Here is a 56,619-nt window from a genome sequence, read left to right as displayed (position 1 = left end):
TGCACGAAGAGGCTGCCCACGAGCCGCGGGAGGTGCTCCTCGTCCACGACACCGTTGACCGAGGTCATGAAGTGACTTCACCATCGGCAGGGGGAATGCCACTTTCCCACCTCGCGGACGGCGGAGGGCGCAGATGAGCGACCGAACGATCCTCGGCTCGGCCGACGTGCCGGACCAGCAGCTCCTGGCGTATGCGGCCGCGGCCCTCTCGCTCGACGAGGCCGACTGTCGTCTCGCCGGGTCCCGGGCGGAGGTCGTCGACTACGACCTCGACGCCATCACCACGGGCGGCCGATGGTGGGTGACGGCCGACCTGGAGACCCCCGACGGACCGGCGTCCGTGAGGTTCTTCGTCAAGCTCGTGCAGTCGTGGAGCAGGTCGCCGTACTTCGCGTTCGTGCCGCCCGAGATGCGTGAGCTGGCCGAGCGTGGCGTGCCCTGGCGCACCGAGCCGCTCGTCTACGCCTCCGACCTCGGCGAGCGCCTTCCCGACGGTCTGACGATGGCCGGCGCCGTCGACGTGCGCCCGGTCGACGAGCTGTCGACGGTCATCTGGCTGCGCGAGGTCGACGTGGTCGAGTCCGACTGGCCGGTCGAGCAGCTCGCCCGTGCCGCGCGCCTGCTCGGCCGGCTGGCGGCGAGCCCCGACGTGCGTCCGCTCTCCTCCCTCGGCGAGGCCGACGGTCGGCGCGGCGTCCGTTCGTACGCCGAGGGCCGGCTCGCCGGCCAGGTCGTGCCACTGCTGCGCGCCGACGAGCTGTGGCAGCACCCCGTCCTCGCCGCCACCTTCGACGCCCCCCTGCGTGGTCGCCTGCTTGCCCACCTCGACCGGGTCGGCGAGCACGTCGAATGGCTCGAGACCGTGCCCGACGGCACCGCGCACGGTGACGCGTGCACCAACAACCTGCTCGTGCAGGCGAGCAGCGACGACCTCGTCCTCATCGACTTCGGCTTCTGGAGCACCCAGCCGATCGGCTTCGACCTGGGCCAGCTGCTGCTCGGCGACGTGCAGATCGGCCGGCGACCCGCCGCGACGCTGCCGGCCGTCGAGCAGGGCTGCCTGCCGGCATATGTCGACGGCCTGCGCGACGAGGGCTGCGACCTGCCGCTCGACGTCGTCCGCCGGGCGCACGCCCTCCAGATGCTCATCTTCACGGGCTTCTCGTCGTTCATGCTCGAGGGCCTCTTCGAGCAGCCCGGCAGGGACGGCAGGGACGGCGGCGGCGACGAGGGGAAGGCCGCCGCGCCCGACCTGCTGGAGCAGGCGGCCGAGCGTGCCCGGATCGCCGAGTTCGTGCTCGACCTCGTCGACGAGACCGAGGCCGTGGCGGCTGCACCGGCCGGGCGCCACGCCTGAGGAAGGGTTCGGTGGCCGCCGACGTTGCAGGCCCTGTGAAGAACATCGGGTTTCTCTCGTTCGGACACTGGACGCCCTCGCCTCACTCGCAGACCCGCTCGGCGTCGGACGCGTTGCTCCAGTCCATCGACCTCGCCGTGGCAGCCGAGGAGCTCGGCGCCGACGGCGCCTACTTCCGGGTGCACCACTTCGCGCGACAGCTCGCGTCGCCGTTCCCGCTGCTGGCCGCTGTCGGGGCGCGCACGAGCCGCATCGAGATCGGCACCGGGGTCATCGACATGCGCTACGAGAACCCCCTCTACATGGCCGAGGACGCCGGTGCCGCCGACCTCATCTCCGGCGGCAGGCTGCAGCTCGGCATCAGCCGTGGGTCGCCCGAGCAGGTCATCGACGGCTTCCGCTACTTCGGCTACGTGCCCGAGGGCGACGACCACGCGTCGATGGCACGCGACCACACGCGTACGTTCCTCGACGTCATCGGCGGGGAGGGTTTCGCGCAGCCCAACCCGCGGCCGATGTTCCCGAACCCGCCCGGCCTGCTGCCGATCGAGCCACACTCCCCCGGCCTGCGCGACCGCATCTGGTGGGGCGCCGGCTCGCGCGCGACGGCCGAGTGGACGTCCGAGCAGGGCATGAACCTCATGAGCTCGACGCTGCTCACCGAGGACACCGGCGTGCCGTTCCACGAGCTGCAGGCGCAGCAGATCCAGATGTTCCGGGACGCGTGGAAGGCGGCCGGCCACGAGCGTGAGCCGCGCGTCTCGGTGAGCCGCAGCATCTTCCCGATCGTCAGCGACCTCGACCGCCAGTACTTCCTCCGCGAGACGGCGAGCCAGGACCAGGTCGGGCACCTCGACGGCGGGCTCGCTCGCTTCGGCAAGACGTATGCCGGCGAGCCAGACCAGCTCGTGCGTGACCTCGCCGAGGACTCCGCGATCGCGGCCGCCGACACTGTGCTGCTCACGGTCCCGAACCAGCTCGGCGTGGACTACAACGCGCACGTCATCGAGAGCCTGCTGACCCACGTGGCGCCCGGGCTCGGCTGGCGCTGAAGCCCGCGGGTCCGGAGACGCCGAGCGGCGAGCACCCCTGTGGGTGCTCGCCGCTCGGCATTCGTGCAACGGGTCGGGGTTCAGGCCCCGAAGACCGCCGGAAGCGTGAACTCGTGCGCCGCCTTCAGCTCGGCGATCGACGCCGTGAAGACGCCGGTGACCTCGAGGTCGCGGCCGCCCGTCACGCCGATGCGCGCGTGCGGCACGTCGCCGAGCAGGGCCTCGAGCTCGGCAGCGTGGCCGGCCGGCACGGCGACGAGTGCGCGGGCGCTCGACTCGGAGAAGAGCGCCGTGAAGGCATCGAGCGCGTTGCCCTCGTCATCGACACCGACGCGGTCGAGGCCGTCGATGGTGACGCCGACGCCGTGGCGCATGCACGCCTCCGCCAGCGCGATCGCGAGCCCGCCCTCGGACAGGTCGTGGGCCGCCTCGACGATGCCCGCACGCGCAGCCTCCACGAGCACGCGACCCAGCGCCTGCTCGGCGGCGAGGTCGACCTTCGGCGGGTGCCCGCCGAGGTGCTTGTGCACGACGTGCGCCCACTCGGAGCCGTCGAGCTCGTCGCGGGTGGTGCCGAGCAGGTAGACGTGGGCGTCCTCGGAGCGGAAGCCGGAGCCCGACCGCTTCGAGACGTCGTCCATGACCCCGAGCACGCCGATGACGGGCGTCGGGTGGATGGCGACGTCGCCGGTCTGGTTGTAGAACGACACGTTCCCGCCGGTGACGGGGATGCCGAGGAACTTGCAGCCCTCGGCGATGCCGCGGATCGCCTCGCGGAACTGCCACATGACACCCGGGTCCTCCGGCGAGCCGAAGTTGAGGCAGTCGGTCACGGCCAGCGGCGCCGCACCGGCGGTGGCCACGTTGCGGTAGGCCTCTGCGAGCGCGAGCTGCGCGCCGGCATACGGGTCGAGCTTGGCGAAGCGGCCGTTGCAGTCGGTCGAGACGGCGACGCCCCGGCCGGTCTCCTCGTCGACGCGCACGACACCCGAGTCGTCGGGCTGCGCGAGCGCCGTGTTGCCGAGGACGTAGCGGTCGTACTGGTCGGTGATCCAGGACTTGTCGCAGAGGTTCGGCGAGCCGAGGAGCGTCAGCAGCTGGGCGCGGATGTCGTCGCCGGTCTCGGGCCGGCCCAGCGAGGCCGCGCCCGACGCGTTGAGCTCGTCGAGGTATGCCGGCCGGGCCAGCGGGCGGTCGTAGGTGGGGCCCTCGTGCGCGACCGAACGCGGCGGCACGTCGACGATGGTCTCGCCGTGCCACGTGATGACGAGGTGCTCGCCGTCGGTGACCTCGCCGATGACGGTCGCCTCGACGTCCCACTTGTCGGTGATGGCCATGAACTCGTCGAGGTGCTTCGGCTCGACGACCGCCATCATGCGCTCCTGCGACTCCGACATGAGGATCTCCTGCGGCTGCAGGCTCGCGTCGCGCAGGGGCACGAGGTCGAGCTCGACCTGCATGCCGCCGTCGCCGTTGGAGGCGAGCTCGCTCGTGGCGCAGGAGAGCCCGGCGCCGCCGAGGTCCTGGATGCCGTCGACGACGCCCGCCTTGTAGAGGTCGAGGCAGCACTCGATGAGCACCTTCTCGGCGAACGGGTCACCCACCTGGACGGCCGGGCGCTTCGTCGGGCCACCCTCGTCGAACGTCTCGGACGCGAGCACCGAGACACCGCCGATGCCGTCGCCGCCGGTCTTGGCGCCGAAGAGGATGACCTTGTTGCCGACGCCCGACGCCTTGGCGAGGTGGATGTCCTCGACGCGCATCGCGCCGACGCACAGGGCGTTGACGAGCGGGTTGCCCTGGTAGCAGTCGTCGAAGACGACCTCGCCGCCGATGTTGGGCAGGCCGATGCAGTTGCCGTAGCCACCGACGCCCGCCACGACGCCCGGTAGGACGCGCTGCGTGTCGGGGTGGTGCAGGTTGCCGAAGCGCAGCGGGTCCATGACGGCGATCGGGCGGGCACCCATCGACATGATGTCGCGGATGATGCCGCCGACGCCGGTCGCGGCACCCTGGTAGGGCTCGATGTAGCTCGGGTGGTTGTGCGACTCGACCTTGAAGGTCACGGCCCAGCCGTCGCCGATGTCGACGACGCCGGCGTTCTCACCGATGCCGACGAGCAGCTTCTCGCGCATCTCGTCGGTGGTGTTCTCGCCCCACAGCTTGAAGTGGATCTTGCTCGACTTGTAGGAGCAGTGCTCGCTCCACATGACGGAGTACATGGCGAGCTCGGCGATGGTCGGGCGGCGCCCGATGATCTCGCGGATGTTGGCGTACTCGTCGGGCTTGAGGCCGAGCTCGGCCCACGGCTGCTCGACGTCGGGGGTGCCGGCCGCGTGCTCGACGGTGTCGAGGACCGGCGCCGCGGGCGCCTGCTGGACGGTCTGGGTGTCGCTCATGCGTTGGCCGCGCTCTCGAGGGTCTGCGTGATGATCGAGGTGAAGAAGCCGCGCCCGTCGAGGCTCGGGCCGTAGCCGGCCTCGACCGCGTGCTCGGGGTGCGGCATCAGCCCGACGACGTTGCCGCGCTCGTTGGTGATGCCGGCGATGTCGCGGTAGGAGCCGTTGGGGTTGCGACCTTCGGCGTCGGTCACGTAGCGGAAGACCACGCGTCCCTCGCCCTCGAGCTCGTCGAGGGTGCGCTCGTCGGCGACGTAGCCGCCCTCGCCGTTCTTGAGGACGATCGTGATCTCCTGGCCGGCCTCGAAGTCGGAGGTCCAGGCCGTCGAGGCGTTCTCGACGACGAGCCGCTGGTCGACACAGTTGAACTTGCGGTGGTCGTTGCGGATCAGGGCGCCGGGGAGCAGGTGGCTCTCGGTGAGCACCTGGAACCCGTTGCAGATCCCGAGCACGGGCAGGCCGCCCTTGGCGGCCGGCACGAGGGCGTCCATGACCGGTGCGAAGCGGGCGATCGCACCGCAGCGCAGGTAGTCGCCGTAGGAGAAGCCGCCCGGGAGGATGACCGCGTCGACGCCCTTGAGGTCGGCGTCACCGTGCCAGAGCGCGACGGCCTCGCCGCCACACTCCCGCACGGCCCGCGCCGCGTCTCTGTCGTCGAGGGAACCGGGGAACGTGACGACGCCGATCCTCACTGCTCGCCGTCCTCCGACTCGCCCTTGCCGTCGGCCCCGTCCTCGGCCCCGTCCTCGGCACCCTCCTCGGAGCCGTCGAGCACGCGCACGGAGACGACGTCCTCGATCACGGGGTTGGACAGGAGGGTCTCGGCCGCCTCGCGAGCAGCCGTCAGGTGCTCGTCCGTGACGTCGCCGTCGACGGTGAGCACGAAGCGCTTGCCCTGACGGACGTCGGTGAACCCGTCGAACCCGAGCCGTGGCAGGGCGCCGCCGACGGCCTGTCCCTGGGGGTCGAGGATCTCGGGCTTGAGCATGACGTCGACGACGATGCTTCCCATCAGTGGTGCTTCTCCCTGCGCTGGATGGGCGATGGTGGCGTCCCTCGGGTCCCTCGGGACGGGCCCGAGTCTATCGGGCGCCACGCACGCGCCCGACCACGTCTCAGCGCGACTGGAGCGCGTCGAGCGCGACCGCCATCGACATGCCGACGCGCCAGTCCATCGGACGTCCGTCGCCGAGCGCCGGCAGGGTCACGTGGTAGACGTCCTTGACCGACGCCTTCTTCGTCGAGCTGAGGGCGAGCGAGCCGTCCGGCGCGACGAAGTCGAAGTGGAAGAGGAACGGGACCGGGATCTCGCCGATCACCGGCACGAGCTCCCAGACGCGCCGGGCGACGGCGACCTTCGCGTTGCGCTCACGGCCGACGAACTCGCGCCCGTCCGGCAGGCCGAGCGTCCAGGTCGAGTTCACGAGGGAGGCCTTGAACTGCTTCTTGAACCAGCCGATCGGCTGGCCCTGGCTGTCGGTGACGTCGTAGCCGGAGCCGAGGTCGAGGCGCTTGCGCGCCTTGAAGCCGAAGAGCGGGTGGGTCTTGGCGGAGTCGGTGAAGAAGGTGACCTGCTCCTTGGCGGTCATCCGCTTCTGCTCGGCGAAGCAGAGCAGGCCGAGCTCGTTGCCGTTCTCGTCGGCGCGCAAGATCTCGTAGCGGTTGACCATGAGAGTCAGCTTCTGGCGGAGGACGTAGCGCTCGGCCTCGAGGGGCGCGCGGTCGGCAACGGGCTCGGTCATGCCGCCAGCGTATGCCGGGTGGCAGGGTTGGCCCGGTGACCCACCCCGTGCGCCCCGCCGGACCGGAGGACCTCACTGCCCTTCCTGCCGTCGAGGCAGCCGCCGACGAGGTCTTCGCCGAGGTGGGCATCAGTCCGCTCCCGCCGGGTGCGGCCGACGTCGAGGAGCTCGGGAGGGCGGCATACGTCGTCGTGGCGGGTGAGCCGGTGGTGGGGTCCGCCCGGGTCGAGGTGGTGGACGACGGGCGGCTCGAGCTCGAGAGGGTCGGCCTGACGACGGTGGAGACCTTCGTCGGTGTCGACCCGGCCGCGAATCACGCGATCATGCGGGTGAGCCCGGGTGAGCCGCTGCACCTGCTGCCGGCCACGGAGCACCGCGTGCTGACGTGGGCGACGATCAGGGCGTCCGCGCCCTCGGGGAGCAACCAGTAGCCGACGCGGCCGCGACCCCACTCGAGCGCGTCGGCAGCGGCGTCGGCGAAGGGTTGGAGCGTGAGGTAACGACGCAAATCTGTTGTGCGCCAGGTTGATTCACTGTGGACAACCTCTTGAGCATGTCGGCAAAATCACCTAGAGTAGAACACGTGTTCGAGGAGCTGACGGAGGCGGTGAGCGGGATCAGGGCGAGCTGCCCCGATGTCCCAGGCGCCCACGTGCTCGACGACGCCTCGACCATCACCGCGATCGACGAACTCGAGCGGCTCAAGGCCGCCTGCGCGGCCGCACAGGTGAGACTCACCGAGCGTTTCGTCGCGTCCCAGTCGGAAGCCGCCGAGCGGCTTCGTGCTGAGGCTCAGGCGTGCTCCGACGCCAGCGACTTCGACGGTTGGGTGCTGGCCCGTGACCGCGCTCGCTCGATGGAGCTGGGGACCGACCACTCCGGCCACGACGGCGTCGGGCGAGACAAGGCACGGCCCTCCCGTGCGACCCGGCGCATGATGCTCTCCAGCACGAGCGTCTCAGCGCAGGTCGGTCTGGCCCGGCACGAGTCGCCCAACCGCGGGTCCCGCCTCGCGAGCGCGGCGGTGAGCCTCGTCAGGCACCTGCCGCGCACCCTCGAGGCGCTGTCTGCAGGGGCGCTCAACGAGCGTCGCGCCGAACTCGTCGTCCGGGCCACGAGCCACCTGCGGCCGGAGCTGCGTGCTCGAGTCGACGACGAGGTCGTCGGTGTCAACTTCCTACCGGACGATCCGAGGGCGGGCATCGGTGCGTGGGGCGATCGCGAGCTGGAGCGCCGGGTGCGTGCCTGCGCCGACCGACTCGATGCCGCTGCCGCCGTGGAGCGGTGCCGCATCGCGGAGTCGGAGCGGCGGGTGACGATCCGCCCCGTCCCCGACACGATGGCCCTGGTCTCGGCAGTCCTTCCCGTCGCCCAGGCCGTGGCCGTTCATGCAGCCTTGAGCCGAGCAGCCCTGTCCGCGAAGGCATCCGGCGACCAGCGCGGCAAGGGCCAGGTCATGGCCGACACGCTCGTCGAGCTCGTGACCGGCCAGAGCAGGGCTGACACCGTGCCCGTCGAGGTGCAGGTCGTCATCACCGACCGAGCACTGCTCGACGGCGATGCCACCGCCGCGCACGTCCCCGGCTACGGCGCGGTCCCCGCCGGTTGGGCCCGCGAGCTGTTGACGCGGCGCGCGCCGGGCGGCGGGGACGCTGCGCGGGTGTGGGTGAGACGGCTCTTCACGCATCCGTCGACCGGCACCCTCGTGGCCATGGAGAGCAACCGGCGCCTGCTCCCGACCGGCCTGCGTCGCTTCGTCGTCGCCCGTGACGGCGCCTGCCGCACTCCGTGGTGCGACGCGCCGGTCGCCCACGCCGACCACGTCGAGCCGCACGCACAAGGCGGCCCCACCAGCGCCGGCAACGGCCAGGGCCTCTGCGTACGCTGCAACATCGTCAAGGAGCAGCCGGGGTGGCGGTCCGTCGTGCTCAGCTGTGGACCGTTGGCCCGCGAGGGCACCGGGCCCCCGACGGCGGCTCAGCCCGGCGACGACGAACGGGCTCACACCGTGCAGATCATGACGCCGACGGGTCACGTCCACCTGTCGGTCGCCCCGCCCGTCCTGCCCGGCGTTGACACCGTGGCCGCGCCTGCCGTTGCCGCGGCCACGGCAGCGACCGCGGCGAGGCCGGCACGCCGGGTCCTGCGGAGGCGCCGCGGCGTGCGGCTCGAGGTCTACGAGCGTGACGACGTCGAGGTCGAGTACGCCGAGGCCGGCTGACCGGGAGGGACCTCCAGGTCAAGCCGCGCCCCCGTGCCTGGCCACATCCGAGCGGGGCGAGGCGTCCGGGTCAGAAGGTCTCGCCGGTCAGGCGCTCGTACGCCTCCACGTACTTCGCGCGGGTCTGCTCGACGATGCGGGCGGGCAGCTCCGGCGGGGCTTCGCCGCTCTTGCGGTCCCAGCCCGACTCGGCCGACGTCAGCCAGTCACGCACGAACTGCTTGTCGTACGACGGTTGCGGGTGCCCCGGCTCCCACAGGTCGGCCGGCCAGAAGCGCGACGAGTCGGGCGTCAGCACCTCGTCGGCCAGCACCAGGCTCCCGGAGCCGTCGGGCGAGACGCCGAACTCCACCTTGGTGTCGGCGATGAGGATGCCGCGCTCGGAGGCGATCTCGTTGCCGCGCGCGAGGATGGCCCGCGTCAGCCGCGACACCTCTGCGGCCACGTCCGCGCCCACCTCGGCCTCGACCTCGGCCGGCGTCATCGGCAGGTCGTGCTCCCCCACCGGGGCCTTGGTCGTCGGCGTGAACACCGGCTCCGGCAGCTTCGAGCCGTCGACGAGCCCCTCGGGCAGCTCGACACCCGAGACCGAGCCCTTCTCGCGGTACTCCTCCAGGCCCCCACCGGTCAGGTAGGCGCGGGCGATGGCCTCGACCTTGAGCATGTCGAGCTTGCGCACCAGCACCGCGCGTCCGGCGACGGCCTCGGGCACGTCTGTGGAGATCACATGGTTGGGCACGAGGTCGGAGAGCTGGTCGAACCACCACAGCGAGAGCCGCGTCAGCACGGCGCCCTTGTCGGGGATCTCGGGCGACATCATCCAGTCGTACGCCGAGAGCCGGTTCGAGGCGACCAGCAGCAGCTGGTCGGGCACGACCTCGCCGGCGTCGTCGAGCGGCGCGTAGAGGTCACGCACCTTTCCGGAGTAGATGTGCTCGTAGCCCGGCAGGTCCAGCGGTAGGTCGGTCACGCGCACAGCCTGCCACCTGCTCAGGCGATCCGGCACAGGGCGTTCAGCGGGGAGGGGCAGGTTCATGACAGTGACTCCTTGAGGGCATCGGGAGAGATGAGGTCGGTGAGGCTCCGCCGAGCCCGGTGCAGGCGCGACTTGACGGTCCCTCCGGAGACGCCGAGCGCAGTGGCTGCCTCGGCGACACTGCAGCCCGACCAGACGACCAGCTCGACCGCCTCACGCTGCACGGCCGGGAGGCGGGCGAGGGCACGACGCACCTCGCTCATCTGCCGCTCGTCGTCGACGCGTGCGGCAGTGGGCGCGGCATGGTCGGCCGAGACCGCACCTCCGGCGTCGGCCTCGATGCGCCCGTGCAGCAGACGCAGACGGCGGGCCGAGCGCGCGACGTTCGCGCACTCCTGGCCGGCCATGACGAGCAGGACGGCGCGGGCCGTGTCGGCGCGCAGCGGGTCGACCGTGCCGTCACGAGCCCGCCGCCACACCGCGGTGAACGTCGCCTGCACGACGTCCTCCGCGGTCGCCCACGACGCGGTGCGCCTGAAGGCGAAGTTGTAGACGGCATCGCAGTGGCGCCGGTAGAGCTGCGTCAGCGCTGCTCCGTCAGCGCCGTCGAGACGAGCCCACAGCTCCCTGTCGCCCAGCACCGGCGTCGACCCGGTGAGGGGTGGTTCTCGAGTCATGGTCTCGAAGCTCATGCCTGGAAGAGTCCGGCTCGGCCCCGAGGGTTCGCCTCAGCCGACGGTGATCTCGCCACGCTCGGCGCGCAGCGCGATGTCGCTGCGGTGGTGCGAGCCGTCCAGCTCGATGACGCCCACCGCGTCGTACGCCGCCTTCCTCGCCTTCGCGAGGGATGACCCCACCGCGACGACGTCGAGCACGCGCCCGCCGGCCGAGACCAGCGAACCCTCCTCGTCGAGACGGGTGCCCGCGTGGAGCACCACGACGCCGGGCACCTCCGCGGCGGCGTCGAGACCCGTGATCGGGTCACCGGTGCGGGGAGACTCGGGGTAGCCGGCCGACGCCACCACGACGACCACGGCGTGGTCGCCCGACCAGCGCAGCCGGCCGAACTCGCCCAGGCCTCCGGTGGCCGCAGCCAGGAGCAGCTGGGCGAACGGCGTCTCGAGTCGGGCGATCGACGCCTGCCCGTCCGGGTCGCCGAACCTGGCGTTGAACTCGATGACCCTAGGACCGCGCGACGTCAGCGCGAGGCCGACGTAGAGCGCACCCACGAACGGCGTGCCGCGTCGGCGCATCTCGTCGACGGTCGGCTGCGCCACCCGCGCGACGACCTCGTCGGCGAGCCCGTCGGGTGCCCAGTCCAGCGGTGAGTAGGCGCCCATGCCACCGGTGTTGAGACCGGCATCGTCGTCGCCGACGCGCTTGAAGTCCTGCGCAGGCGAGAGCGCCACGACCGTCTCGCCGTCGCTGACGCAGAAGACGGAGACCTCGGGGCCGTCGAGGAACTCCTCGACGACGAGGCGGCCGCCGGGCTTGGCGAGGCACGCTCGGGCGTGCTCCAGCGCGACCTCGCGCGAGTCCGTGACGACGACACCCTTGCCCGCAGCGAGGCCGTCGTCCTTGACGACGTGCGGCGCTCCCAGCGCGTCGAGGGCCGCCTCGACCTCGTCCATCGTCGTGCACACGTGCGCGAGCGCGGTCGGCACGTCGGCGGCGGCCATGACCTCCTTGGCGAAGGACTTGCTGCCCTCGAGGCGCGCGGCCTCGGCGGAGGGGCCGAAGACGGCGAACCCGGCCGCACGGCATACGTCGGCAACCCCTGCGACGAGGGGTGCCTCGGGGCCGACGACGACGAGGTCGACCTCGTGCTCTCGGGCGACCGCCGCGACGGCCTCGCCGTCGAGGATGTCGACGGGCACGCAGAGAGCGGTCGCGTCGATGCCCGGGTTGCCGGGCGCGGCGATCACCGCGTCGACCTCGGGATCGGCCGCGACGGCCTTGACGATTGCGTGTTCACGGGCGCCGGAGCCGAGGACGAGGACCTTCACGGCGCCCAGCCTAGGGGCCGTCCAGCCGGGCCAGCAGCCCTGCCCGCACGCTGGGCCACTCGTCGACGAGGATCGAGTGGACGGCCGAGTCGCGCCACGACCCGTCGGCCCGTCGCACGTCGCGCCGGGTGATCCCCTCGAAGGTCGCGCCGAGCTTGAGGATCGCGGCGCGCGACCGCGTGTTGACCACGTCGGTCTGGATCTTCACCCGCCCGAACCCGCACGTGTCGAAGGCGTGCTCGAGCAGGAGCAGCTTGCTCTCGGGGTTGACCTGGGTGCCCCACCAGCGCGAGCCGTACATCGTCCAACCGAGGTGCACGTGCTCGCGGGCTGTGTCGACGTCGCCGAGCGAGCTCGTGCCGACGACCGTTCCCTCCGGACCGAGGTCCCCGTCGGCGACGAGTCTGATCGTGTATGCCGTCCGCCCCGCCTCCCGAGCCGCGACGTAGGCGCTCACGACCGCCTCCGTGTCGGTGACGCTCTCGTGCGCCCGCGACATCGCGTATCCCTCCTCGTAGCAACGCCGGTCGGCGAAGACCGGGAAGAGCCCGGAGGCGTCAGCGGGCGTCATCACGTCGAGCCGGACGAAGCGGCCGACGAGCGGCGCGCCGGTGGGCGGTATGCAGGCGGGTGCGGGCATGCGATGACAGTAGACTTGATGGTTCCCGCGCCGCCGAGGCGCCCCTCAGAGTCCTTGGATGTCAGTGAGCACTTCGAACGCATCGTCCCAGCGGAGCAGCGCGCCCGGATCGCGCGACGTCTCGCCGGTGTCGACCAAGAGCATCCCCGACGAGCTCGCGCGCGAGATCGCCGTCGAGCAGGCGCACGTCGACCGCGTGCACGAGGAGCTCGAGAAGGCCGGCCTGCGCGCCGACGTCGTCCAGGCCGAGGGCCTGGCCCGCAGCCAGTTCGGCCGGCAGGTCGAGATCGGCGACGCCGAGGGCGCCGGCCTGTTCGAGCGCGACGCCCTGATGTTCCACGCCGCCAAGCGACGGTCGGCCCTTGACACCCAGTACGAGGGCCTCGTCTTCGGGAGGCTCGACATCGACCATGCGATGCTGCGCGCGGCGAAGGCCGGCGACGTGTCGGGCAACGGGCACGCGCGAGGGGCCTCCGGCACCGGCGTGTCCGGCGTGGCCGGCTCGGAGAGCAGCAGCGACGAGGACCGCGAGATCCGCTACATCGGACGACTCGGCGTGCGCGACGACGACTACGAGCCGCTCGTCATCGACTGGCGTGCACCCGCCGCGTCCCCCTTCTACCGCGCCACGCCGACCCAGCCGATGGGCGTGCTGCGCCGACGCGTGCTGCGCAGCCGCGGCACCACGGTCATCGGCATCGAGGACGACCTCATGGTCCCCGAGGCGCCCGACGACCTCGTCGTCGTGGGCGACGGCGCCCTCATGGCCGCGCTCACCCGCAGCCGTGGCGAGCGCATGCGTGACATCGTCGCGACCATCCAGGCGCACCAGGACGAGGCCATCCGCGCCAGCGCGCGCGGCGTCACCGAGATCACCGGCGGCCCGGGCACCGGAAAGACGGTCGTGGCCCTGCACCGCGCCGCCTACCTGCTCTACTCCGACCGGCGACGGTTCGAGTCGGGCGGCATCCTCGTCGTCGGCCCTTCCGGCGCCTACACGGCCTACATCGAGCGGGTGCTCCCGTCGCTCGGTGAGGAGAGCGTCGTCCTTCGCGCCCTCGGCGACGTGCTCGACGTCGTCGGCACCGAGCGGCTCGACCCGCCCGACGTCGCGCGCATCAAGGGCTCGACCCGCATCCGGGGCCTCCTCGGCGCGGCGGCGCGCGGCCGGGTCCCCGAGTCCCCCACGGAGTTCCGCGCGATGGTGGCCGGTCGTCCCGTGCGCCTCGAGGCCCGCGACCTCGACCGGGTGCGCTCGCAGGTGCTGCGCCAGCACCAGCGCAACACCGCGACCGCGGCTGCCCAGGCGGCCCTCGGCGAGGCGGCCTGGTCGTCGCTCGGCATCACCGGCGACCGCGACGCCAAGGCCGAGTTCCTCGACAAGTGGGAGGACCACCTCGACGTCGAGTCGTTCATGGAGGCCTGGTGGCCCCAGGTCGACCCGCGCGAGGTGCTGCTCTGGCTCGGCGACCCCGAGCTCGTGCGTCGGCACGCCCGCGGCAGCCTGCGCGACGACGAGGTCGAGGCACTCGCCTCGTCGTTCCGCCACGCTCTCGAGGTCGGCTCCTGGTCGGTCGCCGACGTCGCCCTCGTCGACGACCTCGCCGCCCGCCTCGGCGCCGTGCAGGAGGCCCCGAAGGAGGAGCGCGGCTTCTACGAGATCGAGGAGCTCGACGACCTCAGCCAGTACGGCGTCACCGAGGTGCAGCCCGTGCGCAGCGCCGCCCGCGACGAGGGCGCGCCCGTCGTGCGCACCGAGCCGCGCGAGCGGTTGCTCGCCGGTCGCGTCGGCCGGCCCGAGGAGTACGCGCACGTGCTCGTCGACGAGGCCCAGGACCTCTCCCCCATGCAGTGGCGGATGATCGGACGGCGCGGCCGCTACGCGTCGTGGACCGTCGTCGGCGACGCCGCGCAGGCTTCCTGGCCCGACGCCGCCGAGGCCGCCGCGGCCCGCGAGGAGGCCTTCGGCACTCAGGGGCGCCAGTCGTTCCACATGGACACCAACTACCGCAACGCCCGCGAGATCTTCGACTACGCCGCCGAGGTCGTGCGCCGCGAGGTGCCCGACGCCGACATCCCGCAGGCGGTGCGCGAGACCGGGGTGCACCCGGTCGAGGCGCCGCTCGGAGCCGACCCGCTCGCGAGCGTCCGGGCCGCCGTCGACGCGCTGCTCGACCAGGTCGAGGGGGCCATCGCGGTCGTCACCCCGGCCCGGCACGCCGCGGCGCTGGCTCCGCTCGCCGAGCCCGAGGGTCGCGTCCAGGTCGTCGACCCGATGTCGACGAAGGGCCTCGAGTACGACGCGACCGTCGTCGTCGACCCGGCCGAGATCACCCGCGAGTCGCCCGGGGGCGTACGCGTCCTCTACGTCGCTCTGACGCGCGCGGCGCACCGGATGACGGTGCTTTCGTGACGTTCTGACGCGTCTTCGACGGACTTGGCGGCGATGCGCTGGATGCCCCTTTATGCGCACGTCGACATTAGGTAAAGACTTGTTCAAGGATTCAGTGAACCGTCGACTGCACCCTCCCCGAGGGGGAAGATTGGTTTCACCGCCAAGGCGTGCGAACCTACCCTCCCCGCCGTCTCCTCCCCCCTGAGACCCTTGGCGCATCGCGAAGTCCCGCCCCCCAATGTGGACGACGCACCGGGCGAGGGACGAGATGCAACCCCCCTGCATCCCGCCCCTCGCCCGCCCCATGTCCGGGAGTCCCCGACACGGCCTTGTCGCGCCCCGCCGTCCTCGCTGGGAATCGTCTGGGAAATGACCTTCCCCTCGACAAAATGTCCTTCAAGCGATGGCAAACATTGCGCCTCCTGACTGGCGCGCACCCCGGTCACCGACAACTGTTGCGGCAGGTCATCCGACCGCCCTCGGGGGTACCTCGGTAGCCAGGAGAACGCCTTGAAGAAGAGCTTCATCACGACGACGGTCGCCACCGCTGCGATCGCCGCCACCGCCCTCGCGACCGTCGCCACGAGCGGCGCGCAGGCAGCCGGCCAGCAGGCCGGGTCCGGCAACGTCGGCATCGAGCGAGCCATGGCCGCCGCTCGGGCCCACGGCAACGCCTTCGGTCTCGACAACGACCAGGCACTGCAGGGCAAGAGCGTCACGACCGACCGCGACGGCACCACCCACGCCCGCTTCAACCGCACGTTCAAGGGCCTGCCCGTCGTCGGTGGCGACGTCGTCGTCCACACCGACAAGGCCGGCGCCTGGAAGGGTGTCAACGCTGCGTCCAGCGCCGTGCGCGTCGCGTCCACCACCCCCCTCGTGACGGGACAGGCAGCGGCCGCCACCGCCGCGCGTGACGCCGGCTTCACGGTGCGCACCTCGTCGCCCACGCTCGCCGTGTACGCGTACGGCCCGGCCCGCCTGGTGTGGAAGACCCAGGTCGACGGCGTCGGCGCCCACCAGGAGCCCGCCGGCAAGGTCGTCTTCGTCGACGCCCGCTCCGGTGCCGTCGTGGACCAGTGGGCCACCGAGCAGACCGACACGGGCAGCGGTCAGAGCCTCTACCTCGGCACCGTGCCGCTCGAGTCGACCCTCTCCGGCGGGTCGTACCAGCTCATCGACGGCACCCGCGGTGGCGCCCGCACCGAGGACGCCAACAACGGCTCGACCTCGACGACGAGCGGCACGCTCTACACGGACGCCGACAACGTCTGGGGCACGGGCTCGAACTCCAACCGGCAGACGGCTGCCGTGGACGCCGCATTCGGCGTCGCCAAGACGTGGGACTTCTACAAGAACGTCTTCAGCCGCAACGGGATCAAGAACAACGGCGTCGCCGCCAAGAGCCTCGTGCACGTCGGCAGCGGCTGGGTCAACGCCTCGTGGTCGGACGCCTGCTTCTGCATGCGCTACGGCGACGGCAGCGGCAGCTACACCCCGCTCGTCTCCCTCGACGTCGCGGGCCACGAGATGACGCACGGCGTCACGTCCACCACTGCGGGCCTCGCCTACCGCCGCGAGTCCGGTGGCCTCAACGAGTCGACGTCCGACGTGATGGGCACGATGGTGGAGTTCTACGCCGCCAACGCCGCCGACCAGGGTGACTACCTCATCGGCGAGAAGATCAACACCTCCGGCACCCCGCTGCGCTGGATGGACAAGCCGAGCAAGGACGGCGCATCGGCCGACTGCTGGAGCAAGACGGTCGGCACCCTCGACGTCCACTACAGCTCGGGCGTCGGCAACCACCTGTTCTACCTCCTCTCGGAGGGCACCGGCACCAAGGTGATCGGCGGGGCCACGCACAGCAGCACGGCATGCAACGGCGCGACGCTCACGGGCATCGGCCACGACAAGGCCGCCGCCATCTGGTACCGCGCGCTCACCACCTACTGGGTGTCGAGCACCGACTACGCGGGCGCCCGCGCCGGCATGGTGCAGGCCGCCAAGGACCTCTACGGCGCCACGAGCCCGGAGGCCACGGCGACCGCCGCCGCCTGGTCGGGCGTCGGGGTCAACTGACCCGTCACACCGGCACAACCACGACGCGAAGTGCCCACTCGACCTCACGGTCGAGTGGGCACTTCGCGTGTCCGGCCAGCTGGCTCAGTGGCCGATGAGGCTGCGCACGCGGTCGGCGCCGACGGCAAGCAGCAGCGTCGGCAGGCGCGGCCCCGTGTCACGGCCGACGAGCAGCCGGTAGACGAGCACGAAGAACGCACGCTGTGCGGCAGAGAGCTCGGGGTCCTTGACCTTGGCCTCTGGGTCGATGCCGCGCTGGATCTTGGGCACGCCGTACGCGAGGTGCGTGAGGCCGTCGAGCGACCAGTGGTCGTCGAGCCCCTCGGCCAGCAGGCGCAGCGACTCGCGTTGCTGCTCATCGAGGCTGCCCAACAGCTCGGCGTCGGGGGTCTCCCGCACGATCGTGCGGTCCTCGGCGGGGACGTAGCCGAGCATCCAGCGCTCGGCGCAGTCGAGGCGCGGGCGCAGGTCGTCGGTGGAACCGACCGGGTTGTCGGGGTCGAGGTCGGACAGGATGCGGACCGCCTGCTCCTCGTCACCCTGGGTCACGTCGATCACCGAGGCGATGGTGCGGAACGGCATCGGGCGGGGCGTGGTGGGCAGCGGCCCCGACGCCGTCGAGGTCGCACGCAGGTGCGCGGCGAGGTCGCCGGCCTGGGCCGAACCGTCGGCGACCTTGCGGTTCAGGGCATCCCACTCGTCGTAGAGGCGCTGCAGCTCGGGCCCGAAGGCGACGTCGAAGCTCTGGTTGGGCCGGCGGCGCGCGTAGAGCCAGCGCAGCACCGGCGCCTCCATGACCTCGAGCGCGTCGTTCGGGATGGGCACGCCACCCTTGCTCGAGCTCATCTTCGCCATGCCTGCGATGCCGACGAACGCGTACATCGGGCCGACGGGACGCTCCCAGCCGAAGATCGGCGCGAGGTCCTTGCCGACGACGAAGCTCGACCCCGGGCTCTGGTGGTCGACGCCCGACGGCTCGAACACCACGTGCTCGTGGCCCCAGCGCATCGGCCAGTCGACCTTCCACACGAGCTTGCCGTTGGTGAAGGTGTCGAGGTCGACGGTCTCACGGTGACCGCACTTCGTGCACTCGTAGCTGAGCGCGTGCGTGTCGTCGTCGTAGGCGGTGACGGTGGTGAAGTCGGTGCCGCACGAGGAGCAGAACGGCTTGAACGGGTAGTAGCCCGCCTTGCCCTCGCTGCCGTCGTCCTCGGTCGCGGCGCCCGAGCCGCGCTCGGCCTCGGTCGCGGCCGCGGCCTGCTCCTCGGTGAGCTTCGGCTCCTTGCCAACGCCCTTGCCGCCCTTGCCCTTGCCCGTGGCCTTCTGGCGCGCCGCCTCGACGGCCTCGAGCGTGCGGTACTGGTCGAGCACCTTGTCGATCGCGAGGCGTTCACGCATCGCGAGCAGCACCTGGTCGCGGTAGACGCCGGCGCGGTACTGCTCGGTCTGGCTGATCTGGCGCACCTCGATGCCCGTCGCGGCCATGGCCTCGAGCAGCGGCGCCTTGAAGTGATCGGCCCAGCTCGCGTGCGGCGAGCCCTCGGGCGCAGGGACCGCGGTCAGCGGCATACCGATGTACTGCTCCCACGAGTCGTCCACGCCTGCAAGGTTCTTCGGCACGCGGCGGAATCGGTCGAAGTCGTCCCAGCTGAGGATGTGCTCGCACGCGATGCCGCGGCGCTTGATCTCGTCGGCGACGAGGTGCGGCGTGATGAGCTCGCGGAAGTTGCCGAGGTGGATCGGCCCCGACGGGCTGATGCCCGAGGCGCAGACGATGGTCTCGCCGGGGTTGCGCTCCTGCGCCTCGGCGATGACCTCGTCGGCAAGGCGCGTGACCCAGTCGAGCGGGGCGACCGTTTCAGTCATGAATTTCCTTCAGTTCCAAGCGATTGCGTATGCCGTCCGCCTCCGTCGGGCGCGAGCGTTCAGGACGCGACGGCGGGCTTGAGCGGGAAGCGCTCGATGATCTCGTCGCGGCCGGGGCCGACGCCGATGGCCGACACACGTGCACCGATGAGCTCCTCGACGCGCAGCACGTAGGCCTGGGCGTTGGCGGGCAGCTCGTCGAACGAGCGGCAGTGGGTGATGTCCTCCCACCAGCCGTCGAGCTCCTCGTAGATCGGGGTCGCGTGGTGGAAGTCGGTCTGGTTGACCGGCATCTCGTCGTGGCGCACGCCGTTCACGTCGTAGGCGACGCAGACCGGCACCTTGTCGAGGCCGGTGAGCACGTCGAGCTTGGTGATGACAAAGTCGGTGACGCCGTTGATGCGGGTCGCGTAGCGGCCGACGACGGTGTCCATCCAGCCGCAGCGGCGCGGACGTCCGGTGGTGGTGCCGTACTCGGCGCCCGTCTTGCGCAGGAACTCGCCCTTGTCGTCGTGCAGCTCGGTGGGGAACGGGCCCTCGCCGACGCGGGTCGTGTAGGCCTTGAGGATCGCGATGACCGAGTCGATGCGGGTCGGGGGCACGCCCGAGCCGGTGCAGGCGCCGGCCGCGACGGCGTTGCTCGACGTGACGTAGGGGTAGGTGCCGTGGTCGACGTCGAGCAGGGTCGCCTGCCCGGCCTCGAAGAGCACCGTGTCGCCCCGGTCGAGGGCCTGGCTCAGCACGAGGCTCGTGTCGGCGACCATCGGAGCGAGCCGGGCGGCATACGAGAGCAGCTCCTCGACGACGTCGTCGACCGCGGACGCGCGGGTGTTGTAGATCTTCGCGAGCACCTGGTTCTTGACCTCGAGGGCCGCCTCGACCTTCTGGCGCAGGATCTTCTCGTCGTAGAGGTCCTGGATGCGGATGCCGATGCGGTTCATCTTGTCGGCGTAGGTCGGGCCGATGCCGCGGCCGGTGGTGCCGATGCGGCGCTTGCCGAGGAAGCGCTCGGTCACCTTGTCGATGGTGCGGTTGTAGCTCGGGATGACGTGGGCGTTGGCGCTGACGAGCAGCTTGCTCGTGTCGACGCCACGCGCGTCGAGGCCGTCGAGCTCCTCGAAGAGGACCGACAGGTCGATGACGACGCCGTTGCCGATGACCGGCACGCAGTTCGGGCTGAGGATGCCGGAGGGCAGCAGGTGCAGCGCGTACTTCTCGCGCTTGCCGTCCTTCTCGATGACGACGGTGTGGCCGGCGTTGTTGCCGCCGTTGAACTTGACGACGTAGTCGACGCTGCTGCCGAGCAGGTCGGTCGCCTTGCCCTTGCCTTCGTCGCCCCACTGGGCTCCGACGAGCACGATCGCGGGCATCAGTCCGCCTTCCGGGTTGTGGTCCTGGCCAACCGCAAGGTTATCGGTTCGAGACCACTGCCCCGGACGCCGTCCGCCCCGCGCCGGGCCCGGCCGGGTCAGTGGCCGGCGAGCCAGGCCTCGAGGTACTCGGCGACGCCGTCCTCGCGGTGGTGCGAGGTGACGACCGAGGCCGCGTCGAGTGCCGGGTCGACGGCGTTGGCGACCGCGACGGCCGTGCCAGCGACCGCGAACGCCGAGACGTCGTTGTGGTTGTCGCCGAAGAAGACCGTGTCGGCGAGGTCGACCCCGAGCTCGTCGGCCAGGGCCCTCAGCCCGTCGCCCTTCGAGCAGGCCGAGCTCGCGATCTCGAGGTAGGTCGGCTTGGAGCGGTAGGAGACGAGACCCGGGCGCCCGGCCAGCGCCGCCTCGAGCTCGTCGACGAGCGCGGGGTCGCCCATGGCCATCACCTTGTGCGGCGGCCGTGTGTCGACGACCCCGGATGCGACGTAGTCGTGCGCCGAGACCTCGCTCGGGTCGACCGCCGTGATGGTGGCCTCGCGCTCGGTCCACGCGTCGGGGCCCCAGGCGTGCCAGTCGTCACCCGCGAAGAAGCTCGCGTGGAGGCCCAGCCGCGAGCACACGGCATACGCGGCTCGGGCGTCCTCTGGTGCGATGGCCACGTCGGTGACGACCGACCGGTCGGCCCGCAGCACGAGGCCACCGTTGTACGCGATGAGCGGGGTGGGCTCGACGCCGCAGAGGCGCTCGAGTCCCTCCAGGGACGCCGGCATGCGCGAGCTGCACAGCACGAACGTGTGCCCCGCCGACCGCACCGCCCGGATGGCGGCGACGGTGCGGTCGGACAGGGTGCGTCGGTGGTCGAGCAGCGTGCCGTCGACGTCGGAGCAGAAGAGCGTCATGCAGCGACCAGCGAGCTCACAGACCGAGCTCGCGCGCCGCCTCGGCCGAGCTGTCGCGGAGGAACTGCGTGCACCGGGCCTCCTCGTCGCTCTCGCCGATGGCGCGCGCCGCCCGGGCCAGGGCCGCGAGCGCCCGGAGGAACCCGCGGTTCGGCTCGTGCGACCACGGCACCGGGCCCTGGCCGCGCCAGCCCGACTTGCGCAGGGCGTCGAGCGCGCGGTGGTAGCCGGTGCGGGCGTACGCGTACGCCTCGACGTCGCGGTCGCCGTCGGCCAGCGCGTCCTCCGCCAGCGTCGCCCACGCGAGCGAGCTGGCCGGGTAGGTCGCGGCGACCTGCACCGGGTCGACACCGGACTCGAGCTTCTCGGCGGCCGGGTCGACGCCGAGGCGCGTCTCGGGGATGCCGAGCAGGTTGTCGCTCACTGGTGCGTGCCGGCCGAGCGCAGCGCGGTGCAGGCCTCGACGATGCGCACCGCCATGGCCTCCTCGGCCGCCTTGCCCCAGGCGCGCGGGTCGTACTGCTTCTTGTTGCCGACCTCGCCGTCGACCTTGAGCACACCGGCGTAGCCGGAGATCATCCAGTCGGCGATCCTGCGGGTGAAGGCGTACTGGGTGTCGGTGTCGACGTTCATCTTGATGACGCCGTGGTCGACGGCCGCCGAGATCTCCTCGGGCAGCGAGCCGGAGCCGCCGTGGAAGACGAGGTCGAACGGGCGCGCGTCGTCGGACAGGCCCAGCTCCTTGGCGGCGGCCTTCTGGGCCTCGAGGAGCACCTCGGGGCGCAGCTTGACGTTGCCCGGCTTGTAGACGCCGTGGACGTTGCCGAACGTGAGCGCGGTCAGGTAGCGGCCGTTCTCGCCGGCACCGAGCGCCTTAACCGTGGCGATGGCGTCCTCGGGCGTCGAGTAGAGCTTGTCGTTGATCTCGTGGGCGACGCCGTCCTCCTCGCCGCCGACGACGCCGACCTCGATCTCGAGGACGACGTTCGCGGCCTGGGCGAGGTCGAGCAGCTCGCGGGCGATCGTGAGGTTCTCGTCGAGCGGCACGGCCGAGCCGTCCCACATGTGCGACTGGAACCACGGGGTGCCGCCGGCCTTGACGCGCTCGGTCGAGGCCGCGAGGAGCGGGCGCACGAAGCCGTCGAGCTTGTCCTTGGGGCAGTGGTCGGTGTGCAGCGCGATGTTGACGGGGTAGTTCTTCGCGACCTCGTGGGCGTACGCGGCGAACGCGAGCGAACCGCTGACCATGTTCTTGATGCTCGGGCCGGAGAGGTACTCGGCGCCGCCCGTCGAGACCTGGATGATGCCGTCGGAGCCCGCGTCGGCGAAGCCCTTGAGCGCGGCGTTCAGCGTCTGCGAGCTCGAGACGTTGATGGCGGGGTACGCGAAGGAGCCGGCCTTCGCGCGGTCGAGCATGTCGGCATACACCTCGGGGGTGGCGATGGGCATTGCGTCTCCTGCTGGGTTGGCGTACGGGAGCTGTGCGGTTTCGATCCAGCCGAAATCCTGCCACGTATGCCGTCACGTGCCCACGGGTGCCCACCCACCGGTGAGCGCCCGCTCAGAGGAGGCGTGCGACGAGCACCGCGAGGGCCCGCTGCTGCTCGCCGGCCTTCCATCCGCTGCCGTCGAGGGTTGCCCACACGACACTGCCGCCACGGCGGAGCAGGACCACCTCGGCCGACCCAGCGCCGCGCTCCGACGGCACCGTGCCGACGAGGGCGGCGACGCCGGCCACGGTGCTCGGCGTCGCCTTCGCACAGGCCACGAACGCGACACGGAGGTGGTCCACGAGCCCTCCCGGATCGCCCGCGGCGAGGTCGACCAGGCCGTAGGACACCTCCTTCGTGCCGGCCGAGCTCTCGGGCGGGGCCTGGTTGCCTGCCTGCTTCGGCATCGTGACGAGGTAGCCCTCGACGAGGCGGCGTGCCCCGCTCGCCGGGACGAGCTCGTCGGAGGGCAGTCCGGTCCACGGCGCGAGGCCGTCGCAGAGCGGCTCGGCCGGCAGCTCGCCGGGACACTTGCTGCGGACGGTGGCGTCGACACCCGGCACGACCTCCTTCGGGTCGGAGGAGTCGCTCGACTCGGCGCCCGGGAAGAGCGCCTCGAGGGGCACCCGACCCTTGCCGGTGAGAGGACGCCTCGTGATGCACCTCAGCGCCTCCACGACATGGGTCATCCCCGGGTCGGGAGGAGCAGCGGAAGGGCCGGCGCGCGCCACGGCAGGGGCGGTTCCAGCTCGCGCAACCGGAGCGGGGCCGTCCGACGTGCACGCACCGAGCACCGAGACCGCCAGGGCCGCCGCGGCCGCCGCGGCCACGGCGACGACCCGCGCCCGAGAAGCCCGAGGTTCCCGCGCCACGGCCGTCACCCGCGTCCCCGCGTCACCTCAGCAGTCTGGCACGGTGTCAGGCCCCGGGGTCGAAGACGTAGGGCGTGGTGATCGCCACCCGGTGCAGCCCTAGCCGGCGCAGGATGGGCTCGCTGTCGGGTGACGCGTCGACGCGCACGAAGTCCTTGCCGCGGTCGAGCCCCAGCCTCGCCCGGTGCAGCAGGGTCGCGCGGTAGAGGCCGCGGCCGCGCCACTCCGGGAGGGTCGAGCCGCCCCAGAGCCCGGTGAAACGGCTGGCGTCGTACTCGGACCGGGCCGCGCAGAGCACCGGCCCCTCTCGGGACTCCTCCACCACCACGACGTCCATCGCGTCGGGCTCGACCTGCCAGCGCGGGAGCAGCGAGTCGACGACCCACGGCTGCGGCTCGCCCCACACCGTCTCCAGCAGGGCGGCCATCCGCTCGAAGTCCGCCTCGGAGTCGGCGGCGCGCACGACGACACCGTCGGGCAGCTCGATGTCCTGCGTTGCCAGGGGCTCGGCCTCGCCGAGGATGAGCGCCTCGTCGTCCTCCTTGACGAATCCGGCGCGGACGAGGCGCTCGCCGAGGTCGGTCGGCTCGTCGTAGTCGTAGGTCTTCCACTCGACACGCAGCCGGCGATCGGCGAAGAAGTCGCGTTGGCGTGCGATGACGGTGTCCCACCGCTCTGGGTCGGGGCCGAGACCGTCAGGGCTCTCGATCATGTTCCAGCGGCCGCCGTCGAGCTCGTACTCGCGCCGGACGAGGCCGTCGACCTCGATGGGCCGCTCGGGCGTGCCGACGCGGATCGGCGCGCGGGTCTCGTCGTGGAAGATGCGCAGGAGCTCGTCGACGCCGACCTCGGGTGCATCGCTCTGGAACGAAGAGGGGTTCACAGGACCACCCAAGCATGGTCGAATCCGTCTCGTCATGCCTGTTTCCACGCTCTCCGCCCGCGCTGCTGCGGCGCTCGCCGACGCCCGGCCCGTCCCGTTCTGGACCGACCGGCCCGAGCGGCCGCACCCCCGGCCCGCGCTGACCGGCGCCGCGCCGCGCACCGACCTGCTCGTGGTCGGAGGCGGCTTCACCGGCCTGTGGGCCGCCATCCGGGCCAAGGAGGCCGACCCCTCTCGCGACGTCGTGGTGGTCGAGGCAGGACGTCTCGGGGACGGGGCGTCGGGGCGCAACGGCGGGTTCCTGGCGCCGTCGCTGACCCATGGCCTCGCCCAGGGGGTGGCCTGCTGGCCCGACGAGCTGCCGACGCTCGACCGTCTCGCCGCGGAGAACTTCACGGGCATCGAACGCACGCTCACGGCATACGGCATCGAGGCCGACTACCACGTGCCGGGCGAGCTCACGCTCGCACTCACCGACCACCAGGTCCCCGCGGTCCGCGAGTCGTACGCGCTGCACCGGGAGCACGGCGTGCCCGTCGAGCTGCTCGACGCCACGCAGGCCCGCGCCCGCGTCGACTCTCCGCGCTACCTGGCCGGCATGTACGACCCCGAGGTCGCGCTCGTCGACCCGGCCCGTCTCGTCTGGGGACTGGCCCGTGCGACCGAGTCGCTCGGCGTGCGCCTCCACGAGCACACGCGCGCAACGGGATTCGACGCCGAAGGCGCAGGGGTGCGCGTCCGCCTCGACGGAGGGTCGATCCACGCCCACCGCGTCGTCATCGGCACGAACGCCTCGCAGGGCGTGCTCCGCCGGTTCAGCGCGTGGGTGCTGCCCGTCTACGACCACGTGCTCATGACCGAGCCGATGACCACCGACCAGCTCGCCGCCATCGGGTGGGACGGACGCGAGGGACTCACCGACGCCGGCAACCAGTTCCACTACTACAGAAGGACACTCGACGACCGGGTGCTCTTCGGCGGCTACGACGCGAACTACCACTTCCCGGGACGCATCGACCCGGCGCTCGAGCAGTCCGACGCGTCCCACGGCCTGCTGGCCGACCACTTCCTCGACATCTTCCCGCAGCTGGAGGGCATCCGGTTCACCCACCGCTGGGCCGGCGTCATCGACACGACCTCACGCTTCACGCCCGTCTTCGGCACCGCCCTCGGCGGACGGATGGCGTACGCCGTCGGCTACACCGGGCTCGGCGTCGCGTCGACCCGCTTCGGCGCGGCCGTCGCCCTCGACCTCGTCGACGGCAAGGACACCGAGCTCACCCGCCTCGGCATGGTGCGGCGCAAGCCGATCCCCTTCCCTCCCGAGCCGATCCGGTATGCCGCCGTGCGGGCCACGCGGTCGTCGCTCGCCGCCGAGGACCGCACCGGCCGCCGCAACCTGTGGCTGAGGGCGCTCGACCGGATGGGCGTCGGCTACGACTCCTGAGCCCGTGCCGTCAGAGGGTGACGAGGTCGGTGGGGCGGGTGTTGAACCGCTCGACGCCCTCGGCGGTGACGGCGACGATGTCCTCGATGCGCGCGCCCCAGCGCCCGGTCAGGTAGACGCCCGGCTCGATGCTGAACGTCATGCCCGGCTCGAGCGGCAGGTCGTTGCCCCCGACGACGTAGGGCTCCTCGTGAACGTCGAGTCCGATGCCATGACCGGTGCGGTGGATGAAGTGGTCGGCCAGGCCGGCGTCGGCGAGAACGGCCCGCGCGGCGCGGTCGACGTCCTGGCAGGTCACCCCCGGCCGCACGGCGTCGACGGCCGCGCGGTGCGCCGCCTGCAGCGCGGCGTAGGCGGTGGTCACGTCGGGCTCGCGGGGTGACCCGACGGCATACGTCCTCGTGCTGTCGGAGTTGTAGCCCGACGGCAGCGGGCCGCCGATGTCGACGACGACGAGGTCGCCCTCCTCGACGACCCTGTCGCTGACGGAGTGGTGCGGGCTCGCGCCGTTCGGGCCTGACCCGACGATGACGAAATCGGCGACGGTGTGGCCCTCCTCGACGATCGCGGCGGCGATGTCGGCAGCGACCTCCGCCTCGGTGCGGCCGGGGCGCAGCCACTCGCCGACGCGGGCGTGCACCCGGTCGATGGCGGCGCCGGCGGCCCGCAGCTCGGCGAGCTCGGCCTCGTCCTTGCGCATCCGCAGCTCGCGCAGCACCGGACCGGCGAGCTGCTGGTCGGTCGCACCGGCGTCGCGCAGCCGCAGCAGGTGCAGCGCGGGGAGGAGGTCGCTGACAGCGACCGGGCCCGTGGGCACGCCACCGAGCGCGAGGGCGTACGGGTCCTGACCGTCGACCCACGTGCGCACCTCGACGCCGAGGTCGGCGAGCGGCACGTGCCCGAGACCGGCGTACTCGAGGGCGGGCGAGACGAAGACCGGGGCGACGGCGGCGTCGGTGGGCACGACCAGGGCCGTGAGCCGCTCGAACGACGAGCCGCCGATGCCCGTGAGGTAGCGCAGGTCCGAACCGGGGGCGACGACGAGCGCGGAGACGCCCGCACGGGCCGCCTCCGCGCGCAGCCTGTGGAGCCGGGATCGCATCGTCGTCACGTCGAGGGTGGAGGAGCTGACGGCCATGCGCCGACGTTACCGCTCGGCCACCACCCCTCCCCCGCCAGGCGGAGCCGTCGACGTCGGCGGGCTGCCTAGGCTGTGCGCATGGACGGCCGCTGGAGCAGACTCCGCTCCCGGGTGGCGGCGTGGTTCGGCGTCGACTCCGACTGGGAGCGCGTGCCCGCCGACCCCGACCGCACCCGTCGCACCGACACGGCCGTGGCTCTCGCGCTGATGCTCTCCGGCCTGCTCGGCATCGAGGTGCTGCGCAGCCTCGACAGTCTCGGCGACCCGCCCGGCCCGGGCTGGCTCCCCCACCTCGCCGTCGTCGCGGGAACCCTGCCGCTCGTGTGGCGCCGCAGCCACCCGCTCGTCGTCGCCGCCGTCTGCTCGCTGCACTTCCTCGTCGTCGGGCTCACCCTGACCGCCGTGGCCATGTCGTTCTCGATGCAGGTCGTCTACTTCCTCGCGCTCTTCACCGGCGTCGCCTGGGCGCGGGACCGCCGCGCCATGCTGGTCGTCGTCACGGGAGTCGTCGTGGCCATGACGGTGTGGCTCGTCTGGCAGTTCGCCGTCGGCTCCGGTGTCGAGGGACTGCTCACCGACAACGGCAAACCACTCCCCCGGCAGGGCCTCTTCTCGCCGCTCGCCGCCTACGTCGTATACGCCGCCGTCCTGAACTCCGTCTACTTCGGCGGCGCCATCGTCGGCGGCCAGTTCGCCTGGCGCTCGGCGCTGCAGCGCGACCGCGTCGCCGAGCAGGCCCGCACGATCAGCGCCCAGGCCGACCAGCTGCAGCGCCGGGCCGTCGTCGAGGAGCGGCTACGCATCGCGCGCGAGCTGCACGACGTCGTCGCCCACCACGTCTCGGTCATCGGCATCCAGGCCGCCGCCGCCCGCCGCGTGCTGCGTCTCGACCCCGACGCGGCCGAGGGCGCGCTCCGCTCGGTCGAGACCTCGTCGCGTGAGGCCGTGTCGCAGATGCGCGGGCTGCTGGGCACGCTGCGCTCCTCCGACGACGAGGCAGCCGAGGGAAAGCGTGCCCCGGAGCCGCGACTGGCCGACGTGCCCGCCCTCGTCGAGCAGTCGGCGATCGCCGGCCTCGACGTCGAGTGCCGGGTCGTCGAGGACACCCCGGGCGCCGTCGCGACGGTTCCCGACCCGGTCGGCCTCTCCCTCTACCGCACCGTGCAGGAAGCGCTGTCGAACGTGCGCCGTCACTCGACAGCCTCTGCCGCAACGGTTTTCGTCCGCGTCGACCGGCGCGGCGAGCCCGGCTTCGCCCACGGCTACGCAGAGGTCGAGGTGCTCGACACGGGCAGTCCGAGGTCGGGAACCTCGGGCTCCGGGCTCGGCCTGCTCGGCGTGCGCGAGCGGCTCTCGACGCACGGCGGCGTGAGCGAGATCGGTCCCCGGGTGACCGGCGGCTACCGCGTCCGGGTGCGTATGCCGCTGCCGGAGGAGTCGTCGTGACCCGCATCCTCCTCGTCGACGACCAGAAGCTCGTGCGTTCCGGCTTTGCGCTCATCCTCTCGGTCGAGCCCGACCTCGAGGTCGTCGGCGAGGCGAGCGACGGCGAGGAGGCCGTGCGGCTCACGAGGGCGCTGCGTCCGGACATCGTGCTCATGGACGTCCAGATGCCGGTGATGGACGGCATCGAGGCGACCCGGCTGGTCGTCGCCGACGACCTGGCCAAGGTCATCATCCTCACGACGTTCGACCGCGACGACTACGTCTACGCCGGGCTCTCCGCCGGAGCGAGCGGCTTCCTGCTCAAGAACGCCGACGCCGAGCACCTCGTCGAGGCCGTGCGTGCCGTCGCCGACGGCCACGCGCTGCTGGCGCCCGAGGTGACGCGGCGCGTCATCGAGCGGATGACCGCCGGAGCCGAGCCGTCGCGCCTCCGGGCCACCGGGGGGCAGGGGCCGGGCGTTCGCGAGCAGAGTGGGGACCAAGGGATCGGCCAGCGGACTGACCACCGGCTCGACACGCTCACCCCGCGTGAGCTCGAGGTGCTGGGGCTGGTCGGTCGAGGCCTGTCCAACGCCGAGATCGCCGCGCGCCTCTTCGTCGGCGAGGCCACGGTCAAGACGCACCTCTCGAACGTCTTCAGCAAGCTGCAACTGCGCGACCGCGTGCAGGCCGTCGTGCTGGCCTACGAGGCGGGTCTCATCCTGCCGGGGGAGGCGGAGCATCAGCCGCCCGGCTGATCCGCGCGATCCCGGGCCGTGGCTAGCGTTGACGCCATGACGCGGGACGAGCACGACCACGGGGAACGAGCCACCACAACACGATCCGCGAGCGCAGCGACACCAGCGAGACCGGCCAGACCGGCCGGACCGGCCAGACCGGGCGTGGCCACGGCGGACATCGAGGTGCGCCACCTGACGCGGACCTTCGGCGACGTGCGCGCCGTCGACGACGTGAGCTTCGCGGTCGGGTCCGGGCTGCTCACCGGCTTCGTCGGTGGCAACGGTGCCGGCAAGACCACGACGATGCGCATGGTCATGGGGGTGCTCGCCCCGTCCGGCGGCGAGGTGCTCTGGAACGGGCGCCCGATCACCGCCACCGACCGGAGGTCCTTCGGCTACATGCCCGAGGAGCGTGGCCTCTACCCCAAGCAGCCCGTGCTCGACCAGCTCGTCTACCTCGGGCGGCTGCGCGGCCTCGGTGCATCGGCGGCCCGCCAGTCGGTCACCGCGCACCTCGAGCGCCTCGGGCTCGCCGAACGGGCCCGCGACCACGTCGAGAAGCTGTCTCTGGGCAACCAGCAGCGGGTCCAGATCATCGCCGCCCTCATGGGGCGCCCGACCGCGCTCGTGCTCGACGAGCCGTTCAGCGGACTGGACCCCGTCGCCGTGGACAGCATGGCCGACCTGCTGCGCGAGCACACCTCCCGCGGGGTGCCCGTGCTCTTCTCGTCGCACCAGCTCGACCTCGTCGAGCGGCTCTGCGAGCGCCTCGTGGTGCTCGCCCGCGGCCGCGTGGTCGCGTCGGGCACGCCCGAGCACCTGCGCAGCCGATCGGTGCTGCGCCACCGGCTCGTCCTGTCGGGCGATGCCGGGTGGGTGCGTGGCGTCGCGGGGGTGCACGCCGTCGACGTCGAGGGCCACACCGCCCTGCTCGAGGTCGTCGAGCCGACGGCCGAGCGGCGCCTCCTCGAGGAGGCGCTGCGCCGCGGCGACGTGCACGAGTTCTCCCCCCAGCGGCCCAGCCTGGCCCAGATCTACCGCGAGGTGACGGCATGACCACGACCCAGCACCGGCCTCCGTTCGACCAGCCCGACCCGGAGGGCGCCGGCGTGACGCCCCCGAGCGGTGAGGAGCACGAGCTGGGCCGCACCGAGCGTCCCTGGCTGATCGTCGCCCTGCGCGAGATCGTCGTACGTCTGACGAACCGGGCCTTCCTCGTCTCCACCCTGGTCACGCTCGTCTTCATCGCCGGCTACGGCGCCTTCTCGGTGTGGCAGTCCGGCCGCACGACGACGTGGACCGTCGCGGTCACCGACGGCGCCGCGGGGCGTCTCGTCGGGCAGGCGGCGACGAAGGCGCACGCCGACGACGCCAAGGTGGTCATCGAGTCGCGCACCGTGAGCGGCGAGTCCGCGGCCAGGGCGCTCGTCGAGGCCGGTGACGCGGCTGCCTGGCTGCACCAGAGCCCCGCCGGCGGCTGGACGCTCACCTCGGCCGACGAGGCCGACAACGACCTGGTCGTCCCGCTCGAGGCGGCGGTGCGCACCGACGCGCTCGCGACGAACGCCGCCGCAGCCGGAACGACCATCCAGGCGCTCGAGCGGGGCTCGACCCTCACGACGAACCAGTTCGACGGTCGGCAGGGCACGGGCGGGTTCGTCAAGGGCGCCACCTTCGCCTTCGCCCTGCTCTTCTTCATGTCGGCGATGATGTTCGGTCAGCAGATCGCCGCGAGCGTCGTCGAGGAGAAGCAGTCACGTCTCGTCGAGATCCTCGTGACCGCCATCCCGCTGCGCGCCCTCCTGGCGGGCAAGATCGTCGGCAACTCGGTCATCGCGCTGGGTCAGGTGCTGCTGTTCGCCGGTGTGGGGCTGGTCGCGGTGTCGTTCACCGACATGGCGAAGCTGCTGCCGACCCTCTCGACGGCGGTCGTCTGGTTCGTGCTCTTCTTCGCCGTCGGCTTCTTCGCCCTCGCGTGCCTCTTCGCCGTGGCCGGCGCCCTCGCCTCGCGCACCGAGGACCTGCAGTCGACGACGGCCCCGATGACGACGATCCTCATGCTCGTCTACGTGCTGAGCTTCGGGCTCGGCGGCACCGCGCTCGAGGTCGCCTCGTTCGTGCCGGTGGCGTCGGTGGTCTCGATGCCGGGCCGCATCCTCGCCGGTGACACGGCGTGGTGGGAGCCGCCGGTGGCCCTCGTCGTCATGGCCGGCTTCTCGGTGGCCACCATCGTGCTGAGCGAGCGGATCTACCGTCGGTCGCTGCTGCAGACGCGCGGCCGGGTCTCGTGGAAGCAGGCTCTCACCGCACCGGACTGACAGGCGCAGCGCCCGGGCCCGAAATGCCTTGTATGCCGGCTTTGCCCGATCGCCTGCCCGCCCCTTACGCCCCGCCGACACAGTCCAGACCGATCCTTGCCGAGTCCTGACCTGGAATCGCAGCGGAGACGTCGTGGTCCGCCTAGCGTTGAGGGGCCCGGTGAGTGCTGGGTCATGAAGGACGTCGCGGCGGTCGCTCCCTCCGTTCGCGACGAGCGGGCCCCGGCCGCCGGATGCGTCGGGGCCTGCTCATTTCCGGCCGGGTGAGGCCGTTCGGACTCGGGCCCTGCTCACCGAACCGAACGAACGGGAACGGGCTGGGGCGGCGGCGGGCCGACGTAGCGCGCCGCGGGCCGGATGATCTTCGGGTCTCGGCTCTGCTCGAGCACGTTCGCCGTCCAGCCGATGACGCGGGCGACGCAGAAGGTCGGCGTGAACATCGACGGGTCGAGCCCGGCGAGCTTCATGACGACGCCGGCGTAGAACTCGACGTTGGCATGCAGCTCGCGTCCCGGCTTGAGCTCGGCGAGGGTCGCCTCGACGGCGTCCTCGACCCCGACGGCGAGGTCGACGAGGGGGTCGTCCCAGCCGCGGGCGATCGCCTTGAGCATCTCCGAGCGCGGGTCCCGGGTGCGGTAGACGGCGTGCCCGAACCCCATGATCCGGTCGCCCGCCTCCACCCTCGACCGCACCCACGCCTCGGCACGGTCGAGGGTGCCGATCGCGTCGAGCGCCTCGAGGGCGCGGCTCGGCGCGCCGCCGTGCTTGGGTCCGGAGAACGACCCGATGGCTCCGACGAGGCATGCCGCGAGGTCGGCACCCGTGCTCGCGATGACCCGCGCCGTGAAGGTCGAGGCGTTGAAGCCGTGGTCGATCGTGGCGACGAGGTACTGCTCGACCGCCCGGACGTCCTCGGGCGCGGGGTGCTCTCCGCTCACCATCCGGAGGTAGTCCTCCGTGTGGCCGAGCGTCGGGTCGGCGGGGACGGGGTCGAGGCCGTGGTGCAGCCGGTGGGCCGCCGCGAGGAGGGTCGGGGTGATGGCGGCGGCCGCCATCGCGGCGGCCGCCCGCTCGCCCTCGTCGCTGTCGTAGAGGGTCCTCAGCCCGGCGACGCCGCCCCACGCGGAGAGGGCGGTCCGCAGCACCTGGAGCGAGTCGGTGGTCGTGGCGCAGATGGCGGGGAGCAGCTCGGCGAGACCCGGCGGCAGCACGCGCAGGCGGCCGATCTCGGCGCGGAAGGTCGCGAGCTCGTCCTCGGTCGGCAGGTGACCGTGGACGAGCAGGTGCCAGGCCTCCTCGACGCCCACCTGCGCGGCCAGCTCGACCGCGGAGTACTGGCGGTAGTGGAAGAAGCCCTCGTCGCCCCGGACGTCGCCCAGCTCGGTGTCGGTGACGACGACCTTGGCGAGGCCCTTGGGGACGGAGATGAAGTCGGTGGTGGTGGACATGACGTGCTCCTCTCGGGTTCACTCGTCACTGTCAGACATATTGATCAACATCGTCAATGTTGATCCCATCAACCCTTGACCCGATCAACCCGGAGGGCATCGTGACGCCGGTGACCGACCCCTCGCGCTCGTGGATCACGACCACCGAGGCAGCCCAGCGGCTCGGCGTGAAGCGAGCGACGCTCTACGCGTACGTCAGCCGTGGGGTGCTCCGCAGCGAGCGGCGGCCGGGTCAGCAGGAGAGCCTCTTCGACCGCTCCCAGATCGACGCGATGGCGTCGTCGACGAGGGCTCCCGGGGGGCCTCAGCCGGTGCTGCGCTTCCGCAGCATCGCGACGGCGGTGAGCAGCCAGGCGGACGGAGATCTCCTCTACCGCGGCCGCCCGCTCGCCGATCTCGTGGCGCTCTGCTCGTTCGACGAGGCTGCCGATGTCGTCCTCGGTTCCCCTGCCGCACAGGAGGTTCCGCCGCCCGACAAGCCGCTCGGGTTCGATCTCCGTGCGCTGCCTCGGCAACGCCGTATGCCGGTCGCCGTCCAGCTGCTCGCCGCCGCAGACCCCTTCGCCTCCGACACCGACCCCGACCGCGTATGCCTTTCGGCCCTTTCGACGGTGCGTGCCGCGGTCGCGCTCGTGGCGGGCCGTCCGGCCGCCGGGGCGTCGACGCCGTCGACCGACCTCGCCCCGCTCGCGCTCGAGGCTCTCGGAGGGTCTTCGAGCAGCAGGGGCGACGTCGCCGTGCTGCGCGTCCTGCTCGTCGCCCTCCTCGACCACGGGCTGACCGCCTCGACGGTCGCCGCGCGTGTCGCCGCCTCGACCCGGGCTGGCCTGCACGACTGCCTCTCGGCGGCCTACGCGGCGATGGCCGGCCCCCTGCACGGCGCAGCACCGGTGGCCGCCCACGCCCTCCTCGCCGAGGGAGCAGACCCGGTGGCCGTGGTGGCCCGGGCCCTGCGTCTGCACGGCGGCGTGCCGGGCTTCGGTCACTTCCTCTACCCCGACGGCGACCCCCGCGCCGACGTCGTGCTCGAGGCGCTGTGGCGACGGCGCGGCACGACGCGGCTGCGACGACGGGTCGAAGCCGTGGCGCGGGTCGTCGCCGACCGCACCGGAGGGCTCCCGAACATCGACCTCGCGAGCGCCGCCGTGCTGCACGCCCTGCGCCTGCCCGCCGAGTCGGGCGAGGTCGTCTTCCAGATGGCCCGCTCGGTCGGGGTGGCCGCGCACGTCGTCGAGGAGTACGCCGAGGAGCCGCTGCGCTGGCGCGGTCGCGACCCGCAGGGGTGAGCAGCCCCGGTGAGCGCTAGACGTGCTGGTCGAAGACGTGCCGGCGCACCCAGGCGTGCATCGCCACGGCCGCCGCCGCCCCGGCGTTGATCGAGCGGGTCGACCCGAACTGCTCGATGTGCAGCACCGCCTCGCACTCGGCGCGCATCGGCTCGGAGAGCCCCGGACCCTCCTGGCCGAAGACGAGCACGCACCCGCGCGGCAGGTCGAACGTCTCGAGCGGCACCGAGCCCGGCAGGTTGTCCACCCCGAGCAGCACGAGGCCGTGCGCCCGGGCGAACGCGGCGAGCGCCGGGGCGTCCGCGTGATGGTGCTCGTGCTGGTAGCGGTCGGTGACCATCGCCCCACGCCGGTTCCACCGCCGCCGGCCGACGATGTGGAACGCCGCCGCCCCCATGGCGTTGGCCGTGCGGATCACCGACCCGATGTTGAAGTCGTGGCCCCAGTTCTCGACGGCGACGTGGAAGTCGTGGCGCCTCGTGTCCAGGTCGGCGACGATCGCGTCGTGGCGCCAGTAGCGGTAGGCGTCCACGACGTTGCGCCGGTCGCCGTTCTCGAGCAGCTCGGGGTCCCAGTGGTCGCCCTCCGGCCACGGCCCGACCCAGGGGCCGACACCGATCTCGTGCATGACGGCTCCTCCGGAGACGGGCGGCGGGACGCGGCGAGTCTACGAAAGTCCCTCGATGCGTCTTCGAGACCCGTGCCGACCCACAGGGCAGCCACTGGCACGATTCAGGGCCTCCGGGGCTGACGGCATACCCTGTGACGCATGCACGCACTCGCCGCCCTGCCGGCCGCAGTCCCGGCCCTCGGCCCCAAGTGGATGGACCCCGCCTACCTGCTCGAGCAGTACGGCAGTGCCTTCTTCTGGATCGCCATCGCCATCGTCTTCATCGAGTGCGGGCTGCTCTTCCCGATCCTCCCCGGCGACTCCCTGCTCTTCGCCGTCGGCCTGTTCATCGCCACCGGCCAGGTGCACGTCAACCTCGGCCTCGCGATGCTCGCCCTGTGCGCGGCCGCCTTCCTCGGCAACGTCGCCGGCTACGAGATCGGGCGCGCCATCGGCACACCGCTCTACGAGCGTGACGGGCGCATCCTCAAGAAGAAGTACTTCGACCAGACCACCGCGTTCTTCGACAAGCACGGCAACAAGGCACTCGTCATCGGCCGCTTCGTGCCGATCGTGCGCACCTTCATCACCGTGGTCGCCGGCGTGAGCCGCATGGAGCGTCGCCGCTTCTTCACCTGGAGCGCCGTCGGCGCGGTCCTCTGGGCCGCCGGGCTCACCCTGCTCGGCTACTTCCTCGGCCAGGCCTTCCCGTGGCTCTCCGACAAGCTCGAGATCGCCATCCTGCTCATCGTTGCCGTCTCGGTGCTGCCGATGGTCTACGAGTTCGTCAAGCACCGCCGTCAGGCGAGGGCGATCGCGTCCGAGGTGGGCGAGGCCGCGAGCGACCTCGCCGACCACGCCACGGACGCCGACCACCGCTCCTGATTCCGGCGAAGCCCGGACGCCCTCCCGCCGTCGGGGGACACTGGGTGCGTCGATACGCACTGGGTTCGACGGGGTGCCGGGACGGAGGCGACATGGACACCGAGACCGTGGGCTCGAAGCCCCCCACCACCGACCTCGGGGGGCTCTACCACCGCAGCGTGCAGTGGTGGTCGCGGCAGGTGTCGGCGGTCGCCGACGACCAGTGGGAGCTGCCCACCCCGTGCAGCGACTGGACCGTGCGCGACCTCGTCAACCACGTCGTGGGCGAGGATCTCTGGACCTCGCCCCTCATGCGGGGGCACACCATCGCCGACGTCGGCACCCGGCTCGACGGCGACCTGCTCGGCGACGACCCGCGGGCCACGGCTGCCTCGGCCGCCACCGAGGCCCAGGGCATCGTCGACGAGACCCTGCACGCCCACGGCACCGTCCAGCTCTCCTACGGCGAGGAGTCGATGGACGAGTACGTGCGCCAGCTGCTCGCCGACCACCTCGTGCACGGCTGGGACCTCGCCGTCGCGACCGGGCGTGACCACGCCCTCGAGCCCGAGCTCGTCGCGTCGGTGGCGGCCTGGTTCGACGCCACCGAGGAGGCCTACCGGTCGGCAGGGGCGATCGCCGCACGCACCGAGCTGACCGGCGACGCGCAGGCCGACCTGCTCGCCCGCTTCGGCCGCGACGCCCAGTGGGGGCCGAACCACGCCGGGTTCGCCCGGTTCAACGCCGCCTTCGGCCGTGGCGACGTCGACGCCATCATGGCCTGCATGACCGAGGACTGCGTCTTCGAGGCGACCGGGCCCTCGCCCGACGGGCAGCGGCACGAGGGCTCGGCCGCGGTGCGTGCCGTCTGGGAGGAGCTCTTCGGCAGCACCCCCGACCCGCGCTTCACGGCGGAGGAGTCCTTCGTGACGGGCAACCGGGCGGTGCTCCGGTGGCGGTTCGACTGGGGTGGGGCCAACCCCGGGCACGTACGCGGCATCGACGCCATGCGACTGCGTGACGGGAAGGTCTGCGAGAAGCTCTCGTACGTCAAGGGCTGACAGCGGGCCTCACCAGTCGAGCGAGCCCTTGAACCGGGTGCGCCCGTCGTCGGTCAGCTGCCGCAGGTGGCCCGAGGCGAGCGTGTAGAGCCAGATCTCGCTCCACTGGTCCTCGTCGCCGCGGGTGAAGGCGATCACGCGGCCGTCGCGGGAGAAGACCGCCCCGAAGTCGCTCAGCGTGGGCGGCGTCGGCCCCGGCACGAGCGCCAGCGCCCCCGTCGCGAGGGTGAGCACCCCGACCCGTGGCGGTGCCCCGTCGCTCCACGTCGAGACGGCGAGCCGGTCGCCGCTGGGCGACCAGCCGGGCGTGGAGGCGCGCGTGGACGGGCCGGCGACGAACGTGAAGGCCGTGCGCGGGACGGGAGGGCCGCCGGCACGCACCGCGCCCACGGCTGCCGCCGGGACGACGGCCACCGACGACCGCTCGGTCGGCGTGGTCTGCACGATCCCCATGGCCAGCCCGGCGGTGGAGTGCCACGACAGGGTGCCGATGTCACCGCCGACCCCGACGTCAGTGATCCGGGTGACCGTGCCGGAGGCGATGTCGACGCAGAACACGTCGGTGCGCACGTCGTCCGTGCCGGCGTCGACACTGCCGAGGTAGAGCAGCGTCGAGGCGTCGAGCCACTCCGGGCTGCGGCCGGCGCCGAGCGTGGCCACGACCGCCCCGGAGGCGGCGTCGACCACGACGAGGTGCGAGTCGGCGTCGCCGTCGCTCGCCGAGTGGATCGCCAACCGGTCACGGGACGGCGACCAGGCGGGGTCGCGGTCGCTCCTGAACACCGGCGACGTGCGGTCGTCGGTGACCCGGCGCACCACGCCCGACCAGGCCGAGACCCTGAAGATGTCCTCCTGCGTCGTCGTCTCACCGTCGACGGGCAGCAGGTCCGGGGCGGCGTACGAGAAGTAGGCGATGTCGCGGAAGAGCCACGGGGGCAGCCGCACCGGGACCTTCACAGGGATCTCCACAGGGATCTTCCCCGGCCTCCCACCCGTGAGACCGGGCAGGCGCGGCACGAGCTGCCCGAGGACCGGGAGCCTGTCGAGCGGGACGCGTGCGGCGATCTCGTCAGGACCCGGCACGGTGAAGCGCTTCGGCATGACAACCCCCTGGAGGCCTGCTGCGCGGCGCACGCGACCGGTGCACCACCTCGATCAGGCTAGGACCGGCGAGGCGCGGCCCGCAGCGAAACGCCCCGAACCGCATCGGTCCGGGGCTTTCGCGACGATCCGGGGCCATTCCGGCCGAAGGAGACCCGTGGCCTCGCCCGCGCTCAGGCGTTGGGCGTGGTGGGCGGCTGCGACACGCTCGCGTCGCTCGTCGTGTCGGGCTGGGCGGCGCCCGGGGCCTGCGCCTGCGGGAGCGCGCCCGGTGCTGCGCCGGGGGCCGTCGACGGGCCACCCACCGCGCCGGGCTGGGTCGAGGGCGAGACGGCAGGAGCAGCGCCACCCGGGGCGTTGTCGCCGAACGAGATGCTCGGCACGACGGCCTCGGTGGCCGGGGTCTCGAAGTACTCGGCCCGCTTGACGCCCGCCATGTTGGCGACGATGTTCGACGGCACCGACTCGACCTTCGTGTTGAGCTCGCGCACGAGCGCGTTGTAGTAGCGGCGCGAGCTCGCGATGCGGTCCTCGGTGCTCGTCAGCTCGGACTGCAGGGCGAGGAAGTTCTGGTTGGCCTTGAGGTCGGGGTAGGCCTCGGCGACGGCCATGAGGCGGCCGAGTGCCTGGCTCAGCTGGCCCTCGGCCTGGGCCGCTGCGGCGGGGGTCGAGGCGCCGGACATCGCGGCGGACCGGGCCTGCATGACCTCCTCGAGGGTGCCGCGCTCGTGGGCGGCGTAGCCCTTGACGGTCTCGACGAGGTTGGGGATGAGGTCGTGGCGGCGCTTCAGCTCGACGTCGATCTGGCGCCAGCCCTCCTCGACCTTGTTGCGCAGGCCGATGAGGCCGTTGTACATGACGACGCCCACGACGGCGAGCAGCACGACGAGGCCGAGCAGGATCCAGACGATGATCATGGGTTCTCCCGTGAGAGGCGGTCAGTGGGTCGGCTGTGCCGATCCTAGTCCGGGCGGGTGCTTGCCGAGCGTGGCCGGGCGGGCCAGGTGTGTGCCGGCACGCTGTCGGCACGCCGCCGTAGCGTGGTCGCATGACGACGCTGCGGTTCACGGCGGACCTGTGGCGCTGGGAGGCGCAGACGGGCTGGTTCTTCGTCACGGTCGCCGACGACGCGTCGGCCCGCATCCGCGAGGTGCCCCGGCCGCCGCGGGGCTTCGGCTCGGTGCGGGTGCGCGCGACCGTCGGCGGCACGACGTGGACGACCTCGGTGTTCCCAGACTCCACCCGCGGCGCCTACGTGCTGCCGGTCAAGAAGGCGGTGCGCCGGGCCGAGGGACTCGACGAGGGCGACCCCGCCGACGTCGTGCTCGAGGTGCTCGAGTGACTGCAGCCGTGGGCGGTCGGGAGGGGCCGGCCCGCAACCGCGTCGCGCCCCTCGGCGACGTCGTGGCGGCGCCCGGCCGGGGCACCTTCATGGGCAACCGCGGCCGCCTGCACGACGGCGCGGGCAGCCGCGACGTGCGTCGGCACCACGTGGGGCGGGCCTGGATCACGTGCCTGCTCGAGTTCCGCGACCGCCGCGTGGTGCAGTGGCACCCGCACCACTACACGCCGCTCTTCCTCCTCGACGAGCCGCTCGCGCTCGCCGCCGGTCACCGGCCGTGCGCCGAGTGTCGACGCGCTGACTTCACCCGGTTCCGCGACCTCGTCGCGCACGCACACGGTCGCGCCCACCTGTCCGCGCCCGACCTCGACCGGCTGCTCCACGACGAGCGCTGGGACGGGAGCCGGCGCACCCGCCGGCTGCACGCGTACGCGTGGGGTGACCTCCCTGACGGCGCCTTCGTCGTCGTCGAGGCCGGTCCCGCGCAGGTCGTGGGCGGCTCACTGCGCGTGTGGCAGACCGACAACACGTACGCGGCCGCCGCCCTCCCGAGGCCGACCTCGGGCACGGCGACGGTCATCACTCCCCCGTCGAGCCTCGCGGCGCTGGGTGCCGGCTACGCCAGCCCGAGCTCCTCGAGCGAGAAGGCGTAGCGGTACTCCACGCCGGCCTCGGCGGTGATCTTCTCGCCGGCGCCGGTGGCGCGGTCGGCGATCGTCGCGACCGCGACGACCTCGGCGCCGTCCTCACGCGCGGCCTCGACCGCCGCGAGCGGCGAGGCGCCGGTCGTGGTCGTGTCCTCGACGACGAGCACCTGCCGGCCCTTGATCGACGGACCCTCGATGCGCTGCTGGAGGCCGTGCGCCTTGCCCGCCTTGCGCACGACGAACGCGTCGAGGCGCTCGCCTGCGGCGGCCGCCGCGTGCAGCATGGAGGTTGCCACCGGGTCGGCCCCCAGCGTGAGGCCACCGACGGCGGCATACGTGAGGTCCTTCGTCAGGTCGCGCATCACGACGCCGACGAGGGGCGCGGCCTCCCCGTCGAGCGAGATGCGGCGCAGGTCGACGTAGTAGTCGGCCTCCTTGCCCGAGCTGAGGGTGACGCGTCCGTGGACGATCGCCTTGTCCTTGATGATCTCCAGCAGGCGGGCACGGGCAGCGGCGACGTCGGTCGTGTTCGTGGCGGTCACGCCCCCGATGCTAGTGGTGGCGCCCGGTGCCCGGTCCGGGCGGCCGGGGCCGCGCCCGCTGCGAGCGGGCCCGCTGGGCCGCCATCTGGGCGTCGAACTCATCGCGCCACGTGTCGCTGACCGCGATGCCGCTGCGCCGCGCCTCCTCGGTCGAGAGCTCGACCGGGAAGCCGTACGTGTCGTGGAGCACGAAGAGCTCGGCGCCGGTCACGCCCCTGTCGCGGTAGTCGTGGAGGTGGCTGATGCCGCGACGCAACGTGCGACGGAAGGCGCGCTCCTCGCGCGAGAGGACCGCGACCACGTCGTCGACGTGCGCCGCGACCTCGGGGTAGGCCGTCTCGTAGACGGCCGCGACGGTCGGCACGAGCAGCTCGGCCAGGTCGTCCTCGAGCCCGAGGTCGAGGCCGAACCGCACGGCTCTGCGCACGAGCCGCCGCAGCACGTAGCCGTGCGCCTTGTTCGCGGGACGCACCCCGTCGACGGCGAGGAAGGTCGCCCCGCAGAGGTGGTCGGCGATCACACGCATCGCCAGGGTCTCGTCGGCGTACGCGCGCCCGGAGACCTGCTGCAGCCGCTCGACGACCGGCCAGAGCAGGCTGATGCGGAAGATGTCGCTCGTGCCCGCCGCGGCGGCCGCGATGCGCGACAGCCCACCGCCGTAGTCGACGTTGCGGCGCGGCAGCGGCGCGAAGCCCGTCTCGGTGCGGACGTACGCCATGAAGACCGAGTTGCCGAGCTCGATGAACCGGCCGCAGTCGCAGTTGGGGTGGCAGTGCTCGCCGTAGGACGGGTCGTGCTCGACGTCGGGGAAGAGGTAGAACACCTCGCTGTCGGGACCGCCGGGCTCCCCGACCGGCATGTCCTCGGGCCCGCCCTCCCGGCACCACCAGTTCTTGCTGCCGTAGAAGACGATCCGCGCCTCGCCGACGCCGACGCGAGCCGCGTGCTGCTCGGTGTCCACCTCGGCCCTGCCCGCCGAGATGCCCGCTTCGGCGAACAGGCGGGTCCAGATCGCGGCCGACTCGTCGTCCTTCGGTATGCCGTGGGCCGCGTCGCCGATGAAGCACGAGACGTACAGGCGGCTGGGGTCGAGCCCGACCCGCTCGGTGAGGAAGTGCCAGAACTGCGGGATCTGCTCGGCCTTGAAGTAGTCGCCGAGGCTCCAGTTGCCGAGCATCTCGAAGAACGTCGTGTGCCGGTTGTCGCCGACCTCCTCGATGTCCTGCACGCGCAGGCAGGTCTGGCTGTCGGCCAGCCGCGTGCCGGCGGGGTGGTCGGCGCCGAGCAGGTAGGGCAGCAGCGGCTGCATCCCGCTGCCGATGAAGAGGGTCGTCGGGTCGTCCTCCGGCACGAGCGTGGCGCGGGGCAGCACGACGTGCCCACTCTCGACCATGAGGTCGAGGAAGGCCTGCCGGATCTCGTCGGCGTCCATCGGCCGGCGGGTCACCGCGCGCCACCCCCGCCGCCGTCGCGGTTGGCATCGTCGCTCCTGGCGCCGCCGGTCCTGCCGAGACCGGCGCGAGCGAGGTCGCGCAGGGTGGCGCCGGGCAGGTAGGCGGACGTGAGGGCGAGCCCGATGCGCGGCAGGGCCGCCTCGTCGGGGAAGACCAGGTGGAGCGGCTCGTGCCGCGGCTGGAACTTGCGCTTGAAGCTGTCGAGCGAGCGGAAGCCGTAGAGCGGCTCCAGGGCCTCGCCGAGCTGGTCGAGGAGCCGCTCGAGCGCGGCGCGCTCGCTGGTGCCGTCGCCCGAGTGCGCGAGCGGGGCTCCGGACAGGGACACGACCGAGGCGCCGGCCTGCTTGAACGACAGGCAGGCGCTCGCGATGAGGAACTCGGTGACCGGTCGGAACCCGTCGGGCAGCCGGCGCATCACGTCGAGCGTCCAGCCGCGCACGGTCCCGCCGGGCGCGTGGACCGGCAGCCACGAGGTGACACCGTGCACGGTGTGGTCGCGGTCGACGGCGAGCCCGACGACCGTGGCCGGGTCGAGCGCCTCGTCCACGCCGCCGAGGGTGAAGCCCATCTCGGGCAGCCCCTTGTCGGAGACCCACAGCTCGGAGATGGCTCGCACCTGCGTCAGGATGCCGCGCGGCATCTCGGCGAGACGGCCCTCACGGTAGGTGATGCCCTCCTTCGCGGCCCGGTTGAGGGCGGTGCGCACGTCCTGCCACGCCTTGCCCCGGAACTCGAGCGTGGCGAGGTCGATGACCGCCTCCTCCGCGACGGGCACCACGCGGAGGCCGCGTGCCCTCCCCCACTGCGCCACCTCGTCGGACACGGAGAAGAAGCAGACCTTGTGCCCGTGCGTCTCCTGCTCGTCGACGAACCCCTCGAGGGCGCGCGCCCGCGCCGGCACGTCCGTCGCGACGGGGTCGCCGAGGGCGATGGCCGTGCCGCGGTGCACCTGGAAGGCGACGTAGCCGTCCGGCTGCCCCGAGTCGTCGCGCAGCAGGTGCCAGTGGTTGTCGGGCCACGTCCCCATCCACGAGGTCGTCGTGCCGCCGTGCTGCTCGAGCAGCCGGACCGCGGTGTCGCGGTCGCTCGCGCCGGCCGCCAGCACCGCGCGCCGGTGACGGGCCGACCTCGCCTGGAACGCGGACCGGCCCGCGACGAGCACCGTGAGCTCGACCACGGAGAGGAGGACCGTCACGGCGAGCTCGGGCACGGACGAGACGACGCGCCCGTTCGGGTCGAGCCGGTCGGGCGCCGCCACCTCGAGGCCCAGCACGAGCAGCCCCGCGAGCACGGAGACCGTCGTGAGCGCGCCGGCGACCTGCCACGTGCGGCGGGAGCCCCGGCCGAGACCCCAGGCCAGAGCGAGCGAGATCGCCGCGTTGACGAGGACGGTGGTCGCGTCGGAGTCGTCGGTCGTCGCCCCGAGCGGACCGTCCGAAGGGGTGAAGTAGAGGACTGCGTTGATCGCCGCCGACACGACGAAGATCGTCGCCGCGACGACCCTCCACTCGTGACGGGTCAACCGCACCGGACCCACGCGGGGCCGGCGGCCCAGCAGCACCGGGCCGACCGCGAGCCCGAAGGCGATGGCGAGGAAGTGCTCGACGTCCCAGAGCAGCCCGATGTAGAGCAGGGCGATCGCGCCGTAGAGCAGCAGCACGAGCCGGAGCCGCCCGCGCCAAGGAGGGGTGAGGGTCGCCGAGGCGGCGGCCACGGCACCGAGGGCGCCGGCGCTGAAGCCGACGTCCAGGGTGCTCGCCAGCCGCTGTGCCCAGTCCCAGTCGACAGCACCGAAGGCGAGCAGGACCGCGGAGGCGCCCAGCACGCCGACGAGGTGGGCGCCGACTGCGGCGGCCACGGCCCGGCGGGTGCCGAGTCGCCACTCCGACCAGCCGAGGAGCACGAGGCCGCCCCCGGCGACCGGGAGGTACTGCGTCGGGACCAGTGCGAAGAAGGCGCCGGTGACGGGTGTCCACACGCGCCCCGACTGCAGGGCCGGCAGCCCGTACGCGACGGTCTCGAAGAGAGGGCGGTCCTGCAGCGGCTGCCGGAGCGAACGGGTGAGCAGGCCGAGCAGGAGCATGGACCCGACGACGACGAGCGTGAAGGGCACGTGTCGGGCGGCTCCACGCAGAGACCGCCGGCTCGGGACGGCGCGCGTGTTTCGCTGTGCCATGCCGCCCCTCCGATGGTCACGATGCCGCCCGGTCCCCCAAGGCTAGCGAGCGCGGCCCCCCGCCCGGGGCGGTCTGAGACCCCGCCTCAGCAGCGGGCGCGGCAGCACCCGGAGCAGCCCGACCGCCGTCTTGTACTGCCAACCCGGGACGGACACGACGCGGCCCCTCGCGACGTCGGCGAGGCACGCCCTGACCAGGTCGGGGGCGTCGAGCCAGATGAAGCCGGGACCGGGCTTGCCGATGCCCGCACGCTGCTGGAACTCGGTGTTCGTGAAGCCCGGGCACAGTGCCGTGGCGCTGACCCCGGTGCCGGCCAGCTCGACCGACAGTCCCTCGGTGAAGACCGTCACCCAGGACTTCGCGGCGGAGTAGCTGCCGGACGCGATGTAGCCGGCGACCGACGAGACGTTGACGATCCCGCCGTGCCCACGCTCGACCATGCCCTTCGCGCCGGCGTGCGAGAGGACGAGCACGGCGCGGGTGAGCACGTCGAACACCGCCTCCTCGAGCGCGATGTCGTTGCGCAGGAACCGGCCCTTCAGGCCGTAGCCCGCGTTGTTGACGAGCAGGTCGACCGGGCGGCCCGGGTCGGCCAGGCGGTCGGCCACCCGCTGGAGCGCGTCGCGGTCGGACAGGTCTGCGGCCAGCACCTCGACGTCGACGCCCCGGTCGCGGCGCAGCTCGGCGGCCAGGGCCTCGAGCCGGGCGACGTCGCGGGCGACGAGCACCAGGTCGTGGTCGCGTGCCGCCAGCTGGAGGGCGAACTCGCGTCCGATGCCGGCACTGGCTCCGGTCACGAGGGCCGTGGGCCGCGCGCGGGGTGACGTCGTCGGGTCGGCAGGCATGCGCCTCACCCTAGGCACATCCGGTCGGCGCGGCGGTCTAGGGTGGCCGACTGTGCGAATCGCCACCTGGAACGTCAACTCCATCCGCTCCCGCATTGACCGCGTCGCTGCCTGGCTCGAGCGCACCGACGTCGACGTGCTCGCGATCCAGGAGACCAAGGCGCGCGAGGACCAGTTCCCCTTCGACCGGTTCGAGTCGCTCGGCTACCAGGTGGCGCACCACGGCCTGAGCCAGTGGAACGGTGTCGCGATCGCCTCGCGGGTCGGCATCGACGACGTACGCGTGGGCTTCGACGGGATGCCCGGCTGGGGTGAGCCCGTGGCCCCCGAGGCACGCGCCATCGGGGCCCTCTGCAACGGCGTACGCGTGTGGTCCCTCTACATCCCGAACGGCCGTGCCCTCGACGACCCGCACCTCGACTACAAGCTCGGCTGGCTCGACGCGCTCGCGGCGGCCGGCCGCGGCTGGCTCGCCGACGACCCCGACGCCCAGGTGGCGCTGCTCGGCGACTGGAACATCGCCCCGACCGACGCCGACGTGTGGAGCGTGCCGTACTACGAGGGCCGCACCCACACGTCGCCCCGCGAGCGCGCCGCGTTCCAGGCTGTCGTCGACGCCGGTTTCAGCGACGTGGTGCGGCCGCACACGAACGAGCCGGGCACCTTCACCTACTGGGACTACACCCAGCTGCGCTTCCAGAAGCGGCAGGGCATGCGCATCGACTTCGCCCTCTGCTCACCCGCGCTCGCCCGCCGCGTGGTCGGGGCTGCGATCGACCGCGAGGAGCGCAAGGGCAAGGGCGCCTCCGACCACGCGCCGGTCGTCTTCGAGGTCGAGGGAGGTGCGGCGTGAGGCGCGCTGACCAGCATGACCTGCGGGGCATCGTGACCCCCGACGGGGCCGTGCTCTCGGTCCACACCTGGGCCGGCCCCGACCTGGCGGCCGACGCTCCGACACTCGTGCTCGCGCACGGATGGGGCGTCAACCACGAGAGCTGGATGCCGGTCGTCGAGGCGCTCGCCGACGAGCCGGTGCGTGTCGTGACGTGGGACCAGCGCGGGCACGGCCGCTCGACGATCGGGCTGCGCCGCGCCGAGGTCTCGTCGGTGTCCGTCGAGCACACCGGTCGCGACCTCGACGTCGTGCTGCGCGCCGTCGTGCCGCCGGCCTCGCCCGTCGTGCTGGCCGGGCACTCGATGGGCGGTATGACCGTCATGGCACTGGCCGAGCAGCGCCCCGACCTCTTCGGGTCGCGGGTGCGGGCCGCACTCCTCGTCGCCACGGCCTCCTCGGGCGTCGTCCTCGGTGAGCGGGTCGGCGAGGCCGCCGTCATGCGGCTCGCCGCTCGCGGCATGCCCCTGCCGCCCGGCGGGAACGGTCGCATCCGGGCCATCGTCGGCGGCCTCTTCGGCGAGAACGCCGACCCCGTGGCGGTCGAGGCCGCCCGCGCGCAGGTGGCGTCGACGAAGCTCACGACCTTCGGCGCCTTCTACGGCGCGCTGCTCGTCACCGACCAGCAGGCCGGCTTCCCCGCCCTCGAGCGGGTGCGGGTCGGCATCGTCGCCGGCCGGCTCGACCCCCTCATGCCCGTCGGTCGGGCCCGCGCCCTGCGCGTCGCCCTGCCGCACGCGACCTTCACCGAGCTGCCCACGGCCGGCCACATGCTGCCGTGGGAGGCGACCGACGTCGTCGCCGACGAGGTGCGCGAGCTGCTCGCCGACCTCGAGGCACGGCGCGCCACCGCCTGAGCCGGCTCGCTCGTGCCCGTCAGAGCCCGTCAGAGCCCGACGAAGCGTGGGCTGTCGGCGGCGTGCAGCGCCTCACGCTGCACCCGCCGGCGCACGCCGAGGCTGACGGCGACGGCGGCCCCGACGAGCGCGGCCACGGCGCCCCCGAGGAAGACCGTCTGCACCTGCACCACCCCCGCCCCGATGAGGGCGTCGCTGTCGAGCGGGTCGGGCAGCAGGCGTACGGCGTCGTAGTAGCGGCTGAGCCCGATGGTGGTGAGCAGGGCCAGACCGACGACCATGCCGACCATGCGGGCGACGACCACGAGCGAGCTCGCGACGCCGTGCGCGTGCGACGGCGAGTCGGCCAGCGCCGCGTTGTTGACCGGCGCGAGGGCCAGGCCCATGCCGAGGCCCACCACGACGAGCACGACCGTGGCGGGCACCGTGTCACCGACCGAGTCGAGCGTCCACCGCGACATGACGAGCAGCCCCCCGCCGGCGAGCAGCAGTCCGGCTGCGGAGGCGGCCCCGTCGCCGAGACGGCGCAGCGACCAGCCGCCGGCGAGCGCGCCGACCGGCACAGCGAGCAGGAAGCGGACGAGCACGAGCGCCGCACCCGTCTCGTCGTAGCTGTCGGTGAGACGCGCGAGCAGGGGGACGTCGACGACGACGGCGACCAGGGCGGCGCCGACGAGGAGGCTCACCACGAGCGAGCGCAGCCCCCGGCCGCCGACCACCCCGCGCGGCACGATGGGGTCGGCAGCGGTGCGGTGCCACCAGGCGAGCACGGCGAGGGCGAGCGCCCCGACCGGCAGGAGGGTGTAGCCGAGCGGACCGACGACCTCCTTCTCCGGGTCGGACGACGCGAACGTCAGCACGAGGCTGCCGAGGGCGACGGCCACGAGCAGGGCGCCGAAGAGGTCGGCGCGGCGCAGCACGGCCCACCAGCGCGGAGCGGTGAGCACGGCGAGGAGGAGGAGCAGCCCCAGGCCCACGAGCCCGATCGGCGTCGCCACCCGGGACTGGCCGGCGAACGGCACGAAAGGCGCGCCGAGGGCGACGTCGGTGACGAGCGACTGGGGTGCGGCGAGCGCCAGGCCCGTCACACCGGCGCCCAGCACCGCGACGACCACGGCCGCCACGGTGCGCGCACGCTCGAGGCCACCCGTGCGCCGTGGACCCCCTGCAGCCTCGGCCGGACCGGCCGTCCGACCGGGGTGGCCCGACCCGAGGACGCGGATGACGGCATACAGGATCAGCGCAGCGGCGACGTTGAGCCAGAAGATCGCCCGCCAGCCGGACCACGCGAGCACGACTGCGCCGAGCACGGGCCCGAGCACCGAGCCGAGCTCCTGGACCGCGCCCACGACTCCGAGCGGCGTGCCGCGACGGTCGGCCGGCCACAGGTCCGCGACGAGCGCCAGGGTGGCCGGCACGAGGCCACCGCCACCGATGCCCTGCAGCACCCGGCCCGTCACGAGGACCGGCATCTCGACCGCGAGCGCGGTGACCGCCGAGCCGACGACGAAGACGAGCAGGCAGCCGAGCAGGATGCGGCGACGGTCGAGCAGGTCGGAGAGCCGGCCGATGAGCGGCAGCACGGCGATGTAGCCGAGCAGGAAGCCGGAGATGATCGGCGTCGCCCGCTGCAGGGCGTCGATGCCGATGCCCACCCCGGCCATCATGTCGGTCAGGGCGAGGACGACGACGTAGGTGTCGGCGGCCGCGAGGGCGACCGCGGCGGACGCCGCCGACAGGAGGGCGAGCCGGTGCGTGCCGGCGGGCTGCGTCACCGCGTCAGGGCTTGGTGATCGTGACGGGCTGGCCGTACTGGTCGAGCGTCAGGGTGTAGGTCGACGCCGAGCCGGCGCCGAAGAAGGGGCCCGCGATGGCGACCTGACGCAGCTCCTGCGAGTCGGTGAGCCCGTAGGTCGCCGTGAAGGAGCCGCTGCTGTCGCCGATGAGGAACAGGTCGGTGACCGCCTTGCCCGGGACCGTGCCCTTGATCGTCGTCAGCACCTCGGAGCCCTGGCGCACCTGGCCGCCCGCCGTGGGTGACGAGGTCGCGGTGAGCAGGGTGGTGAGCCCCTTGTCGGGCGAGAAGAGCACGGCAGGGTCGGGCAGGCCGTACTGCTCGGGATCGATGGGGTTGGTGCCCGGGATGAGGGGCAGCTTCGCGTAGACCTGCCCGTCGAGCGAGGTGATCTCGGCGTCGGCCTGGATGCCCTTGAGCGACACCTTGAAGGTGCCCTTGAACGCCGGGGGGTGCTTGCCCCAGCCGTCGGCGGAGACGACACCGCTCGCACCCTCCGGCAGGTTGCTGCCGGTGAGCTTGAGGTGGACCGAGGGCGCCGCGTCGACCTTGGCCTTGGCGGCCGCGAGCCGCTGGGCCGGCGACAGCTGCGTCTGCTCCGGAGCGGGGTCGCCGTCGCTCGAGCAGGACGCCACGGAGACGACGCACAGCGCCGAGAGGACGGCGGCGGCGAGCTTTCCCGGGGTGCGCATGGGGGTCAGGCTAACCGAGCGCACCGGCTCGCTCTCGGACCGACGGGCGAATGTGGGTATGGCTAGGGTCGGGGACGTTCACGGCGGGACCACCCCGCCCCTTGACGAAGGAGCACCACCCATGGCCCTGCTCGGAGTCATCCTGCTGCTGGCCGGCGCGGGAGCCGGCGTCGTCGCATACCTCGCGACCCGTGGCGCAGCCGGTCCCGTCACGGTCACGGCGTTCGGGTTCTCGCGTGACGCCTCACCGATCGAGCTCGTGCTCTACGGCGCGGTCGCGGTGCTGCTCTTCGCCCTCGGCTGGGCCCTGCTGTCCGCCTCGGCCCGCCGTCGTGCCCGCCTGCGCCGTGAGGAGCGTGCCTCGGCGCGCATCAGTGAGGTCGAGGAGAGCGCCGAGACCGCGCGCCTCGAGCACGAGCGCCGCTTCGAGGAGGCCGGCCTGCGCGACGACGACCTGCGCCGCCGCGAGAGCGAGCTCGCCGCCCGCCACGAGGGCCTCGACACGCGCGAGGCCGAGCTCGCCCGCCGTGAGGCCGAGTGGCGCGAGCGCGAGGGCCCGTCCCGCGCCGACGTCGTCACCGGGCGCGCCGAGGGCAGCGTCGCCGACGGCACCGCCACGTGGGCCGACGACGAGCGGACCGCCGCAGGCACGCACTCCGACCGCACCCAGCAGCTGCCCGCCACCGAGCGGCCGTACGACCAGGAGGCCGGCGGCACCGGCGGCACTGGCGGCACTGGGGACACCGGCGACACCGTCGACCCGGCGGCCGAGCGCGGCGACGGGTACGACCGGGACGAACGGCGCGCGCACCGCGACACGACGGCGTGACCGGACACACGGCATACGTCTTCGACCTCGACGGGGTCGTGCGCGACTTCGCGCCGGGTGACCCCAGCGCGGCCATCGAGGCCGCGCTGAGCCTGCCGTCGGGTCACGTGGCGGCGACCGCGTTCCACGCCGACCTGCTGCTGCCGACGATCACCGGCCGGCAGACGTTCGATGACTGGTACTCGGCGATCTGCGCCGCGCTCGAGGACGCCACCGCCGAGCCCGGCCGGGTGCGGCACCACATGGAGGCGTGGCGCGCCAACCGCGGCACGGCCATCGACGAGACCGTCGGGCGGCTCGAGGCGCTGCGGTCGGCGGGCCACCGCACCTACGTCTTCACCAACGGCACCGACAACGTGCCGGCGGAGCTCGAGCTGCTCGGGCTGGGGCGCCTCTTCGACGGGCTGCTCAACACCGCCGACTTCGGTGTCGCCAAGCCCGACCCCCTCGCGTATGCCGCCGCCCACCGCGCGATCGAGGGTGACCTCGGGCGCGAGCTGGCCCGCAGCGAGGTGTGGTTCACCGACGACCGCGAGGACAACGTGGCGGCAGCACGCGAGTTCGGTTGGGACGCCGAGGTCTTCAGCCGAGCGTGAGCTGCTCGGCCGCCTCGTCGACCCCGACGGTGACGGTCGAGCCGTCGCGCACGTCGCCCGAGAGCAGGCCCCGGGCGAGCCGGTCGCCGATCTCGCGCTGGACCAGCCGGCGCAGCGGCCGGGCACCGTAGGCGGGGTCGTAGCCGCGCTCGGCGAGCCACAGCCGGGCCGCGTCGGTGACCTCGAGGGTGATCCGACGGTCGGACAGCCGGGACGCGAACGCCCGCACCTGCAGGTCGACGATGTGCGCGAGGTCGTCGCGGCTCAGGGCGTCGAAGACGACGACCTCGTCGAGCCGGTTGAGGAACTCGGGCTTGAACGACGAGCGCACGACCCCCATGACCGACTCGCGGCGGGCCTCGGGGCTGAGCAGCGGGTCGGTGAGGAACTGCGAGCCGAGGTTGGAGGTGAGCACGAGGATGACGTTGCGGAAGTCGACCGTGCGGCCCTGGCCGTCGGTGAGGCGGCCGTCGTCGAGCACCTGCAGCAGGATGTCGAAGGTCTCGGGGTGGGCCTTCTCGACCTCGTCGAGCAGGATCACCGAGTAGGGCCGGCGGCGCACGGCCTCGGTGAGCTGGCCACCCTCCTCGTAGCCGACGTAGCCGGGGGGCGCACCGATGAGGCGCGCGACCGAGTGGCGCTCGGAGTACTCGGACATGTCGATGCGCACCATGGCGCGCTCGTCGTCGAAGAGGAAGTCGGCGAGGCTCTTCGCGAGCTCGGTCTTGCCGACGCCGGTGGGGCCGAGGAAGAGGAAGCTGCCCGTCGGGCGGTCGGGGTCGGAGACGCCGGCACGGGTGCGCCGGACGGCGTCGGACACGGCGCGCACCGCGTCGGCCTGGCCGATGAGCCGCGCGCCGATGTGCTGCTCCATGTGCAGCAGCTTCTCCGACTCGCCCTCGAGCAGCCGGCCGGCCGGGATGCCGGTCCAGGCGGAGATGACGTCGGCGATGTCGTCGGCGCCGACCTCCTCCTTGACCATCGGGGTCTCATCGGACGCGGTGGCGGCGGCCTCGCGCTCCTGCGCGGTCGCGAGGTCCTTCTCGAGGGTCGGGATGTCGCCGTAGAGGATCTTCGAGGCGGCGCCGAGGTCGCCCTCGCGCTGGAGGCGGTCGGCCTGGGTGCGCAGGTCGTCGATGCGGGCCTTGAGGTCACCGACGGCGTTGAGGCCGGACTTCTCGGCCTCCCAGCGCGCGTTGAGGGCGGCCAGCTCCTCGCTGCGGTCGGCGAGGTCCTTGCGGAGGCGCTCGAGGCGCTCGCGCGAAGCGGCGTCCGTCTCCTGCTCGAGCGCGAACTCCTCCATCTTGAGGCGGTCGACGGCACGGCGCAGCTCGTCGATCTCGACGGGGCTCGAGTCGATCTCCATGCGCAGGCGCGAGGCCGCCTCGTCGATGAGGTCGATGGCCTTGTCGGGCAGCTGGCGGCCGGAGATGTAGCGGTCGGAGAGGCTCGCCGCCGCGACGAGGGCCGAGTCGGCGATCGTCACCTTGTGGTGGGCCTCGTAGCGCTCCTTGAGGCCGCGGAGGATGGCGATGGTGTCCTCGACGGACGGCTCACCCACGAAGACCTGCTGGAAGCGTCGCTCGAGCGCGGCGTCCTTCTCGATGTGCTTACGGTACTCGTCGAGCGTCGTCGCGCCGACGAGGCGCAGCTCACCTCGGGCGAGCATGGGCTTGAGCATGTTGCCGGCATCCATCGCGCCCTCGCCGCCGGCGCCCGCGCCCACGACGGTGTGGATCTCGTCGATGAACGTGACGATCTGCCCGTCGCTGCCCTGGATCTCCTCGAGGACGGCCTTGAGGCGCTCCTCGAACTCGCCGCGGAACTTGGCACCGGCGAGCATCGAGCCGAGGTCGAGGGAGTAGAGGGTCTTGTCGCGCAGGCTCTCGGGCACGTCGCCCTCGACGATGCGCTGCGCGAGCCCCTCGACGACGGCCGTCTTCCCGACGCCGGGCTCGCCGATGAGGACGGGGTTGTTCTTCGTGCGGCGGCTCAGCACCTGCACGACCCGGCGGATCTCGGCGTCGCGGCCGATGACGGGGTCGAGCTTGCCGTCGCGGGCCCGCGCCGTGAGGTCGGTGCCGTACTTGGCGAGCGCCTCGAAGGTGCCCTCGGGGTTGTCGGAGGTGACGGGGCGGCCGCCGCGCAGCTCGGGGATGGCCTTCTCGATCGCGTCGGCGTCGAGGCCGAACTGGCCCGTGCGCGCGATGGCGAGCAGCAGGTGGTCGGTGGAGACGTACGAGTCGCCCATCGCCGTCATGTACTGCTGCGCCTGCTGGAGCACGCGCGCGGCGGTGGGTGAGAGCTGCGGCTGCTGGGTGCCGCCGGTGACCTGCGGCATCGCCGCCATGGCCCGCTCGGCCGCGGTGGTCGCGTCGGTGACGCTCGAGCGACCGGCGGTGAGCAGGGCGGGGGTGGTGGTGCCGCTCTGGGCTGCCAACGCGAGCAGCAGGTGGGCCGGCTCGATGTTCGGGTGGTGCTTGCCGGCCGCGGTGGTCGCGGCCTGGGCGAAGGCCTCCTGAGCCTTGTTGGTCAGCTGAAGGTCCATGCGTTCTCCTGGTGCGGGGAAGGGAGTCACTGGAGACAACCGGTGGCAAGTTGAGTGTATTCCACTCAACTACGTGCGTGGCGCGCCGCTCCCGTATGCCGTCTCGCGCGCCCGTACACGCTCCTGACCCTACGCTCGGAACCATGGACGCCGCCCGCCTCGCGACCGAGCTGACCAACGCCCGTTTCGGCACGACCCAGTTCCGGCAGGGCTACGACATGGCCGAAGTCGACCGGTTCATCGACGACGTCGTCGCGGCCCCCGAGCCGCCCACCGGCCGCACGGGCTCGACAGGGGTCAGACCACGTCGTCGGGTTCCGAGCCGCTCTCGATGACGCGCATCGCCACCTCGCGCAGCTTGACGTTGTTGTCCTGCGACGCGCGCCGCAGGATGTCGAAGGCCTCCTCGGACACGATGCGGTGGCGCTCGATGAGGATGCCCATCGCCTGGCCGACGAGGCGGTGGCTCTCGACCGCACGCTCGAGGTTCGCCTCGCTCTGCCGGAACCGGTCGACGGTGACGATGCGGTCGACGGCCTGCACGAGGGAGTGGAGCAGCAGCTCGGCGAAGGTCAGCTCGACCGGACCGGGCGTCCTCGTGGCCACGGGCACGCACACTCGGCACACCGCGTGCTCGCCCCGCGACACCAGCACGACATCGCTGTCGTGGGAGTGCGAGGCCTCGAGCGCCGTCCGGAAGGCGGCCGCGATGGCCGACGGCGGCACCGGACCCGAGGCCCCGGCATACAGGTCGTGCTGGCTCGTGGTCACCCGCAGCAGCGCCTCGCCGGCGAGCACCTCGCCGATGGAGGCGGCCGCGACGGACAGAGCCTCCTCGAGGTCCTCCGAGCGGACGAGCCGGCGTGCGGCGTCGGTGATCCGCTCGGCGGCCGCGCGGCCGGCGCTCGAGCCGTCGGCGGACGGCGTCGCCGGGTGCAGCGTGCTCACGGGGGCCTCCAGGGCATGCGTCGGGAAGGCCCGCGAACTTGGAGGCAGGCACAGTCTTGCATCCGGTTGCGTGCACGCCAAAACGCGACACGGCCCGATCTGCCCGTGGCACAAGGGCGCACGGCGATCGGGCCGCGTGGGGCCGGCTCCGACGGGTCAGGCCGAGTCGGGGTCCTGACCACTCTCGACGACCCTGGCCGCGATCTCGCGCAGCTTGATGTTGCGGTGGAGCGAGGCCTGCCGGAGCATCTCGAACGCCTGCTTGGCGGTGACGCGGTGGCGCTCGATGAGCACCCCCACCGCGTGCCCGATCAGCCGATGGCTCTCGATCGCCTGCTCGAGCTGGTGCTCCTTCTCGGCCCGGGCCCGGCTCGCCACCACCCGGTCGACCGCCTGGCCGAGGGTCTGGGCGAGCAGGTCGCCGACGATCAGCTCGTCGCTGCCGACGATGCGCGGCTCGTCGAACTGCACCCACGCACGGCACTCCGAGTCCTGCGACGTCGGGAGAAGCAGCAGCCCCTCACGCTTGTCACCGACGAGGACGTCGTGGCCGTGCGGCGACGACTCGAGGCCCTCGCGGACGGCGTCGTCGAGCTCTGACGGCTGCACGCGGCCACGGGGCGAGAGCACCACGACGTCGCCCTTGTCGTCGGCCACCCGGAGGGTCACCTCGCCGTCGAAGAGCACGGTGAAACCGGTGACGGCCGTGGCCAGGGCCTGGTCGAGCCCCTCCGCGGCGGCGAGCTCGACGGCGACCCGGCCGGCGAGCTCGCGGCGCATCCGGGACTCGCGCTCGCGGGTCTCGTCGCGGGCCACGCCGAGCACGAAGCCGGCGTGGTCGGCCGTCTCGGGGACGCTCGCGGCCCGGGTGTGCACCCACGCCTCTCCCCCGCTCTTCCTCCGGATGCGGTAGTGCTCGTCGAGGAAGGGCTGGCCGGTGCGCAGCAGCTCGACGCGGCGAGCGTGGGCCTCGTTCTCGGCGGGCGCCTCGTCGGCCGGGATCCACCACGGGTAGGGCGGGGTGAACGGCCCGTCGGCCAGCGACCAGCCGTAGTCGCGGGTGAAGGCCCCGTTGAGCTCGACCACGGTGCCATCGGCGTCGGCGACGACGAGCGGCTCCTGGATGGCGCCGAGGATGGCGCGCAGCCAGGCGGCGTCGCGCGAGCGCGAGCGCGACCGGACGAGGTTGGCGGAGAGCCGGGCGCGCAGCTCGGTCGGGTCGAACGGCTTGACGACGTAGTCGTCGGCACCCATGGTCAGCCCGATCGTGCTCGCCTCGACGCCGGCGCGCGCCGACAGGAGCACGACGGGCAGGTCTCGCAGGGTGGGGTCCTCGCGGATCTCGCGCACGAGGGTCAGGCCGTCCATCCGCGGCATCATGACGTCGGCGAGCACGATGTCGGGGCGGGCGGCCCGCATCCGGGCCAGAGCCTCCACGCCGTCACGCGACGTGACGACGTCGTAGTCGTCACGCAGGTGCCGGGTGACGTGCCAGCGCATGTCCGGGTTGTCCTCGACGACGAGCAGGGTCGGACGTCCCGTGACGGCACGCGCGGGGGTGTCCGCGTCGCCCTCGTCGGGGCCGGCCCAGGCCGCGGCCTCACTAATGAACGACTCCGCCGGCCGCGGCGTGATCGACGGCCGGCTGGCCGACTGCGTCGGCGGCTGTCCCCACGGCAACCGGACGGTGAACGTGCTCCCCCGTCCCTCGCCCGTGTCGAGGGAGATGCTGCCGCCGAGCAGCCCGACGAGCTGCCGGACGATCGACAGCCCGATGCCGGCCCCCTCGCGCGACCGGCGCTCGTCGCTGCCGGCGAGCTGCCGGAACCGGTCGAAGACGTGGTCGCGGTCCTTCTCGGGGATGCCGATGCCGGTGTCGCTGACCGACACCACGTAGCCGCCCTCGTCACCGCTCAGGGAGAGCCCGATCCGACCCTGGGGCGTGAACTTCAACGCGTTGGACAGCAGGTTGAGCACGATGCGCTCGTACATGTCGACGTCGACGTACGCCTGCCGTGGGAGGTCGCCGCGCTCGACGACGAAGTCGAGCCCCATCCGTTCGATGGCCGGGCGGAAGTTGGCGGCGACGCCGTCGGTCACAGCCGCGACGTCGACGGCGACGGGGTGCGGCTCGACCGCACCGGCCTCGACGCGGGTGAGGTCGAGGATGCGGTCGACGAGCCCGGTGAGGCGCTCTGAGTTGCGCGCGATCATCTCGAACCGACGGCGCGTGTCGGCGTCGAGGGCGTCGGCGGCCAGGGCGTCCTGCACCGGCCCGGCGATGAGCGCGAGCGGCGTGCGCAGCTCGTGGCTGACGTTGGCGAAGAAGTCGGACTTCGCGACGTCGAGCTCGGCGAGGGCCTCCTCGCGCGCGCGGTCGTCGGCGCGTCGACGCACGCCGCTCAGGGCCGTCGCGGCGTGCGAGGCGCACAGCTCGGCGTACGCCTGCAGCTGGGCGTCCCAGGGCCTGCGTGGGTTGGCCCCGAACCGCAGGAGAGCCGTGGGTTCGGAGAGTCCGGGCTCGAGCACGGGGACGACGTGCACGCCGGGCTCGGCATCACCCGTGAGCGCGGCGGAGCCGCTGCCGTCGACCCAGACGAGGTCGACGTCCAGGTGGTCTGCGGTCTGCCTGCGGAGCACCTCGAGGGTGCGCTCGCGCACCTGCTCGCGGCTCTCGGGCGCCGTCGCGACGATGAGCGCCTGGAACAGCTCGAGCGCGGCACCGGCGCGGCGCACCGCCAGCACCTTGTCGGTCGTCTCG

The 56,619-nt window shown here is 72.5% G+C and carries 51 protein-coding genes (2 of these 51 cut by a window edge); 21 read left to right on the top strand and 30 right to left on the bottom strand.

What is annotated here, in order from left to right:
* Positions 1-68: the 5' portion of a hypothetical protein gene (locus tag ACYVNR_RS03765; RefSeq protein WP_461046648.1), read on the bottom strand. 61 nt of this gene lie to the left of the window's left edge; only the first 68 of its 129 coding nucleotides appear in the window; its start codon is at positions 66-68; the stop codon falls past the left edge of the window.
* A gap of 65 nt (positions 69-133) precedes the next feature.
* Here ACYVNR_RS03765 and ACYVNR_RS03760 point away from each other — a divergent pair, with 65 nt between their 5' ends.
* Positions 134-1,357 carry a phosphotransferase gene (locus tag ACYVNR_RS03760; RefSeq protein WP_461046646.1) on the top strand — a complete coding sequence of 408 codons (1,224 nt, stop codon included), beginning with the start codon at positions 134-136 and terminating at the stop codon, positions 1,355-1,357.
* A gap of 35 nt (positions 1,358-1,392) precedes the next feature.
* Positions 1,393-2,409, top strand: a complete 1,017-nt coding sequence (locus ACYVNR_RS03755; RefSeq protein WP_461048280.1) for an LLM class flavin-dependent oxidoreductase — start codon at positions 1,393-1,395, stop codon at positions 2,407-2,409.
* Between the two features lie 80 nt (positions 2,410-2,489).
* Here ACYVNR_RS03755 and purL read toward each other — a convergent pair whose 3' ends face one another.
* From purL to ACYVNR_RS03735, 4 genes are all read right to left on the bottom strand, one after another.
* Positions 2,490-4,808, bottom strand: coding sequence for a phosphoribosylformylglycinamidine synthase subunit PurL (gene purL / locus ACYVNR_RS03750; RefSeq protein WP_461046644.1), 2,319 nt, complete (start codon positions 4,806-4,808; stop codon positions 2,490-2,492).
* Positions 4,805-5,500, bottom strand: a complete 696-nt coding sequence (gene purQ, locus ACYVNR_RS03745; protein WP_045191065.1) for a phosphoribosylformylglycinamidine synthase subunit PurQ — start codon at positions 5,498-5,500, stop codon at positions 4,805-4,807. The genes purL and purQ overlap by 4 nt, the downstream gene beginning before the upstream one ends.
* Positions 5,497-5,820 carry a phosphoribosylformylglycinamidine synthase subunit PurS gene (gene purS, locus ACYVNR_RS03740; protein WP_045191066.1) on the bottom strand — a complete coding sequence of 108 codons (324 nt, stop codon included), beginning with the start codon at positions 5,818-5,820 and terminating at the stop codon, positions 5,497-5,499. The genes purQ and purS overlap by 4 nt, the downstream gene beginning before the upstream one ends.
* Before the next feature lie 103 nt (positions 5,821-5,923).
* Entirely contained in the window at positions 5,924-6,550 is a 627-nt protein-coding gene (locus tag ACYVNR_RS03735) for an LURP-one-related/scramblase family protein (RefSeq protein WP_045191067.1), read from the bottom strand.
* A 35-nt stretch (positions 6,551-6,585) separates the two neighbouring features.
* Between ACYVNR_RS03735 and ACYVNR_RS03730 the strand changes: the two genes are divergently transcribed.
* A complete protein-coding gene (locus tag ACYVNR_RS03730; protein ID WP_461046641.1) occupies positions 6,586-6,981 on the top strand; it encodes a hypothetical protein in 396 nt (131 codons plus the stop codon).
* Between the two features lie 152 nt (positions 6,982-7,133).
* On the top strand, positions 7,134-8,771 hold the full coding sequence (locus tag ACYVNR_RS03725; RefSeq protein ID WP_461046639.1) for an HNH endonuclease: 1,638 nt from the start codon (positions 7,134-7,136) through the stop codon (positions 8,769-8,771).
* A gap of 70 nt (positions 8,772-8,841) precedes the next feature.
* Here ACYVNR_RS03725 and ACYVNR_RS03720 read toward each other — a convergent pair whose 3' ends face one another.
* From ACYVNR_RS03720 to ACYVNR_RS03705, 4 genes are read right to left on the bottom strand one after another with little or no spacing between them, the layout of a single operon-like run.
* Positions 8,842-9,747, bottom strand: a complete 906-nt coding sequence (locus ACYVNR_RS03720; protein ID WP_461048279.1) for a phosphoribosylaminoimidazolesuccinocarboxamide synthase — start codon at positions 9,745-9,747, stop codon at positions 8,842-8,844.
* Between the two features lie 56 nt (positions 9,748-9,803).
* On the bottom strand, positions 9,804-10,439 hold the full coding sequence (locus tag ACYVNR_RS03715; RefSeq protein ID WP_461046637.1) for an RNA polymerase sigma factor: 636 nt from the start codon (positions 10,437-10,439) through the stop codon (positions 9,804-9,806).
* 36 nt (positions 10,440-10,475) lie between these two features.
* Entirely contained in the window at positions 10,476-11,753 is a 1,278-nt protein-coding gene (gene purD, locus ACYVNR_RS03710) for a phosphoribosylamine--glycine ligase (RefSeq protein WP_045191274.1), read from the bottom strand.
* Between the two features lie 10 nt (positions 11,754-11,763).
* Positions 11,764-12,393 carry a GNAT family N-acetyltransferase gene (locus ACYVNR_RS03705; protein ID WP_458802637.1) on the bottom strand — a complete coding sequence of 210 codons (630 nt, stop codon included), beginning with the start codon at positions 12,391-12,393 and terminating at the stop codon, positions 11,764-11,766.
* A gap of 58 nt (positions 12,394-12,451) precedes the next feature.
* Here ACYVNR_RS03705 and ACYVNR_RS03700 point away from each other — a divergent pair, with 58 nt between their 5' ends.
* Both ACYVNR_RS03700 and ACYVNR_RS03695 read left to right on the top strand, forming a co-directional pair.
* The gene (locus ACYVNR_RS03700) at positions 12,452-14,806 is read left to right on the top strand and encodes a HelD family protein (protein WP_461046635.1); all 2,355 of its coding nucleotides are present in this window, start codon (positions 12,452-12,454) and stop codon (positions 14,804-14,806) included.
* 492 nt (positions 14,807-15,298) lie between these two features.
* Positions 15,299-16,870 carry a M4 family metallopeptidase gene (locus ACYVNR_RS03695; protein WP_461046633.1) on the top strand — a complete coding sequence of 524 codons (1,572 nt, stop codon included), beginning with the start codon at positions 15,299-15,301 and terminating at the stop codon, positions 16,868-16,870.
* Positions 16,871-16,954: 84 nt separating this feature from the next.
* Here ACYVNR_RS03695 and lysS read toward each other — a convergent pair whose 3' ends face one another.
* From lysS to ACYVNR_RS03660, 7 genes are all read right to left on the bottom strand, one after another.
* Positions 16,955-18,736: a lysine--tRNA ligase gene (gene lysS, locus ACYVNR_RS03690; protein ID WP_461046632.1), complete on the bottom strand. Its 1,782-nt coding sequence runs from the start codon at positions 18,734-18,736 to the stop codon at positions 16,955-16,957.
* A 59-nt stretch (positions 18,737-18,795) separates the two neighbouring features.
* Complete coding sequence (locus ACYVNR_RS03685) at positions 18,796-20,106, bottom strand: adenylosuccinate synthase (RefSeq protein WP_045191269.1); 1,311 nt, start codon at positions 20,104-20,106, stop codon at positions 18,796-18,798.
* A gap of 98 nt (positions 20,107-20,204) precedes the next feature.
* The gene (locus tag ACYVNR_RS03680; protein WP_461046630.1) at positions 20,205-21,008 is read right to left on the bottom strand and encodes a Cof-type HAD-IIB family hydrolase; all 804 of its coding nucleotides are present in this window, start codon (positions 21,006-21,008) and stop codon (positions 20,205-20,207) included.
* A gap of 16 nt (positions 21,009-21,024) precedes the next feature.
* The gene (locus tag ACYVNR_RS03675) at positions 21,025-21,432 is read right to left on the bottom strand and encodes a DUF3151 domain-containing protein (protein ID WP_045191267.1); all 408 of its coding nucleotides are present in this window, start codon (positions 21,430-21,432) and stop codon (positions 21,025-21,027) included.
* A complete protein-coding gene (fbaA, locus tag ACYVNR_RS03670) occupies positions 21,429-22,457 on the bottom strand; it encodes a class II fructose-bisphosphate aldolase (RefSeq protein WP_045191266.1) in 1,029 nt (342 codons plus the stop codon). The genes ACYVNR_RS03675 and fbaA overlap by 4 nt, the downstream gene beginning before the upstream one ends.
* Before the next feature lie 112 nt (positions 22,458-22,569).
* A complete protein-coding gene (locus ACYVNR_RS03665; RefSeq protein ID WP_461046628.1) occupies positions 22,570-23,187 on the bottom strand; it encodes a hypothetical protein in 618 nt (205 codons plus the stop codon).
* A 229-nt stretch (positions 23,188-23,416) separates the two neighbouring features.
* Positions 23,417-24,253, bottom strand: coding sequence for a GNAT family N-acetyltransferase (locus ACYVNR_RS03660; protein ID WP_461046626.1), 837 nt, complete (start codon positions 24,251-24,253; stop codon positions 23,417-23,419).
* Positions 24,254-24,287: 34 nt separating this feature from the next.
* Between ACYVNR_RS03660 and ACYVNR_RS03655 the strand changes: the two genes are divergently transcribed.
* Positions 24,288-25,700, top strand: a complete 1,413-nt coding sequence (locus ACYVNR_RS03655) for an NAD(P)/FAD-dependent oxidoreductase (RefSeq protein ID WP_461046624.1) — start codon at positions 24,288-24,290, stop codon at positions 25,698-25,700.
* Positions 25,701-25,710: 10 nt separating this feature from the next.
* Here the strand turns inward: ACYVNR_RS03655 and ACYVNR_RS03650 are convergent, their stop codons facing one another.
* Entirely contained in the window at positions 25,711-26,838 is a 1,128-nt protein-coding gene (locus tag ACYVNR_RS03650) for a M24 family metallopeptidase (RefSeq protein WP_461046623.1), read from the bottom strand.
* An 81-nt stretch (positions 26,839-26,919) separates the two neighbouring features.
* Here ACYVNR_RS03650 and ACYVNR_RS03645 point away from each other — a divergent pair, with 81 nt between their 5' ends.
* From ACYVNR_RS03645 to ACYVNR_RS03630, 4 genes are all read left to right on the top strand, one after another.
* Positions 26,920-28,287 carry a sensor histidine kinase gene (locus ACYVNR_RS03645; protein WP_045191258.1) on the top strand — a complete coding sequence of 456 codons (1,368 nt, stop codon included), beginning with the start codon at positions 26,920-26,922 and terminating at the stop codon, positions 28,285-28,287.
* Positions 28,284-29,024: a response regulator gene (locus ACYVNR_RS03640; RefSeq protein WP_461046620.1), complete on the top strand. Its 741-nt coding sequence runs from the start codon at positions 28,284-28,286 to the stop codon at positions 29,022-29,024. The genes ACYVNR_RS03645 and ACYVNR_RS03640 overlap by 4 nt, the downstream gene beginning before the upstream one ends.
* A 144-nt stretch (positions 29,025-29,168) precedes the next feature.
* On the top strand, positions 29,169-30,062 hold the full coding sequence (locus tag ACYVNR_RS03635) for an ABC transporter ATP-binding protein (protein ID WP_458802659.1): 894 nt from the start codon (positions 29,169-29,171) through the stop codon (positions 30,060-30,062).
* The gene (locus tag ACYVNR_RS03630) at positions 30,059-31,324 is read left to right on the top strand and encodes an ABC transporter permease (RefSeq protein WP_461046618.1); all 1,266 of its coding nucleotides are present in this window, start codon (positions 30,059-30,061) and stop codon (positions 31,322-31,324) included. The genes ACYVNR_RS03635 and ACYVNR_RS03630 overlap by 4 nt, the downstream gene beginning before the upstream one ends.
* A 290-nt stretch (positions 31,325-31,614) precedes the next feature.
* Here the strand turns inward: ACYVNR_RS03630 and ACYVNR_RS03625 are convergent, their stop codons facing one another.
* Positions 31,615-32,772: a citrate/2-methylcitrate synthase gene (locus tag ACYVNR_RS03625; protein WP_461046616.1), complete on the bottom strand. Its 1,158-nt coding sequence runs from the start codon at positions 32,770-32,772 to the stop codon at positions 31,615-31,617.
* Between the two features lie 110 nt (positions 32,773-32,882).
* Between ACYVNR_RS03625 and ACYVNR_RS03620 the strand changes: the two genes are divergently transcribed.
* Positions 32,883-34,058 carry a citrate/2-methylcitrate synthase gene (locus tag ACYVNR_RS03620; protein ID WP_461046615.1) on the top strand — a complete coding sequence of 392 codons (1,176 nt, stop codon included), beginning with the start codon at positions 32,883-32,885 and terminating at the stop codon, positions 34,056-34,058.
* A gap of 16 nt (positions 34,059-34,074) precedes the next feature.
* Here ACYVNR_RS03620 and ACYVNR_RS03615 read toward each other — a convergent pair whose 3' ends face one another.
* Positions 34,075-34,686 carry a TrmH family RNA methyltransferase gene (locus tag ACYVNR_RS03615; protein WP_045191254.1) on the bottom strand — a complete coding sequence of 204 codons (612 nt, stop codon included), beginning with the start codon at positions 34,684-34,686 and terminating at the stop codon, positions 34,075-34,077.
* Between the two features lie 141 nt (positions 34,687-34,827).
* On the opposite strand from ACYVNR_RS03615, the gene ACYVNR_RS03610 reads away from it, so the two are divergent.
* Positions 34,828-35,553, top strand: coding sequence for a DedA family protein (locus ACYVNR_RS03610; protein ID WP_045191253.1), 726 nt, complete (start codon positions 34,828-34,830; stop codon positions 35,551-35,553).
* A gap of 92 nt (positions 35,554-35,645) precedes the next feature.
* Entirely contained in the window at positions 35,646-36,593 is a 948-nt protein-coding gene (locus tag ACYVNR_RS03605; protein WP_045191252.1) for a TIGR03086 family metal-binding protein, read from the top strand.
* 9 nt (positions 36,594-36,602) lie between these two features.
* Here the strand turns inward: ACYVNR_RS03605 and ACYVNR_RS03600 are convergent, their stop codons facing one another.
* Entirely contained in the window at positions 36,603-37,694 is a 1,092-nt protein-coding gene (locus ACYVNR_RS03600) for a hypothetical protein (RefSeq protein ID WP_045191251.1), read from the bottom strand.
* A 173-nt stretch (positions 37,695-37,867) separates the two neighbouring features.
* The gene (locus ACYVNR_RS03595) at positions 37,868-38,611 is read right to left on the bottom strand and encodes a LemA family protein (protein ID WP_458802674.1); all 744 of its coding nucleotides are present in this window, start codon (positions 38,609-38,611) and stop codon (positions 37,868-37,870) included.
* Positions 38,612-38,742: 131 nt separating this feature from the next.
* Between ACYVNR_RS03595 and ACYVNR_RS03590 the strand changes: the two genes are divergently transcribed.
* Both ACYVNR_RS03590 and ACYVNR_RS03585 read left to right on the top strand, forming a co-directional pair.
* A complete protein-coding gene (locus tag ACYVNR_RS03590; protein ID WP_045191248.1) occupies positions 38,743-39,036 on the top strand; it encodes a DUF1905 domain-containing protein in 294 nt (97 codons plus the stop codon).
* Positions 39,033-39,689: a hypothetical protein gene (locus ACYVNR_RS03585; protein ID WP_461046611.1), complete on the top strand. Its 657-nt coding sequence runs from the start codon at positions 39,033-39,035 to the stop codon at positions 39,687-39,689. The genes ACYVNR_RS03590 and ACYVNR_RS03585 overlap by 4 nt, the downstream gene beginning before the upstream one ends.
* Here ACYVNR_RS03585 and pyrE read toward each other — a convergent pair.
* Genes pyrE through ACYVNR_RS03565 form a run of 4 tightly spaced genes read right to left on the bottom strand, consistent with a single transcriptional unit; the run spans position 39,653 to position 44,701 of the window.
* Positions 39,653-40,225, bottom strand: a complete 573-nt coding sequence (gene pyrE / locus ACYVNR_RS03580; RefSeq protein ID WP_045191246.1) for an orotate phosphoribosyltransferase — start codon at positions 40,223-40,225, stop codon at positions 39,653-39,655. The two genes, ACYVNR_RS03585 and pyrE, sit on opposite strands and share 37 nt — an antisense overlap.
* 10 nt (positions 40,226-40,235) lie before the next feature.
* Positions 40,236-41,672 (bottom strand): alanine--tRNA ligase-related protein, encoded by a 1,437-nt coding sequence (locus ACYVNR_RS03575; RefSeq protein WP_461046610.1) that lies wholly within the window; start codon positions 41,670-41,672, stop codon positions 40,236-40,238.
* Complete coding sequence (locus tag ACYVNR_RS03570; protein WP_461046608.1) at positions 41,669-43,855, bottom strand: bifunctional lysylphosphatidylglycerol flippase/synthetase MprF; 2,187 nt, start codon at positions 43,853-43,855, stop codon at positions 41,669-41,671. Before ACYVNR_RS03570 ends, ACYVNR_RS03575 begins: the two co-directional genes overlap by 4 nt.
* Positions 43,856-43,897: 42 nt before the next feature.
* Positions 43,898-44,701: an SDR family NAD(P)-dependent oxidoreductase gene (locus ACYVNR_RS03565; protein ID WP_461046606.1), complete on the bottom strand. Its 804-nt coding sequence runs from the start codon at positions 44,699-44,701 to the stop codon at positions 43,898-43,900.
* Between the two features lie 52 nt (positions 44,702-44,753).
* Between ACYVNR_RS03565 and ACYVNR_RS03560 the strand changes: the two genes are divergently transcribed.
* Complete coding sequence (locus ACYVNR_RS03560) at positions 44,754-45,554, top strand: exodeoxyribonuclease III (protein ID WP_045191242.1); 801 nt, start codon at positions 44,754-44,756, stop codon at positions 45,552-45,554.
* Positions 45,551-46,450 carry an alpha/beta fold hydrolase gene (locus tag ACYVNR_RS03555; RefSeq protein ID WP_052677321.1) on the top strand — a complete coding sequence of 300 codons (900 nt, stop codon included), beginning with the start codon at positions 45,551-45,553 and terminating at the stop codon, positions 46,448-46,450. Before ACYVNR_RS03560 ends, ACYVNR_RS03555 begins: the two co-directional genes overlap by 4 nt.
* Positions 46,451-46,479: 29 nt before the next feature.
* Here the strand turns inward: ACYVNR_RS03555 and ACYVNR_RS03550 are convergent, their stop codons facing one another.
* Together ACYVNR_RS03550 and ACYVNR_RS03545 are read right to left on the bottom strand one after the other, a co-directional pair.
* A complete protein-coding gene (locus ACYVNR_RS03550; RefSeq protein ID WP_461046604.1) occupies positions 46,480-48,225 on the bottom strand; it encodes an MFS transporter in 1,746 nt (581 codons plus the stop codon).
* 4 nt (positions 48,226-48,229) lie between these two features.
* Positions 48,230-48,937, bottom strand: coding sequence for an LppX_LprAFG lipoprotein (locus tag ACYVNR_RS03545; RefSeq protein ID WP_045191240.1), 708 nt, complete (start codon positions 48,935-48,937; stop codon positions 48,230-48,232).
* A gap of 121 nt (positions 48,938-49,058) precedes the next feature.
* Between ACYVNR_RS03545 and ACYVNR_RS03540 the strand changes: the two genes are divergently transcribed.
* Together ACYVNR_RS03540 and ACYVNR_RS03535 are read left to right on the top strand one after the other, a co-directional pair.
* Entirely contained in the window at positions 49,059-49,766 is a 708-nt protein-coding gene (locus ACYVNR_RS03540; RefSeq protein WP_045191239.1) for a hypothetical protein, read from the top strand.
* Positions 49,763-50,362 carry an HAD family hydrolase gene (locus ACYVNR_RS03535; RefSeq protein WP_461046602.1) on the top strand — a complete coding sequence of 200 codons (600 nt, stop codon included), beginning with the start codon at positions 49,763-49,765 and terminating at the stop codon, positions 50,360-50,362. Before ACYVNR_RS03540 ends, ACYVNR_RS03535 begins: the two co-directional genes overlap by 4 nt.
* Here the strand turns inward: ACYVNR_RS03535 and clpB are convergent.
* Complete coding sequence (gene clpB, locus ACYVNR_RS03530; protein WP_045191237.1) at positions 50,349-52,910, bottom strand: ATP-dependent chaperone ClpB; 2,562 nt, start codon at positions 52,908-52,910, stop codon at positions 50,349-50,351. The genes ACYVNR_RS03535 and clpB overlap by 14 nt on opposite strands.
* 143 nt (positions 52,911-53,053) lie before the next feature.
* On the opposite strand from clpB, the gene ACYVNR_RS03525 reads away from it, so the two are divergent.
* Positions 53,054-53,245: a DivIVA domain-containing protein gene (locus tag ACYVNR_RS03525; protein ID WP_461046599.1), complete on the top strand. Its 192-nt coding sequence runs from the start codon at positions 53,054-53,056 to the stop codon at positions 53,243-53,245.
* Here ACYVNR_RS03525 and ACYVNR_RS03520 read toward each other — a convergent pair.
* On the bottom strand, positions 53,208-53,858 hold the full coding sequence (locus ACYVNR_RS03520) for an ANTAR domain-containing protein (RefSeq protein ID WP_045191235.1): 651 nt from the start codon (positions 53,856-53,858) through the stop codon (positions 53,208-53,210). The two genes, ACYVNR_RS03525 and ACYVNR_RS03520, sit on opposite strands and share 38 nt — an antisense overlap.
* A 156-nt stretch (positions 53,859-54,014) precedes the next feature.
* A protein-coding gene (locus ACYVNR_RS03515; protein ID WP_461046597.1) for an ATP-binding protein crosses the window boundary here: on the bottom strand, positions 54,015-56,619 show its 3' portion. Its footprint extends 470 nt past the window's final position; only the last 2,605 of its 3,075 coding nucleotides appear in the window; the start codon falls outside the window, past its right edge — the gene reads right to left on this strand; its stop codon occupies positions 54,015-54,017.

The organism is Terrabacter koreensis, from assembly GCF_054783315.1.
This window is presented reverse-complemented; position numbering and strand designations above follow the sequence as displayed.

Excerpts from the sequence above, each read along its gene's own strand:
- ACYVNR_RS03565 (WP_461046606.1), bottom strand. The coding sequence starts at position 44,701 with ATGCCTGCCGACCCGACGACGTCACCCCGCGCGCGGCCCACGGCCCTC.
- ACYVNR_RS03685 (WP_045191269.1), bottom strand. The coding sequence starts at position 20,106 with ATGCCCGCGATCGTGCTCGTCGGAGCCCAGTGGGGCGACGAAGGCAAG.
- clpB (WP_045191237.1), bottom strand. The coding sequence starts at position 52,910 with ATGGACCTTCAGCTGACCAACAAGGCTCAGGAGGCCTTCGCCCAGGCC.
- lysS (WP_461046632.1), bottom strand. The coding sequence starts at position 18,736 with ATGACTGAAACGGTCGCCCCGCTCGACTGGGTCACGCGCCTTGCCGAC.
- ACYVNR_RS03570 (WP_461046608.1), bottom strand. The coding sequence starts at position 43,855 with ATGGCACAGCGAAACACGCGCGCCGTCCCGAGCCGGCGGTCTCTGCGT.
- ACYVNR_RS03650 (WP_461046623.1), bottom strand. The coding sequence starts at position 26,838 with ATGGCCGTCAGCTCCTCCACCCTCGACGTGACGACGATGCGATCCCGG.
- ACYVNR_RS03760 (WP_461046646.1), top strand. The coding sequence starts at position 134 with ATGAGCGACCGAACGATCCTCGGCTCGGCCGACGTGCCGGACCAGCAG.
- ACYVNR_RS03600 (WP_045191251.1), bottom strand. The coding sequence starts at position 37,694 with ATGCCGAAGCGCTTCACCGTGCCGGGTCCTGACGAGATCGCCGCACGC.
- ACYVNR_RS03615 (WP_045191254.1), bottom strand. The coding sequence starts at position 34,686 with ATGCACGAGATCGGTGTCGGCCCCTGGGTCGGGCCGTGGCCGGAGGGC.
- purL (WP_461046644.1), bottom strand. The coding sequence starts at position 4,808 with ATGAGCGACACCCAGACCGTCCAGCAGGCGCCCGCGGCGCCGGTCCTC.
- fbaA (WP_045191266.1), bottom strand. The coding sequence starts at position 22,457 with ATGCCCATCGCCACCCCCGAGGTGTATGCCGACATGCTCGACCGCGCG.
- ACYVNR_RS03610 (WP_045191253.1), top strand. The coding sequence starts at position 34,828 with ATGCACGCACTCGCCGCCCTGCCGGCCGCAGTCCCGGCCCTCGGCCCC.
- ACYVNR_RS03595 (WP_458802674.1), bottom strand. The coding sequence starts at position 38,611 with ATGATCATCGTCTGGATCCTGCTCGGCCTCGTCGTGCTGCTCGCCGTC.
- ACYVNR_RS03525 (WP_461046599.1), top strand. The coding sequence starts at position 53,054 with ATGGACGCCGCCCGCCTCGCGACCGAGCTGACCAACGCCCGTTTCGGC.
- ACYVNR_RS03680 (WP_461046630.1), bottom strand. The coding sequence starts at position 21,008 with ATGACGCTCTTCTGCTCCGACGTCGACGGCACGCTGCTCGACCACCGA.
- ACYVNR_RS03655 (WP_461046624.1), top strand. The coding sequence starts at position 24,288 with ATGCCTGTTTCCACGCTCTCCGCCCGCGCTGCTGCGGCGCTCGCCGAC.
- ACYVNR_RS03625 (WP_461046616.1), bottom strand. The coding sequence starts at position 32,772 with ATGTCCACCACCACCGACTTCATCTCCGTCCCCAAGGGCCTCGCCAAG.
- purS (WP_045191066.1), bottom strand. The coding sequence starts at position 5,820 with ATGGGAAGCATCGTCGTCGACGTCATGCTCAAGCCCGAGATCCTCGAC.
- ACYVNR_RS03545 (WP_045191240.1), bottom strand. The coding sequence starts at position 48,937 with ATGCGCACCCCGGGAAAGCTCGCCGCCGCCGTCCTCTCGGCGCTGTGC.
- ACYVNR_RS03665 (WP_461046628.1), bottom strand. The coding sequence starts at position 23,187 with ATGACCCATGTCGTGGAGGCGCTGAGGTGCATCACGAGGCGTCCTCTC.
- ACYVNR_RS03540 (WP_045191239.1), top strand. The coding sequence starts at position 49,059 with ATGGCCCTGCTCGGAGTCATCCTGCTGCTGGCCGGCGCGGGAGCCGGC.
- ACYVNR_RS03700 (WP_461046635.1), top strand. The coding sequence starts at position 12,452 with ATGTCAGTGAGCACTTCGAACGCATCGTCCCAGCGGAGCAGCGCGCCC.
- ACYVNR_RS03630 (WP_461046618.1), top strand. The coding sequence starts at position 30,059 with ATGACCACGACCCAGCACCGGCCTCCGTTCGACCAGCCCGACCCGGAG.
- ACYVNR_RS03590 (WP_045191248.1), top strand. The coding sequence starts at position 38,743 with ATGACGACGCTGCGGTTCACGGCGGACCTGTGGCGCTGGGAGGCGCAG.
- ACYVNR_RS03715 (WP_461046637.1), bottom strand. The coding sequence starts at position 10,439 with ATGAGCTTCGAGACCATGACTCGAGAACCACCCCTCACCGGGTCGACG.
- ACYVNR_RS03645 (WP_045191258.1), top strand. The coding sequence starts at position 26,920 with ATGGACGGCCGCTGGAGCAGACTCCGCTCCCGGGTGGCGGCGTGGTTC.
- ACYVNR_RS03605 (WP_045191252.1), top strand. The coding sequence starts at position 35,646 with ATGGACACCGAGACCGTGGGCTCGAAGCCCCCCACCACCGACCTCGGG.
- ACYVNR_RS03705 (WP_458802637.1), bottom strand. The coding sequence starts at position 12,393 with ATGCCCGCACCCGCCTGCATACCGCCCACCGGCGCGCCGCTCGTCGGC.
- ACYVNR_RS03735 (WP_045191067.1), bottom strand. The coding sequence starts at position 6,550 with ATGACCGAGCCCGTTGCCGACCGCGCGCCCCTCGAGGCCGAGCGCTAC.